This window comes from Streptomyces sp. NPDC026246 (assembly GCF_055567995.1).
In genome coordinates, this window is sequence record NZ_JBVHPJ010000004.1 from 330,945 (window position 1) to 388,615 (window position 57,671).

General features: G+C 72.1%; 43 protein-coding genes (2 of these 43 cut by a window edge). 20 read left to right on the forward strand and 23 right to left on the reverse strand.

Annotated elements, in window-relative coordinates:
• The 10 genes from ACZ4M5_RS13475 to ACZ4M5_RS13520 form a co-directional block, all read right to left on the reverse strand.
• Positions 1 to 617, reverse strand: partial view of a site-2 protease family protein gene (locus tag ACZ4M5_RS13475; RefSeq protein WP_467736138.1) — the start only. The gene continues 637 nt to the left of window position 1, outside the view; 617 of the gene's 1,254 nt are visible here — the first part of the coding sequence; the start codon lies at positions 615 to 617; the stop codon falls past the left edge of the window.
• Complete coding sequence (locus ACZ4M5_RS13480) at positions 610 to 1,692, reverse strand: lantibiotic dehydratase C-terminal domain-containing protein (protein ID WP_467736140.1); 1,083 nt, start codon at positions 1,690 to 1,692, stop codon at positions 610 to 612. Before ACZ4M5_RS13480 ends, ACZ4M5_RS13475 begins: the two co-directional genes overlap by 8 nt.
• 1 nt (position 1,693) lies before the next feature.
• On the reverse strand, positions 1,694 to 4,372 hold the full coding sequence (locus ACZ4M5_RS13485; protein ID WP_467736568.1) for a lantibiotic dehydratase: 2,679 nt from the start codon (positions 4,370 to 4,372) through the stop codon (positions 1,694 to 1,696).
• 106 nt (positions 4,373 to 4,478) lie between these two features.
• The gene (locus ACZ4M5_RS13490; RefSeq protein WP_467736142.1) at positions 4,479 to 6,158 is read right to left on the reverse strand and encodes a nitroreductase family protein; all 1,680 of its coding nucleotides are present in this window, start codon (positions 6,156 to 6,158) and stop codon (positions 4,479 to 4,481) included.
• Between the two features lie 65 nt (positions 6,159 to 6,223).
• Positions 6,224 to 8,188: a TOMM precursor leader peptide-binding protein gene (locus ACZ4M5_RS13495; RefSeq protein WP_467736570.1), complete on the reverse strand. Its 1,965-nt coding sequence runs from the start codon at positions 8,186 to 8,188 to the stop codon at positions 6,224 to 6,226.
• 61 nt (positions 8,189 to 8,249) lie between these two features.
• Positions 8,250 to 10,508 (reverse strand): TOMM precursor leader peptide-binding protein, encoded by a 2,259-nt coding sequence (locus tag ACZ4M5_RS13500; RefSeq protein WP_467736144.1) that lies wholly within the window; start codon positions 10,506 to 10,508, stop codon positions 8,250 to 8,252.
• Positions 10,509 to 10,551: 43 nt separating this feature from the next.
• Positions 10,552 to 12,477 (reverse strand): AfsR/SARP family transcriptional regulator, encoded by a 1,926-nt coding sequence (locus tag ACZ4M5_RS13505; RefSeq protein WP_467736145.1) that lies wholly within the window; start codon positions 12,475 to 12,477, stop codon positions 10,552 to 10,554.
• Positions 12,478 to 12,642: 165 nt separating this feature from the next.
• Complete coding sequence (locus tag ACZ4M5_RS13510; RefSeq protein ID WP_467736147.1) at positions 12,643 to 13,392, reverse strand: hypothetical protein; 750 nt, start codon at positions 13,390 to 13,392, stop codon at positions 12,643 to 12,645.
• A 137-nt stretch (positions 13,393 to 13,529) separates the two neighbouring features.
• On the reverse strand, positions 13,530 to 15,275 hold the full coding sequence (locus ACZ4M5_RS13515; protein ID WP_467736149.1) for a protein kinase domain-containing protein: 1,746 nt from the start codon (positions 15,273 to 15,275) through the stop codon (positions 13,530 to 13,532).
• A gap of 329 nt (positions 15,276 to 15,604) precedes the next feature.
• Positions 15,605 to 16,324: a hypothetical protein gene (locus ACZ4M5_RS13520; RefSeq protein WP_467736151.1), complete on the reverse strand. Its 720-nt coding sequence runs from the start codon at positions 16,322 to 16,324 to the stop codon at positions 15,605 to 15,607.
• Positions 16,325 to 16,745: 421 nt separating this feature from the next.
• On the opposite strand from ACZ4M5_RS13520, the gene ACZ4M5_RS13525 reads away from it, so the two are divergent.
• Positions 16,746 to 17,399 (forward strand): CHAP domain-containing protein, encoded by a 654-nt coding sequence (locus ACZ4M5_RS13525; protein ID WP_467736153.1) that lies wholly within the window; start codon positions 16,746 to 16,748, stop codon positions 17,397 to 17,399.
• Between the two features lie 191 nt (positions 17,400 to 17,590).
• Here ACZ4M5_RS13525 and ACZ4M5_RS13530 read toward each other — a convergent pair whose 3' ends face one another.
• Positions 17,591 to 18,493, reverse strand: coding sequence for a FadR/GntR family transcriptional regulator (locus tag ACZ4M5_RS13530; RefSeq protein ID WP_467736155.1), 903 nt, complete (start codon positions 18,491 to 18,493; stop codon positions 17,591 to 17,593).
• A gap of 501 nt (positions 18,494 to 18,994) precedes the next feature.
• On the opposite strand from ACZ4M5_RS13530, the gene ACZ4M5_RS13535 reads away from it, so the two are divergent.
• From ACZ4M5_RS13535 to ACZ4M5_RS13545, 3 genes are all read left to right on the forward strand, one after another.
• The gene (locus ACZ4M5_RS13535; protein WP_467736157.1) at positions 18,995 to 21,664 is read left to right on the forward strand and encodes a helix-turn-helix transcriptional regulator; all 2,670 of its coding nucleotides are present in this window, start codon (positions 18,995 to 18,997) and stop codon (positions 21,662 to 21,664) included.
• Positions 21,665 to 21,789: 125 nt separating this feature from the next.
• Positions 21,790 to 24,576, forward strand: coding sequence for a LuxR C-terminal-related transcriptional regulator (locus tag ACZ4M5_RS13540; RefSeq protein WP_467736159.1), 2,787 nt, complete (start codon positions 21,790 to 21,792; stop codon positions 24,574 to 24,576).
• A 36-nt stretch (positions 24,577 to 24,612) separates the two neighbouring features.
• Positions 24,613 to 24,762, forward strand: a complete 150-nt coding sequence (locus ACZ4M5_RS13545; RefSeq protein WP_467736161.1) for a hypothetical protein — start codon at positions 24,613 to 24,615, stop codon at positions 24,760 to 24,762.
• Positions 24,763 to 24,903: 141 nt separating this feature from the next.
• On the opposite strand, the gene ACZ4M5_RS13550 is transcribed toward ACZ4M5_RS13545, so the two are convergent.
• A complete protein-coding gene (locus ACZ4M5_RS13550) occupies positions 24,904 to 26,346 on the reverse strand; it encodes an endo-1,4-beta-xylanase (RefSeq protein WP_467736162.1) in 1,443 nt (480 codons plus the stop codon).
• Between the two features lie 335 nt (positions 26,347 to 26,681).
• On the opposite strand from ACZ4M5_RS13550, the gene ACZ4M5_RS13555 reads away from it, so the two are divergent.
• Positions 26,682 to 28,163, forward strand: a complete 1,482-nt coding sequence (locus ACZ4M5_RS13555) for a non-reducing end alpha-L-arabinofuranosidase family hydrolase (protein WP_467736164.1) — start codon at positions 26,682 to 26,684, stop codon at positions 28,161 to 28,163.
• A 92-nt stretch (positions 28,164 to 28,255) separates the two neighbouring features.
• On the opposite strand, the gene ACZ4M5_RS13560 is transcribed toward ACZ4M5_RS13555, so the two are convergent.
• A complete protein-coding gene (locus ACZ4M5_RS13560) occupies positions 28,256 to 28,594 on the reverse strand; it encodes a GNAT family N-acetyltransferase (protein ID WP_467736166.1) in 339 nt (112 codons plus the stop codon).
• A 36-nt stretch (positions 28,595 to 28,630) separates the two neighbouring features.
• Positions 28,631 to 29,617: a pirin family protein gene (locus tag ACZ4M5_RS13565; protein ID WP_467736168.1), complete on the reverse strand. Its 987-nt coding sequence runs from the start codon at positions 29,615 to 29,617 to the stop codon at positions 28,631 to 28,633.
• A gap of 113 nt (positions 29,618 to 29,730) precedes the next feature.
• Between ACZ4M5_RS13565 and ACZ4M5_RS13570 the strand changes: the two genes are divergently transcribed.
• Positions 29,731 to 30,210, forward strand: a complete 480-nt coding sequence (locus ACZ4M5_RS13570; RefSeq protein ID WP_467736170.1) for a carboxymuconolactone decarboxylase family protein — start codon at positions 29,731 to 29,733, stop codon at positions 30,208 to 30,210.
• A gap of 5 nt (positions 30,211 to 30,215) precedes the next feature.
• Here ACZ4M5_RS13570 and ACZ4M5_RS13575 read toward each other — a convergent pair whose 3' ends face one another.
• The 3 genes from ACZ4M5_RS13575 to ACZ4M5_RS13585 form a co-directional block, all read right to left on the reverse strand.
• Positions 30,216 to 30,680, reverse strand: coding sequence for a MarR family winged helix-turn-helix transcriptional regulator (locus tag ACZ4M5_RS13575; protein ID WP_467736172.1), 465 nt, complete (start codon positions 30,678 to 30,680; stop codon positions 30,216 to 30,218).
• A gap of 82 nt (positions 30,681 to 30,762) precedes the next feature.
• Positions 30,763 to 31,416: a DUF5701 family protein gene (locus tag ACZ4M5_RS13580; protein WP_467736174.1), complete on the reverse strand. Its 654-nt coding sequence runs from the start codon at positions 31,414 to 31,416 to the stop codon at positions 30,763 to 30,765.
• Positions 31,417 to 31,858: 442 nt separating this feature from the next.
• Complete coding sequence (locus ACZ4M5_RS13585; RefSeq protein ID WP_451878175.1) at positions 31,859 to 32,311, reverse strand: Lrp/AsnC family transcriptional regulator; 453 nt, start codon at positions 32,309 to 32,311, stop codon at positions 31,859 to 31,861.
• Positions 32,312 to 32,422: 111 nt separating this feature from the next.
• Between ACZ4M5_RS13585 and ACZ4M5_RS13590 the strand changes: the two genes are divergently transcribed.
• The 6 genes from ACZ4M5_RS13590 to ACZ4M5_RS13615 all read left to right on the forward strand — a co-directional run bounded on the left by ACZ4M5_RS13590 (position 32,423) and on the right by ACZ4M5_RS13615 (position 42,126).
• Positions 32,423 to 33,064, forward strand: a complete 642-nt coding sequence (locus ACZ4M5_RS13590; protein WP_467736176.1) for a LysE family translocator — start codon at positions 32,423 to 32,425, stop codon at positions 33,062 to 33,064.
• A 168-nt stretch (positions 33,065 to 33,232) separates the two neighbouring features.
• Entirely contained in the window at positions 33,233 to 35,638 is a 2,406-nt protein-coding gene (locus ACZ4M5_RS13595) for a SpoIIE family protein phosphatase (protein ID WP_467736178.1), read from the forward strand.
• Between the two features lie 270 nt (positions 35,639 to 35,908).
• Complete coding sequence (locus ACZ4M5_RS13600) at positions 35,909 to 36,313, forward strand: DUF779 domain-containing protein (RefSeq protein ID WP_467736180.1); 405 nt, start codon at positions 35,909 to 35,911, stop codon at positions 36,311 to 36,313.
• 292 nt (positions 36,314 to 36,605) lie between these two features.
• On the forward strand, positions 36,606 to 38,048 hold the full coding sequence (locus ACZ4M5_RS13605; protein ID WP_467736182.1) for a cytochrome P450: 1,443 nt from the start codon (positions 36,606 to 36,608) through the stop codon (positions 38,046 to 38,048).
• On the forward strand, positions 38,032 to 39,108 hold the full coding sequence (locus ACZ4M5_RS13610; protein ID WP_467736184.1) for a (-)-alpha-amorphene synthase: 1,077 nt from the start codon (positions 38,032 to 38,034) through the stop codon (positions 39,106 to 39,108). Before ACZ4M5_RS13605 ends, ACZ4M5_RS13610 begins: the two co-directional genes overlap by 17 nt.
• 108 nt (positions 39,109 to 39,216) lie before the next feature.
• The gene (locus tag ACZ4M5_RS13615; protein WP_467736186.1) at positions 39,217 to 42,126 is read left to right on the forward strand and encodes an ATP-binding protein; all 2,910 of its coding nucleotides are present in this window, start codon (positions 39,217 to 39,219) and stop codon (positions 42,124 to 42,126) included.
• A 13-nt stretch (positions 42,127 to 42,139) separates the two neighbouring features.
• Here the strand turns inward: ACZ4M5_RS13615 and ACZ4M5_RS13620 are convergent, their stop codons facing one another.
• Entirely contained in the window at positions 42,140 to 43,621 is a 1,482-nt protein-coding gene (locus ACZ4M5_RS13620; protein WP_467736572.1) for an MFS transporter, read from the reverse strand.
• Positions 43,622 to 43,799: 178 nt separating this feature from the next.
• Here ACZ4M5_RS13620 and ACZ4M5_RS13625 point away from each other — a divergent pair, with 178 nt between their 5' ends.
• On the forward strand, positions 43,800 to 44,405 hold the full coding sequence (locus tag ACZ4M5_RS13625) for a response regulator transcription factor (RefSeq protein WP_369193886.1): 606 nt from the start codon (positions 43,800 to 43,802) through the stop codon (positions 44,403 to 44,405).
• 346 nt (positions 44,406 to 44,751) lie between these two features.
• Here the strand turns inward: ACZ4M5_RS13625 and ACZ4M5_RS13630 are convergent, their stop codons facing one another.
• A complete protein-coding gene (locus tag ACZ4M5_RS13630) occupies positions 44,752 to 45,174 on the reverse strand; it encodes a secondary thiamine-phosphate synthase enzyme YjbQ (protein ID WP_369193884.1) in 423 nt (140 codons plus the stop codon).
• A gap of 87 nt (positions 45,175 to 45,261) precedes the next feature.
• On the opposite strand from ACZ4M5_RS13630, the gene ACZ4M5_RS13635 reads away from it, so the two are divergent.
• A complete protein-coding gene (locus tag ACZ4M5_RS13635) occupies positions 45,262 to 46,338 on the forward strand; it encodes an NAD(P)-binding domain-containing protein (RefSeq protein ID WP_467736574.1) in 1,077 nt (358 codons plus the stop codon).
• Between the two features lie 17 nt (positions 46,339 to 46,355).
• Here the strand turns inward: ACZ4M5_RS13635 and mltG are convergent, their stop codons facing one another.
• Positions 46,356 to 47,201 (reverse strand): endolytic transglycosylase MltG, encoded by an 846-nt coding sequence (mltG, locus tag ACZ4M5_RS13640; protein WP_467736189.1) that lies wholly within the window; start codon positions 47,199 to 47,201, stop codon positions 46,356 to 46,358.
• Positions 47,202 to 47,244: 43 nt separating this feature from the next.
• Entirely contained in the window at positions 47,245 to 49,047 is a 1,803-nt protein-coding gene (locus ACZ4M5_RS13645; RefSeq protein ID WP_467736191.1) for an ABC transporter ATP-binding protein, read from the reverse strand.
• 101 nt (positions 49,048 to 49,148) lie between these two features.
• Between ACZ4M5_RS13645 and ACZ4M5_RS13650 the strand changes: the two genes are divergently transcribed.
• On the forward strand, positions 49,149 to 49,598 hold the full coding sequence (locus tag ACZ4M5_RS13650; RefSeq protein WP_467736193.1) for a MarR family winged helix-turn-helix transcriptional regulator: 450 nt from the start codon (positions 49,149 to 49,151) through the stop codon (positions 49,596 to 49,598).
• A gap of 171 nt (positions 49,599 to 49,769) precedes the next feature.
• Here the strand turns inward: ACZ4M5_RS13650 and ACZ4M5_RS13655 are convergent, their stop codons facing one another.
• A complete protein-coding gene (locus tag ACZ4M5_RS13655; RefSeq protein WP_467736576.1) occupies positions 49,770 to 50,498 on the reverse strand; it encodes a L,D-transpeptidase family protein in 729 nt (242 codons plus the stop codon).
• 220 nt (positions 50,499 to 50,718) lie between these two features.
• On the opposite strand from ACZ4M5_RS13655, the gene ACZ4M5_RS13660 reads away from it, so the two are divergent.
• The 4 genes from ACZ4M5_RS13660 to ACZ4M5_RS13675 all read left to right on the forward strand — a co-directional run bounded on the left by ACZ4M5_RS13660 (position 50,719) and on the right by ACZ4M5_RS13675 (position 55,342).
• Positions 50,719 to 52,551 (forward strand): ABC transporter ATP-binding protein, encoded by a 1,833-nt coding sequence (locus tag ACZ4M5_RS13660; RefSeq protein WP_467736195.1) that lies wholly within the window; start codon positions 50,719 to 50,721, stop codon positions 52,549 to 52,551.
• On the forward strand, positions 52,548 to 54,329 hold the full coding sequence (locus tag ACZ4M5_RS13665) for an ABC transporter ATP-binding protein (RefSeq protein ID WP_467736197.1): 1,782 nt from the start codon (positions 52,548 to 52,550) through the stop codon (positions 54,327 to 54,329). The genes ACZ4M5_RS13660 and ACZ4M5_RS13665 overlap by 4 nt, the downstream gene beginning before the upstream one ends.
• A 232-nt stretch (positions 54,330 to 54,561) precedes the next feature.
• Positions 54,562 to 55,032, forward strand: a complete 471-nt coding sequence (locus tag ACZ4M5_RS13670; protein ID WP_467736199.1) for a DUF5709 domain-containing protein — start codon at positions 54,562 to 54,564, stop codon at positions 55,030 to 55,032.
• A 61-nt stretch (positions 55,033 to 55,093) separates the two neighbouring features.
• Positions 55,094 to 55,342 carry a type B 50S ribosomal protein L31 gene (locus ACZ4M5_RS13675; protein ID WP_467736201.1) on the forward strand — a complete coding sequence of 83 codons (249 nt, stop codon included), beginning with the start codon at positions 55,094 to 55,096 and terminating at the stop codon, positions 55,340 to 55,342.
• A gap of 41 nt (positions 55,343 to 55,383) precedes the next feature.
• Here the strand turns inward: ACZ4M5_RS13675 and ACZ4M5_RS13680 are convergent, their stop codons facing one another.
• A complete protein-coding gene (locus ACZ4M5_RS13680; RefSeq protein WP_467736203.1) occupies positions 55,384 to 56,178 on the reverse strand; it encodes a metal-dependent hydrolase in 795 nt (264 codons plus the stop codon).
• Between the two features lie 145 nt (positions 56,179 to 56,323).
• Between ACZ4M5_RS13680 and ACZ4M5_RS13685 the strand changes: the two genes are divergently transcribed.
• A protein-coding gene (locus tag ACZ4M5_RS13685) for a DEAD/DEAH box helicase (protein WP_467736205.1) crosses the window boundary here: on the forward strand, positions 56,324 to 57,671 show its 5' portion. It continues 1,166 nt past the right edge of the window; only the first 1,348 of its 2,514 coding nucleotides appear in the window; it begins with the start codon at positions 56,324 to 56,326; its stop codon lies beyond the right edge, outside the window.

A 57,671-nucleotide genomic window follows, 5' to 3' on the forward strand; every position in this document is an offset into this window, starting at 1 on the left:
AGGGCGAGGCTCACCCAGAGCAGGACGGCCACCGCCGCCAGGGACGGCAGGTGCAGCACGGCCCGCAGCCCTTCCCTGCCGAGTTCGCTCCCCCGCAGGGCCATCCCGACCTCCATCGCGGAGACCAGCACCAGTGCGAGGACGAGGAAGAGCGGGGTCCGGGCGAAGCCGGTGAGCCGGCGCAGGCGGTCCACGCAGGCCACCGGGTCGGCGACGAGACGAACGTCACCCCGCAGGAGGGTGTTGCGCCGGTGCGCGCCTCCGCGTCTCGCGGGCCGCACCGTCCCGCTGCCCGGCCGGCCCGGCGGCGAACCAGCCAGGAGTCCGCGACTGTGGAGCAGGCCGAGCATCCGTCGCCAGTGGGCCTGCGACAGCGCGAAGCCGAACTCCCGGGCGTAGTCCTGCTCGATCTCCGCGAGGCTCCGCGTCCCGTCGAGTCGCGTGATGATGAAGTGCTCCTTCACGCCGACGCGGAAGGCGCGCCCGTTGCACGGGTCCTTGAGCATGTGCACCCGGACCGCCCCACGCCGCAGGGCCGGGCTGATCAGGATGTCCGACCGCAGTGCGGGCTGCCCGCCCGCGTACGCGACGCCCCCGGCGGGCCCGGCCTCATCCATCGCCGCCACCGGAGCCACCGGCCTCTTCCAGGGTCTCCCGGAGCGAGCGGCCGAGGATGTGGGCCAGGTACGCCTCGTCGCGGATGGTGACATGGAGCCGGTTGTTCGTCATGTGCATGTACGGGGACAGCAGCCGCGGCAGCACGGCCCGCGGGTCGGTGAGCATCCCGCCGGGGGCGCCGTCGCGCGGGGAGAAGACCAGGTCGCCGCGGAGCGCGAGAGCCGTGGCCCGCTCGCGGAGCTCCGCGCAGTGCGCTGCCCAGCCGCGCAGGAAAGACGGCAGATGCGCGGTGGCACCGTCGGCGATACAGGTGCGGATGACCGTGAAGCGGTGGCGCAGCTGCTCGGCCATCCGGTCGTAGGTGCGGTCGTACTCCTGCGTCCCGATGAAACCGGTGTCGGGGAACGCCTCGTGCCAGAAGGTGTAGTAGCGGTCCAGGTACTCCGCCAGCGCGTCCGGTCCGTCCACGAAGGTGGCGGCCATGACCATCATCAGCTGAGACGAGGTGCCGAGCAGCACGGTCCGCAGATGAAGGTTCTTGGTGCGGAGCGCTTCGATGACCAGGTCGCTGGAGTGACGGAAGTGCCACTCCGCGAGGTCGATCCCGGCCGGGCCGCCGTACTTGTCGAACTCGGGCTCGTAGACCTCGCGGTGGCAGGTGTTGTTGGGCCGCAGCCGCATCCGGCCGTCGGCGCCGAGGAACCTGGGACGGTCGTCCTCGGGGATCTCCAGGTCGAACAGGGTGTTGTACAGCTCGTTGAGGAATCCGGGGCCGACCTCGTAGAGCGCGGGACGCGCCCGGAGGAAGGACTCGACGGCCCGCTCCGTGCGCTCGCGCACCTCGTCGGCGGCCGCCTCGCTGACCGGCCGGAGCCGCAGACGAACGTGCGGTCCCTCCAGCCAGTAGTTGATGAAGAAGTAGCCGGCGAGCAGCCGGTCCGCCGTGAGCGATTCCACCAGGGGTCTCACGCATTGGAGGAGGAGGGGCTGCGGATTGGCGGCGTAGAAGATGTGGAAGGCCTGCCAGGCGCCGGGCTCGCCGGTGCGCGTGGTCGGCTGGTGCGTCGCTGTCATGTCAGGAAGTCCGAGTCGTGAAGGTCTCGACGGCTATTTCGGCCACGTGGCGGCCGCGTCCGGAGCGGGCGGGGAGGTTGTCCTCGTCGGGGAGCATCTCCCGGAGCACCACGGTGGCCCCGGGGTCCTTGGCCAGGCTGTGGAAGGCGCCCAGCGACAGAGGGCTGTCGAAGTCGACGTACTGGGGCTTGGAGCCGCCGGCCCCTCCCTGGGTGAAGGAAGCGAACACCCGGCGGGGGATCCGGTGACCGCGACGCCAGCGGTTCCAGTCGAGGAAGGCCTCGCACTCCGCCGTGTGGGGGGTCGGCAGGGGGAGGTCCCGGACCGTCACCGTCCAGCTCCGCCGGCTCAGCACGATGGAGTCGTGGCGCACCCGCGGCCGGAAGGTCACCCCCCGGTCGGGCCTCCCCTCGGGCACACCGTCCCAGAGGTCGAGCCGGGCACGGGAGGTGGGCGAGAGCAGGAGCAGCGTCCGCGGGATCTCGGGTAGCGCGATGGGCACCAGGTACCCGAAGTACAGCGGTACGACCGTCCGTTGGAGCCTCGTCGAGTGCAGGACGAGGCGGTCCGACTCCTCGTCGTGCCGGAGGCAGAGGTCGTCCAGGTGAATGCGGTTCTCCTCCGGCACCGAACTCGTCTCGCCCGGGCAGACGATCTCGTAGTCGGCCAGCCGCCCGTGCAGATTGAGGTTGCTGCTGACGGGGCCGCCGGTCAGTTCGGCGAACACCGTCCCCTCCGGTTGGAGTTCCCGCGCCGAACGGCGCAGTGCATCGCTCAGCGACGGACTCCGGACCCCGGCGTCCTCAGGGCCGCCGGCGCCGGCCGGCGGGTCGAAGCAGTGGGTGAAGCGACTGAAGGGGAAGGACAGCGCCCCGAAGGACTGGTTGAGCACCAGGAGCGGCTCCCCGTCCTGCGCGGCGGGCTGCAGGAAGTGTGTCTGCGCCGTGAACTCCGCCTTTTGCGGGCCCAGTTCGGCCGCCACTTCAGCCAGCAGGCCCGCCTCGAGGAGGAGCTCGTCGCCACCGTCCTCATGGCCGTCCCACGCCCGCCGCATGCCCTCGACCAAGCGTTCACGAGCCCGGTCCAAGGCGGTGATCCCGGGGAGCCCGAGCCAGTTCTCCTCGGCCAGCTGGATGCCGTCGTCGTCGAACCTCTTCCGGCGGGAGACCACGGTGAGGTACTGGTCGAAGAAGTCCTCGTGGAAGTCGTGGACCAGCTTCAGCAGGTCGTCGCACCGGCCGCCGCGGCCGTAGCGTGCGACGAAGAAGCCGGTGAAGGTGATGCGCTGCGCCAGGGTCAGGTCGAACGCCGGCATGGCCGCCTCCAGACGGCGCAGCGGGTCCGCGACCGCCTTCTCCCAAGCGCTGCCGGTCACCGGCACCGGCTCGTCGCCGACCCGTACGTCCTCGTACAGCAGGGTTTGCGGAAGCGCTGCGCCGCCTTCCCCGGCGGCTTCCAGAGCGGCGCCCAGTCCGCTTCTGAGGTCGCAGAGCAGCGCCCGGCGGGTCGCGGCGTCGGCCGCCGGATAGCGGTCTATGCAAGCGATCGGCGCATCGAGCGCGGCCGCGAGTTGCCGGCTCCAGGGCCGGTCCAGCGCACTCACGGCGTCGCGGAAGGACCTCAGCGGATCCGGGCTGTGGACGTCGGTGTGCAGGGTGGGCACCTGCATCATGCCCAGGTCCAGCAGGGCCGCGAGATAGCGCTCGCACTCCTCCGGTTCCGCTCCCGCGTCGGTCCCGAGCCAGTTCACGAGCTCGTGGTACCGCATCGTGGGACATTCCTCGAACCGGGCGAGCATCCGCTCCAGGGCGCCGCTGCGGCGAAGGAAGAACAGCTGATCCCGTACCGCGTCGAAGGTGACGGCCGCGGTGTCGTCGCCCGCGGCCACCCAGCGGCGGACATACCGCACGCGGTCGTCGTCCCGGACCCAGCCGGAGGCCGGTGCGAGCGGCAGATCCGCCCGCCGCACGGGGTCCGCGGCGATCCGGTCGGCGAAGCGGCCCAGCACAACGGTGTTGAGCCGCGGATGGCTGGACCAGGTGGACGGCAGTTCCAGGCCGAAGGCATCGTCCGAGGTGGGCCGGGCGAACTCCCCCAGTGCCACCCCGGTGAAGGTGCTGAAGGGGCTGGTCTTGCAGGCGGTGCGGTAGAGGTACGCCAGCAGAGAGCGTTCGATCTTTCGTCCGCGCTTGTCCGGCCGCGCGGGATCGCTGCGGACGAAACGGTCGAGCTGGGCCTCCAGGGTCGGCGACGCCAGCAGCAGTCCGAGCCGCAGTCGCTCCTCGCCCGCCAGCACGCGCAGTTCGGCCCGGGTGGCGGTCAGTTCGCGCTCGAGCAGACCTGCGCCCTGTGCGCGCAGTTCGTCCAGGGCTCGCCGCGCGTCGAGCCAGTGCGCCACTTCGTCCGCCGCGGACGCGCTGATCAAGGTGAGAAGCGCCAGGTCCGCGTCCGGGGTGGCCGGCATCCGGTTGTTGAACAGGTCCCGCCGCAACCGCAGCAGGTCCCGGCGGGCCCGGTCGTCCGGGTGTCTGGTGACGAGGGGGTGGAGCAGCTCGCTCAGGTCCGCCCCAGCGGCGGTCAGCCGCTCCTCCTCGTCGAGCACCAGGTCCGCCCAGCGCCGGGTGTCGGGGCAGCGAAGAGCCTGCACCATCTCGATGGGCAGGCCCGCCAGGCGCAGCATGCAGCGGCGGGACAGCGCCCAGGAAGGACTGCGCCCCCCGGCGCCGACCGGCTCCCGGGATACCGCGGAAACGTCGTGTGTCACTGTTCCTCTTCGGTCCATCGGCTCAGGCGATCTCGTAGCGGACGTCGGCAGCGAGCGGGTCCTCGCGGCCGATCATGGTGATCAGCAGCGGTGCCTCCCCTGTTCCGGAGAGCCCCAGCTCCTCGATGTAGGAGCAGTTGTCGAAGCCCAGGGCCACACCGCCGCCCAGGCCCAGGGCGGCGGCGACCGTGTAGAGGGTCTGCGCCAGGGCCCCGACCGTTCCGTTCACCAGCCGGTATCCGCGGTCGCCGACGGCGTCCAGCACTGCTTCCGCTCGGATGGTGGGCACGATGACGGCGCCCGCCTGCTCCAGGTTGTAGTTGGAGAGGAAGTAGTTGCGCTGGAGGAAGTCGCCCGAGTCTCCGGGGCGGACGATCCGGAGGTCGCGGTCCACGCTGTCGTAGGCGTACACGGCGGGCTCGACGTCCCGCACATGGTTGACGAAGGCGTAGAGCTTCAGCAGGGCCGGGCCGCCGGCACCGGTCGCGTCGCTGTCCAGCGACACCGCCGCGAGCGCGGACAGGACGGTCGACAGCTCTTCCGCCCTCATGGGCCGGCGTGCGTCGAACCGCCCGAAGCTGCTGCGGCGTTCGCGCAGTGCCTGCCGAACCTCCATGCCGACGCGGAGGGGCGCGGGCAGCGACCTGCGTCCCATTCCGGCGGCAGCACCCGTCGCCGCGGCGGGGGCGAGTGCGGTGGGCTCCGGCCGGTCCGCCGCACCGTCGAGGGTCGCCTCGTGCATCCGCTGGACCGCTTCGAACCGCTGAGTCCGGCGGGAGCGTTCGCTGTCACGATGCCGGACGGTCGCCGCGGCAGGGCGGTTGTCGCCGCGGCGCGACTTCAGTGCCGGAGCAGGCCGCCGGGCCGCCGGCGCCCCGGCCCCGGTGGGGGGGATGTGGCGTTGCACCGGCTCCGCCCCGCCGGTGGCTCCGGGGTCCTCCCAGGCCAGCGGGACGACCGCGAAGACCCCTTCCTCGCCGTCCGGAAGCCCCAGCAACCGCCCCAACTCGCGCTCGTCGAACCACAGAGCGGGCTCGATGCGCAGGCCGCGGGCCCGCGCCCAGAGCCGCCAGGTCTGCAGCAGGGCACCGACATCCATGCTGACGACGTGGTAGCAGAAGCTGTTGTACTTGAAGGAGTTGGTCCAGTACTTGACGCCGAGTACGAGGAACTGGTCGGTGTGCTGGGCCGCTTCCAGCCCGCCCAGCGTCTCCCGGACGATCCCGGACACATCCCCGGTCAGCAGCCGCTCCATGGCGTGATGCGTGGTGGAGTAGTGGTGCACACCGGGCGTCATCGGGCCGCCGGGCCCCGACACCCAGTAGGTGCTGACGGGGTACAGGGCTCCTCCGGAAGCGGTACCGCGGGACCAGTTGGCCTCCGTGTAGAACGGCAGGGCGGGCAGGTCCGAGTTGCTCTGCACGCCGAGCCGACGGCCCGTCAGTCCGTATGAGTGCAGCAGCATGTCGCCGAGCAGCGGCAGACTGAAACGGCTCTCCGGCATCTCGGGCGGCGGGTAGAGGCCCTGTTCCAGGGGCGCACCGGTGAGTGGTCCGGCGTCGGGCAGGGGGAAGGAATCCACCCCCGGGTAGAACTTGCCCTTGCGCGGGCGGTCGGACCAGTCCGGCTCGAACCGGGCGGGCTCCATCGGGACTCTGGCGCGCTGAAGAACAGCGGACAGATAGTCATGAGCGAATCCCATGACGTCCCTCCTTTCTCGTTCGTGGGCGGTGGATCCCTCGGGTCATGCGCCGTGCGGCCGCCGGTTCATGGGAAGGGGTGCGGAGCGGGGTTGACTTCGTCGGGTGCGAGGTCGTGGTCCCGCAGCCCCGCCTCCCGCAGGGCCGTACGCATCCGCGGCATATGGGGAGCGCGCTGCCGCCGTCGGCCGAAGTCGATGGGGATCAGGCCCGGAACGATGACGCCGACCGTGTGCAGTCCCAGGTCCCGCTGCTCGTGGAGCGTCTGGTCCACGGCCACGACGTCGTAGCCCGCCCCGGTCACCCAGGACACGCACTGCCGCAGGTCGTCCCGGAGGTCCGTGGAGACCGGCGGTACGGACCCGTTGCCGTAGAGGTCCGCCATGGACCGGCGCGGCCGGCGGGATCTGCCGGGGTCGGCCAGCAGGAAGTCCGTGTACCGCGCCATCTCCGGAAGCCCGTAGAGCAGTGGATGGTCGTGCAGGACCTCGACCCGGTCGAAGTCGGCGGCCATCCGGCGCAGCCGGGCCTCGTTCTGCAGGGTCCTGTCGACCAGGTTGACCGCGTCGGTGGCGATCTCGCAGAGGGCCGAGTCGAGTGCGGACTCGGGGTCGAGCCCCGCACCGGCGCCGAAGCACAGAGTGCCCATGCCCCGGTCCCGGCGGACGGCGACCGCGGTGACCACCGGAACCGGGAAGGTGATCCTCGTGTCGAAGAACCGGGCCTCGTAGCCGTACATGGCCAGCCGGTCCACCATCCGACGGGTGGCCGGGCGGGCGCTGGTCCGTGGGTCGATCTCCGGAAGCCGCGCCTGCCCGTACCAGGAGAGGAGGAACGCGTCGCGCTCGATGACTTCCATCAGCCCGAAATAGAGGGCCTCTTCGAGGCAGCCGCCGGAAGCGCAGCCGTTGGAGCTCTCCTGGACGAACCGGTTCTCCAGGCCGCCCGGCGCGTGATAGTACGTCAGGACTTCGGGCACGAGCACCGGTTGTTCGTCGCGCAGGGACCACCCCCACACCCAGGGGATCTCCCGGTCGGGTGAGAACGGCTTCACCTGCGGGTTGTCGCGGTGGAAGGCGTCGGAGTACAGGCCGCACTCCCGCGGGTCGACCCGCGCCCGGTCGCCGAGGGCGTTCAGCGAGGCGACCACCTCGGTCCGCTTCGCCCGCGGCCGCATCCCGGCAGCGCGCTCCAGCCCTTCCAGGACGCCGATCCGTGTGCTGCGGCGGAAGCTGTCGGCGTGCCCGCCCCAGAAGGTCTCGCGCAGATAGTTGCCGGACCGCAGGGTGAAACAGCCGACGGTGGCCGAGGTGGTCCTGGAGGCGACGTCGTGGACGACGGACGGCCCGAGCGCCCCGCAGACAGGGTTGGCGAAGGCATCCGCATCCAGGTCGTAGTCGTCGATCCCCCGCAGCCGGAAGGAACCGGGGGCGTGCTTCGGCGCGGCACTGAGCGTCAGACGTGCCCCCTGCGCGGTGTCCGGGACGCTGCGTGCGCACGCGGGGCACTCCGGATCGGGCACCAGCGGGTAGCTCCGTACGGTCAGCCGCTCCAGGTCGACCAGGCAGATCTTCGGGAAAGCGGCGCTTTCGGACGCCTCCGCGCTCCCCTCCCTCGCCCCGGCCCCGGTCCCCGGCAGCGCGCTCCCGCCCGGCCCTCCCCCGCGTCCCAGGTGGGCCGCGATCAGCGCCGCGAGGGTGTCGGCGGCGAACGGGACACGGTACGGGGACGGACCGGCAGCGGCTGTTTTCCCGCCCTGTTCCAGGGCGTCCCGCAGGGAGAACGAGCGCACCGCCTGCCATCTGCGCGCCAGACAGCGCGGACAGCCGGGGCCGTCCGAGCCAGGCCGGGGCAGTGGACCCACGACGGCGTGGTGCCCGTAGAGGTGGATCGCGACGGGTTGCTCCCCGGACGGTGGTGCTGACTCGTCAGCAGGTACGGACAGTTCGTCCCGGACGCCCAGCAGGGAGATTCCCGCAGCGCCCGGGACCAGGCCGTGTGCGGTCAGACTCGGGCCGAGCAGGGCGGACATACCGGCCCACGGGCCGCCTGGCGGGCCCGCCTCGGACGCTGCCGTCCGGCGGGGCAGCGGGTCAGCAGTCACGGCCGTCCCCACGGCTGAGCAGCACCCGGACGGTGGTGATCCGGCACCCGTTCAGGTCGGCGGACGTGGTCGGAACGATCCACGCGTCGCGGCCGCTCCCGTGCAGTCCTCGCAGCGCTTTCCGCCACGAACCGTCGGCCGCCGACAGGGCTTCCTGTTCTCCCCCGCAGACGAGCGTGCCGGCGTCGAAGGCGGCCATCAGCGGATCACCGGTGTCGACTCGCTCCCCGTCGGGCAGTTCGCGTGCCAGCTGCACGCCCCCGAGGAGGTCGCGTACGGCACCGACCGCCGCGGCATGCAGGCTGAAGTCCGACCCGAGGGCCCATTCCCAGAGCCCGTTGTCGGCGTTCCTGGTCCGTGCCAGCAGGACGTGCGCCGAGGAACGGCCGGCCTCGCCGAGGTCCAGCAGCTCTACCTCCACTCCGAGGTTGTCCGCCGTCCGGCTCAGGAAGGTGAGTTCGGGGTCCGCCTCGGTCGGCCGGAAGGAGACCCGGCGCACCTCGCTGCCGTCGCGGACGGCCCGTTGCAGAGCGTCGTGGGACAGGGCCGAGAGCAGCCCCCGTCGGGCGGCTTCTGTGGGCGATGTGCCCGCTCCGGTCCCGGCCCGGGTGGCGGTGAACACCGCGTCGCGGTTGTACGGGCCGAAAGGGTGCACGGCGGCCGTGGGCAGCAGCGCCGGCCGCTCGGTGACCAGCGAGGTGGCCCGCGTCCACGCCGATACCTCCGGGGCGGCCGACATGGTGGCGCCCTGCGCGGTGGCCAGTGCCGGGACCTCGACACGGATCGGCGGCTCCTGTTCCGCCTCCGTCCCGGCCCGGGTCAGCACTCCGTGGCTGGGGACCACATGGTCGACGTACAGCTCGGCCGCGGAGAGCAGCGCACGCATCCGGGCGCCCGCGACGTGGTGGACGTCGAAGGCGGCGATACGGCGCAGGGACCGGTGGCCGACCGAGAGCCGAAGTGTGCTGATCTTGAGCGGCGTCTGCGTCAGCGACTCGTCGTCGAAGGAGCTGAACACCCCCGTGCCCGGCTGCACCAGCGCGGCTCGGGCGTTCAGTTCCTCCATCACCGTCTCGGCCCCGCTGTTCTTCTCGGCGGATCCCGGCCCCGACGCGGCGGCCACGGCCGGGTCCGGTGCGCCGGATGTCCAGGCCGAGGGGTCAGGTGACGCCGGTGCACAGGCGCAGAAGGGGCACCGGGGATGCGGTAGCAGCGGCTCGGAGACCACATCCAGGGAGGCCATGTCCTGGATGAGAACCTGACCGGCCGTCTCCGCCCGGAGCGCTCCGCTGGAGGCCCGGAAGATCTCATAGCCGAGCAGGTTGCCGATCATGGCGGCGAGGGGTCCGCTGGGAGCGGCCTGGTCGGGCCCGGTCTCCCGGCCCAGACAGACACTGCTCCAGACGTCCGCGGCTTCCCGGGCCCCTCCGTTGCCGCCGAGCCGCAGCATCGCGCACGCCCAGCACCCCGTGGTACCCCGGCCCATCGTGGGCCCCACAACGATCCGGTCCCCGAAGGTCCATGCGGGAAGCAGGGTTCGCCCCTCCGGGACACCGGCCTCCAGCAGGGCGTGGATCCGGCGCGGGCCGCTCGGACCGCCCGTTACCACGACGGTGTCGTACCCGTCGAGGTCCGACCAGGACAGCGGGCCGCCTCCGGTGACGATCGTCGCCAGCTCGGCGGGGCAGGCTTCGCGGGTCAGCCGCACGGCCTCCGCCCGCACTTCGGCGAACGCGTTCTCGGGAGTGTCGATGTCCGGGAGCACCCCGACGGTGGCGCATCCGTTGCGCAGCAGGCTCACCACGCACCAGCGGGCCACCGGATCGTCGCCCAGCACGGCCACCGCGGTGTTCCGGAACTGCTGGAAGCGCCGGTGCGCGCCGTCCGCGTAGTGGTCGATGTACGCGATCTGGGGAGCGAAGCGGCCGACCACCGCAGGGTCCATCCCTGCAGGGTTGTCGTCGCCCGGTGGTACGTCGCGGGCGAACCCGTGCTCGTACAGCGTCCTCACCAGCCGGGCGACCATGCCGCGACGGTCTTCGGGAAGCCCCGCGCAGATATCCGCCACGCGGTTCTCACCGTTGAGGAACGGCACGATCAGGGAGGTGAACCGGTAGGCGGAGGCGGCCTGCAGATGGAAACCGCCGTAGGCGTTGTGGAACAGCACGCCCCGTGGCGTCTCGGTGTAGAGCACGTCCCGCTGGATCCGCGGCCGGGTGTCGGCGACCGCTTCGTAGGCTGCAGCCATGGATTGTCACACTTCTCTCGTGGGCGTATCGCATCCGCCCGATTCAGGGACGGCGCGGGTGGACCGGCCAGGCACTGGTCGGTCCGCTGTCCGAGCCGGCGGGGGACACGTCTCTCGCCTCCGGCGGCCCGACGGTGTCCGGATGGCAGGCGAAGGCACGGAGCAGACCGTGCATGGTGTAGTGGCGCGGCCCGCCTTCGAGGAGCCCGGCCTCGGCCAGGTGCTCCAGGACAGCTCCGGCAGTCCGGTCGGCGACGCCCAGCGCGGAAGCGCAGTCGTCGGCCGAGAACCGCTGCCGCGCTGACCGGGCGATCAGCAGGAACTGCTCGGCGAACCACCGGTCGACGCGGGCCAGGGCACCGCCGAAGACATGCCGTACGGACAGCGCGGCGTCGTCCGGCAGCGAGAGCCGGGAGACCGGGTCCTGCCGGAGCCAGTCGGCGCCCTCCTCGACCGTCAGCTCCGGGCGGGTGAGCAAGAAGGCCGCCGCGATCCGCAGAGCGAGGGGGTAGTGGCCACAGACCTCCGAGAGTGCCCGTACGGCCCCCGGCTCCCGTTCCGCCCGCGCGCCGCCCAGCATCGCGGTCACCAGGGCGAAGGAGTCGTCCGGCGCGAGAGTGCCCAGCCGGTGCACCCGGCAGCCGTGTCCTGCCGCGAGGCCTGCCAGCCGCAGCCGGGTCGTCACGACGACGGCGCTGCCGGGTTCGGTGGGAAGGAAGGGCAACACCTGTTCCGTGCGTACGACCTCGTCGAGAAGGAGCAGCATGCCCGCGGGTACCGGTGGCAGCGGCTCGTGGGCCTCTCCACCCGTTGGATGCCGAGGGCCGGTTGTGCCGGCCAGGGCCTCCCGCCAGGCATGCGCGGCCTCGGCCGTCGGAAGCGGTGCCCCGTCGTCCCGGCTCATCCGCAGCAGCACCCGGCCGCCGGGAAAGGTCTCGCGCACCTGGTGGGCCGTGTGGAGCGCGAGAGCGGTCTTGCCGATTCCCGGCGCACCCGACAGCACGACAAGAGCCGGTTCGGCCTGCGTGCCCGTCAGTTCCCTTGCTATCGCGCTGCTTTCAGCCTCGCGTCCACGGAAGGAGGGGACCAGCGGCAGCGACGGCGAACATCGGGACCGACCCGGCGCCGGACCCGCCGGCACGGCGGTCGGAACAGGTCGGGAGAGGGCCGGGGAGCCGAGGTCGTGGCCGCGGAGGATGGCCATTTCCAGCCTCTGCAGGCGGGCACCCGGATAGACACCGAGTTCATCCCGCAGATATCCCTTGACCCTGTGGTACTCGGTCAGCGCGTCCACCTGCCTGCCGCTGCGGTGCAGAGCCTCGATGAGCTGCTCCCAGAAGCGTTCCCGGCCGGGGTGGGAGCGGACCACCGCCCGCAGGTCGGGCAGCACTTCCAGGCAGCGTCCTGCGGAGAGTTCGAGGTCGGCCAGCCGCTCCACGACGGACAACCGCTCCTCCATGAGCTGCGACACCTCGTCCCGGTGCAGGGCGTCCGAGGGGACGTTGGCCAGCAACGGACCGCGCCACAGCGAGAGGGCCTCACGCAACAGACCAACCTCGGCCGGCGATGCCTTCCGGGCCTGCGCCGTGCGGACCAGGGAACGGAACCGCAGCAGGTCCAGGCTCTCCGGCACGGCCGCGATGCGGTAGCCGCCGGGGACGTACTCGATGGTGTGGTCGGCTATCCCGTAGCGGACGAAGACCCGTCGCAGCCGCCGAATGCAGGTGTGCAGGGCCGCATTCGCCGTGGACGGCTGACGCTCACCCCAGATGCTCTGCCGGAGGTGGTCCGTGGACACCACACTGTTGGGATGCAGCAGCAGGGTGGCCAGTAGCGAGGTGGGCTTGGAGGGTTGGAGGATGACCTCGTCGGTGCCGTCCACGATGGTGAGCGGCCCCAGGATCCGGAAGCCGAGCGCCGGGGGCCTGCAGAGAGGGTCGTCGGCGCGGTGGTCAGGTGCATGAGTCATGAGGTCGGTCCAGTTCGTGCGGTCCCGTACGTGCCGTCACACCGTCGTCACGTCGGGCACGGAGATGTGCTTGATGTAGGCGTCCCCGCCGGGCCAGTCGTCGTCCAGGCACACCGCGTACGTCCTTGGTCGCGCCGGAGGCCGGATGGAGGGAGCGACCGGTACCTACTCACCGCCATCGGTCCGGGCCCGCCGCGCGGGACGGTGGCAGCTGTAGTCGAGGTCCACCGAGGCGGTGGGGCCGGGCGGGGAGATCACTTCGAGAAGGGCACGGGCACGCAACCGGCCGGGTCCGTGGAAGGACCACGTCGTCTGCACGGAGACGGCCCTCTCCCCCTCCCGTACGGCCTCGTGCAGCGGAAGCGACTTGCTGCCGTCACTGCGCTTCCACCGGTACGTGAGCGTTCCACCGCCTCCGTTGGTGCGGACCGTCCCGTGTACGGTCACCGTCTGGTCGCAGCCCGGATTCCGGATGTCGGCGGTCACTCGCACGTCGCCGACGTAGAGGTCCGCCGGGTGGCGCGGCCAGAAGTGCCATACGACGGCACCGGCGACGAGGACGGCGACGAGATACCAACTCAGGCCGGGGAGCAGCGGTCTGCGTTCCGCCCGGCGGCGGCCGCGGCCACGGGCACCGCGGACCGCGAGCCGCTGTCGCTCCCGGACGGCGGCGCCGTCGGGGACGCCCGGGCCGAATCCGGTCCGGGTCTCCCCGACCGTCGGCGGCCCGGTGTCGACCAGCGTCGCGGAGAGAGTCCCATGATCCGTGCGGAGAGGACCGGGTGACGGTCCGTCCGCCAGGTCGGCCGTTGGGATCTCCGCCGCACGGGTGCTCGCACGCGGGAAGGGCTGCTCCCGGCCCAGGGTCTCCAGTTCGACCGTGACGTCGAGCGAGGAGTCCGCCAGCAGGGTCAACGGCGCCGTGTCCCGCGGAAAGATCTGCAGTCGGGGGTCGGGCCGGCCGCGGTCCCCCGGCTGCGGAGCCCCCGGACCTACCGCACCGGCCCCGCTCCCCCGTCCGACCGGGTCCACAGAGGCGTCTTCGGGCCCGTTCACCGCGGCAGGCATGCCTGGGTCCAGCCCGATCTGTACGGCCTTGCGGCCTGGGCGCCGGGCGATGTGGTGGCCAGAACCCCGCGGAACGATGTGCAGTTGGAAGCGTCGAAGAAGTGCTCGACGGCGATCGTGTAACTGGTGCGTCCCTGAAGCACGAAGGTCTGCGAGCCACCGTCCCGGTCGCCGGGTGCCCGGGCCGTACTGCCCTGGTACGCGTCGTACCAGTTCACCGTCAGCCTCACCGGCTCCGAACTGTCGGTGGTGACGCTGATGGTGGCGGTGGCCCGGCTGTTGGCCCCCGCCGTGAAGCCGGTGACCCCGAGGAAGCCGACGCGGGCCTCAGGCACACTGTCGGTGGTGGGCTGCTCCGACTCCGGTGCGGGGTCCTCGGATTCCCCCTGCGGATCGGCCGACGGGCCGGTCCCGGTCTCCGCCGGGGCACCGGTGATGGTTGCGGAAGAGGTTTCTGCGGCCCCCGGATCGTCCTGGACGGTGACCGCTTCCTCGGTGGCCCCCGGCGTGGTGGCGACGCCCGCGGTCGGGCTGCCGGTGCCCTTGGCCGGCCGCCCCGAGGCGGAACCGGATGCCGGAGGGGGCTCGGCGGGCGGCGTGTCCACCGGCCCGGCGACCTGTTCGGCGGCCTGCGGGCGGTGGCTCCCGCCGTCATTGCCCTGGGCTGCCATCGAGGCGACCGCGCCGAGAGCCAGGACTGCGGAACCGGCCGCGAGACTTATCTGCGTCCGCTTACCGGGCATTCTGCGCCTGCGGGCACCCGCCGTCACGGCCGAGATGCCTGCGGGCCCGGTGAGCAGCGTGGCGGAACTGTCGGACCCCCCAGAGCCGCCCGTGCCGGGCTCCGGGAGCAGGGCGAGGAGTGAGACCAGTGCGGCGAGGGCGCGGCGCCCTCGCTCCTCCCAGTCACCGCCGCACACCGAGCGCGCCACAGGTTCGAGCTCGGCGATGAACTCCTCGGCCGAGGCGGGGCGTTCACCGGGATTCTTTGCCAACCCCCGAAGTACCAGACCCCGTACCTCTTCCCGGACTCGGTCCACGGGCACCGGCGCCTCGATGTGCTGCACCGCCAGTTCGGAGACCGTCGTACTGCGGAACGGCGGCGTTCCTGTGAGGCATTCGAAGAAGGTGGCCGTCGCCGCGTACACATCGGCCTGCGGGGAGGGCGGCAGTCCCTGCCACTGCTCGGGCGGCATGTAGGCGGGCGTGCCGGCAGCGTTCGCGCTGTCCCCCTGCCGCACAGCGATGCCGAAGTCCACCAGCCGGGAAATGCCGTCCTCGGTGACGAGGACGTTCCCCGGCTTGTAGTCCCGGTGCACCAGGCCCCGTTCGTGGGCCGCCGCCAGCCCCAGCAGCGACCCCTTGAGGACCGCGAAGGCAGCCTCGGCGGGCAACGGCGCATGCGTCCGCAGTATGGCCCGCAGCTCCGCGCCCTCGACCAGCTCCATCACCAAGGCGACGCCCTCGTGCGTCTCCAGGTACTCGTACAGGGCGACCACGTGCGGGGTGTTCAGACTCTCCAGCGTCCGTGCTTCCCCACGGAAGCGGTCGAGCAGCTGCTCGTCGTCGCGGACCCCGGCACTGAGGTACTTGATGGCAACCGGAAGGCCCGTCCCTTCGTGCACGGCCTGGACCACCCGGCCGGTCCCCCCGGTCCCGAGCTCCCGGACCGGGTGGTAACCCGGTGCCGACCACCCGGCCTCCCCGTCCTTGCTCAACGGATCGTTCATCTGCGGCTCCCCCCGGCCAGACTGCGTGTGTTGTGGTGTGGTGGCAGAAATCCCGGGCGCCACACGGCACCCTCGGGGCGTCAGGTCGTTGCCCTGTGATGTCTCATCGTGTCGATCTCCGCCGGGCCTGGCATGAGTAGTGACTACGCATTTCGTCCGGGGGCGGGTTGAACGCCGTCGCGATGGCCGCGGCCCCCGCGCGGATGCCCGGGGATGTCGCCGGGGCTCTGCAGGCGAAGTGACACAGCACGCCCGGCCGCACCGCCCCGGGGCGGTGCGGCCGGGCGTCACCTCCTCACCGGGGCTCCCGGTTCATCGGCGCCCGCTGTTCACAGGGTGCTCTCGAAGGCGACTGTCGCGGTGTCGCGCCCGATCGTCAGCTTGCTCTGCGGCAGATTGCTGGCGTAGCAGCTGTACTGCGCGATGCAGAGGTTCACCGACCGGGCCATGTGCGAGTAGTAGGGCGAACCCGCACCCGTGGGGTTGAACCCGATGGGCCCACCCACCGGAGCAAAGGTCACATCGGTCACCAGCGCCTGCGGATAGGCAACGGACGACTTCTCGGTGAAGTAGTCACTCCGGTTGTACGGGGACGCGGTGATGACGCGAGTGGCCTCCACCGTGTTGACCTGGTTCGCGGTGCACCAGGAGAAGGAGTGGTGCCAGGTGTAGAGGGTGTCGCCCAGGTAACTCTTCAGCGTGATCGGACGGTCCACGCTCCGGCACACCTCCTGGAACCCGGAGAGCCCCGCCGGCCCGGCTGCGGCCGACGACCGGGAACCGGCCCCGGCCTTGCCGGACGGCGCTTCGGCCTTCTTGTAAACCGCCTTGCCGACCTCGACCGACACCGGCACCGTACGGGCCAGTTGCGGGTCGTTCTTGATGATGGCGAGATCGGCGGGCGTCGCCTTGCCGTTGACGGCATGCCGGATCGCGGTTTCGACCTCGGCGCCCCCAGGCTTGTCGGCAGCCGATGCGATGCCCGGATGACCCAGGACCGCCAGAGCAGCAGTGGCCGCCAAACCGACGAAAGCGGTACTCGTCTTCATATTCCCCCCTTGGGAAATCTACGGTGATGTGTATCCCTCACCGCAGTTTTGATCTGATCTGACGAGAAAGATGCTCACCTAGACGGGAAAGCAGGCACGAGAGCAACCGCTACTCAACTCCTGATCACTCCGAAGTCCCCTCCCTGCCCACTCCTCCGTGCCCTTTCGCCGATCAACACCTCTGTCTGACACAAGAGGTGACGGGCCATCAGCCGCAGGAGGCGCGACTCGCCGCCGACGAAAGACCGGCCAGTCCCCTTGATCGTTCTGAGTAACGACGGCTCATGTGCGGTGCCACTGGGACAGATACGTTCGGCAAGCCGTAACGAAAGCGGGTGGCACGCGTGCCACCGGCACCGCGCCCCGTCCTGCAATACCCATCACCGGACGGCGACCTCTCCCCCACCTGAAAGGGCGAACCGTGTCCCGCAGGCTCTCCCGCAGCACACTGACGACTTGGGGATGCGCGGTCCTGCTCTGCGCTTCCGCCGCCCCCTGCGCGGCGGCGCAGAATCCGGCGCACAGCACGGTGGCCGCGGTCACTGCGGATGCCCAGCAGGACGAACGCACCGCGATCGCCGACCGGTCGCGATCCGCACTCACGACGCCCACCGGCTTCCGTCTCACCGCGGGTGGCGAGACCTTGCTCAGCGAACCGGCCCCCGGAACCAACTACCTCGGCCGGGACGGCAGCAACACCGACCGCAACGCCTACAACAACTACAACGGCCTCCCCTGGTGCGGCTATTTCGCCGCAGCCATGTGGGACCACCGGGGCACGCCGGCGAACTACCCCGGATCGCAGTCCTGGCGCACGGACCTCGGCAGCCGCTTCCACGCCTATGCACCGGGCGAGTTGCCGGAGACCGGCGACGTCCTGGTCTGGACGGATAGGGGCGACAGCAGCCACGGCCATGTCGGGGTGGTGGTGGAGGTCGACGGCACCACGGTCGTCACCGTCGAGGGGAACACGGGCGATCACAGCGACAGCGTGTCGGAGCATAACTACACCTGGTACGGAGCGGGCCCCGAGCGTGCCGGGAAAACCTTCCGAGGCTTCGCCTCCCCCTTCTGACCCACCACCGTTCCGACGTACACCCGTCTCCCGGAACTCTCCGCCCCGGGACAGGCGGCCCCGGTCCCGCCCGCCCGGGACCGTCCGGCTCCCGCGCCGCGCGTCCTGATCCCCCACAGCTGCGCGTCCCGATTGACCACGCCGTCCGTTCCGATCCGTTCCGGCCCGCAGCTGCTTTTCGCGGTGGGCCTTCAGCTCCGTGGACCCGACCGTACCCCCCACCGACAGCGGTCCACGGTGGTGGCGCCCGGTCCCGCGTCAGGGGCCGGGCGCCTGGGTTTTCCGCGTTGCCGCTGTTCAGCGGGGGGCTGCGGTCCACCGCAGCAGTGAGTCCAGACAAGGCGGGCAGGGCCGCCGTCATGATGCGTGCGGTGTCCGCCATGTACGTCTCGGACGCGTCGCGTGCCGCCTCCGCTTTGCCCGCGCACACGGCCTCCGCGAGAGAATGCAGCCGGCCTGCGGCCGGCTTCCGCGTCCCGGAACGGTTCCGCCAGCAGGCTTCGGACCGGCAGATAGGCGTTGAGCAGTGTGTTCGTCAGCAGCACGTACACCCGGTTGTGAGAGGCCACGGCCAGGATGCGGTGGAACTCGGCGTCGGCGAGCTGGGCCTCGTCCACGGACCCCGCGGCCTCGACGATCTTCACCTGCCGTCGCAGTTCACCGCGATCCCGGTCGGATGCCTCCGCCCCGGCACGGGCCGCGATCAGCGCGCCGACGCTCTGCCGCGCCTCGAACACCTCGGCCATCCACGTCGGATTCTTCATGACAAGGGCGGGCAGCAGGTCCGCGCTGCCGAGGCGCAGGAAGTCCCGCACCCGGGTGCCGACACCGTGGCGGGTCTCGACCGGACCTGCATGAACGAGACGGACGAAGGCGTGTTTGAGCGTGGTCCGGTTCACCCCGTACCCGGCGGCGAGTTCACGCTCCGGCGGAAGCAGACTGCCGACGGCGTACCGGCCTTCGAGAATGTCCTCCTGCAGGCGGCCTTCGAGCTGGTCGACCGCAGAATCCCGAGGGATCGGATCCAGCCACCACGGTCTCTTCCCGGTTGTCCAAGGCGGGTTGAGCTGCGATTTTCGCAGTGGCCGAGTCACCGCACAAGCGACTCCGGGACAGCGTGCGGAGTCCACTACAGGAGCAAGCAGGAATCTTGACGCTCCGCGTGGATGTGTGCGTGACTTGAACAGACCACCCAGTGGCTGGGCCACTGAGCCACCATGGCGCAGAGGAGCTGATCATGTCCTTGTGCTCGGGACGACTCCCGGCATCGGGCACGCGGGGACCCCTCGCCGCAACTCGCCCCCGGCGTGCTCCGATTCTGGAGTCGATCGCCTTTCGGTACGCGATCGGCTGGGTCTAGCTGCTTTCACCGGCTACTGGCCCTGGCGCCTGCCCCGAGCCGATCCCGCCGCGGTTGCACCACGTCCCCCCTCGCGCCCGCGGGCCGGGGACCGCCGCTCCATCCCCCCGGGCCCCTCTCCGTTCTGCCCGCCCTTGCCACCCCGCGTGCCTTTTCTACTGCCACGACCCCCACGTCACCGGGCGACGACGCCGTGCGGCGAACTGGCGCACGCCCCGTCGCTCTGGAGGAGCACATGACCACACTCCCCCTCGCGCCGCCGTGGCCCCTCGTCGGCAGGGCCGACGAACTCGGCGAAGTCACCGGGCTCCTCAGCACTCCGCACACCCGCGGAATCGTCATCTCCGGACCGACGGGCACAGGCAAGACCCGCCTCGCGCACGAGGCCTGGGAATGGGCCGGACGGCGCGGGCACCCCGTCGTCCGCGCGGCGGCGACCCGGGCCTCGCGCTCCGTACCGCTGGGAGCGCTGGCGCCGCTGCTGTCCCCCCGCCCGCGGGACCGGGTCGCGCTGCACGTCAGGCGCCCTCGGCCTGCCGGGGGCCCGGAACAGCACCGGCCCGTACTGCTCATCGACGACGTCCACCTGCTGGACGACGCCTCCGCCGAACTGCTCCGACCGCTTCTGGCATCCCGGGAACTGCTGCTGATCGCGACCACGAGCGCCGAAGGCAGCCGGGGGACCGCCGGCGGCCGGATCGCGGAGGACCTGCACCCGGTCAACCTCCGGCCGTTGTCCGGCAAGGTCGTGCAGTCCCTGCTCGAAGACGTTCTGCGCGGCCCGGTCGAGCGGCGTACGGCGCGGTTTCTGCACGGTGCCAGCGGGGGACGGCCGCTTTACCTCAAGGAGCTCGTAACGGGGGCTCTGACGGGTGGCGAGCTGGTGTGCGAGACAGGTCTGTGGCGGCTGGTCGCCACCGTCGCACCACCGCCCCGCCTGGTGGAACTCGTCCGGTACCGGCTCTCGACCATCGACGAGCCGGGACGCGCCGTACTGGAGGACCTCGCCCTGTGCGGACCCGACGCAGTGATCCACTTCCCGCAGGACATCGTGGAATCGCTGCGCGCGGCAGGGCTGGTCCGCACCCACGGCAGCGGGCGGGAAGCCATTGCGGAGCTGGCGGACCCGCTGGACGGCGAGGTCCTGCGGACGACCGTCCCCGTGCACCGGTCGCGCCGGACGATGCTGGCGCGGGCCGAACGCACCGAGACGGGAGGCGGCCCGGCCGACGCGGAGCTGTTGCGCTCGACGCTGTGGCGGCTCGACGCGGCGGCCGGGGTGCCACCCGAGCGTCTGACCGCGGCTGTCGAACTCGCCCGCGCGGTACACGACTTCCCGGCTGCACTGCGCCTCGCCGGCGCCTTGGTCAGGGTCCGCCCGGATGCCCTGTCCCATCTGCTGCTGGGAGAGTTCCGGCATGCGTGCGGCTACCCCGAGGATGCCGAACAGGCACTGGCCCGCGGCCTGGAGCTGGCGACCACCCCCGACGAGCGGCTGCTCGGGGTGGTGCTGCGCACCCAGAACCTGGCCCAGGGCCTGCTGCGGACCGGCGAGGCGTTCGCGGTCAATGCCGCCGAGCTCCGCAACGCCCGCGACCCCGCGATCCAGGCCGTGCTCCGTGCCAACGAGGCCGCGCTGTGGACGCTCATCGGCGACATCGACCGGGCCGGTGCCCTGTTGGAGAGCGTCGCGGCCGAGGGCGGTGATCGATCGGCTCTGATCGCCGCGGTACCGAGCGTCTACTGCCTGTCCGAAGCGGGCCGCCCCGACGAGGCGCTGGCCGCCGCGGACCGGCGCCGCGAACGGCCCGAGTGCGCGCGCGCCGACAGCGTGGCCCATCCCGCGCTGCTGCAGAGCGCCGCCGCCCGGGCACTGGCCGAGGCGGGCCGGCTGAAGGAGGCCGAGAGCCTGGCCCACCAGGCATACGACCACGCAGTCGACACCCGTGCGGTGACGGCGCAGATCCGATCGGCGACCGACCTGGGCTGGATCTGCTATCTGCAGGGCAGCACGACCCGGGCCAGGTACTGGTTCGCCTCCGTGGTGTCGTGCTCCCGGGATCAGGGATTCCTGTCCGGGCTCTGGGCCGGTCTGGCCGGGCGGGCGCTGGTGGACGCCGTGACCGGCCACCTCGACGACTCCGACGACGCCTGGGCCGAGGCCAGGCGCATTCTGCCCGACCGGTGGCAGCGCCCCGAATGCCTGCTCGTCGAGGCCTGGCGGGCCGCTGCTCTGGGACGGTTGGGCGAGGCGCGGGCCGTGCTGCGCACCGGGGCGCAGTCGGCCGCCGGGACAGGACTGCTGACGCTGGCTTCCCACCTGCTCTTCGACATCGCCCGCCTGGGGGACGCCCACGGAGCACAGACGGAGCTGACCGAGCTCGCCGACCGCTGCCCCAACCCGTTCATCGCCCTCCGTGCCCGCACGGCCCGGGCGCTGGCCGCGGACGCGGGGCACGAACTGGAGCGGTGCGCAGAGGACGCGGAGTCCATGGGCGCCCTGCTGGTGGCAGCCGAGACCTGGACCGCGGTGGCGGGTACGCACACCGCGTCCGGAGCGCACCGGAAGGCCGCGCGATGCCGGGCCGAGGCGGAACGGCTTGCCGCGCACTGCGGGGCCAGCACCCCGGGCCTGACCCCGCACGCGGTCCGCGACAGTCTGACAGGCCGGGAGATGGAGATCGCTCTGCTGGCGGCCAGCGGTCTGGGCAACGCGCAGATCGCCGAACAGCTGGCGCTGTCGGTCCGCACCGTCGGCAACCACCTCCAGCGCGTCTACTCAAAGATCGGCATACGGGGCCGGCAGCTGCTCAATGAGGCGCTGCGGCGCCAGCCGGCGCTGCCCGGGGAGGGCGTGAACCGCAGCCGGCGCCGGTCGGCAGGGGCAGCGATCGTCCGGCGATGAGCAGCGGGCGGGCGGGCCGGATGAGTAACGAGTGCTCATGTGCACGACGGACGGAACCGTCATGCTCTTCAGGTTTGGTAGCACCGTGATCCCGGGTCTCGTACCCGGACGGCATGGAGTAGTACGTGAAGCCCAACCGGTTCACCTCCCCACCCGTCGGTCGGCCGGGGGCCGGTTCCGGCGACCCGCCGGAGCCGTCATCCTCTGGCCGCCAACGCTGGCCCTTCACGGCCAGAGCGGAAGAGCTCGACGCGTTCACCGCCGCCCTCGACGACCCGGCCACCACGGCCGTCATCGTCCACGGCCAGGCGGGGGTGGGCAAGAGCCGCCTCGCCGACGAGTGCCTGAGGCTGGCGGCGCGCAGAGGTCACCGGGTCGAGAAGGCGGTGGCCACGCCCTCCGTCGCCGCACTGCCGCTCGGGGCACTGGCACATCTACTGCCCGCCGACGCCGTCTCGCACGACCCCGTCGCCGCCTTCCACGCGGCGGCCCGGGCGTTCGGTCTATGCCCGGAGCCGAAGCACCGGCCGGGTGCACCGGACCGGCGGGCGGTCCTCTTCATCGACGACCTGCACCTGCTGGACAATGCCTCGGCGGTGCTGCTCGGCCATCTGCTGTGGGCCCGCGCGGTGTTCCTCATCGCCACCGTCCGCGACGGCGCGCCCCCCTCCGACGCCGTCGAGGCGATCGACCGCAGCGAATCGACCCGCCGCATCGCGGTACGGCCCTTCAGCCGCGCCCAGGTCCGCAATGTCCTGCGCCGCTGCCTCGACCACCCCATCGAACACGCCGCCCTGGATGCCCTGGTCGCCTCCTCCCAGGGCAACGCCCTGTTTCTCTACGAGCTCGTCAGCGGGGCGGTCGACGACGGCACACTCGAGCTGGGCGACGGCCTGTGGCGCCTGAACGGCCGTCCCACCGGCACCCGCCGGCTCTCGGCCATCATCCGGCAGCGCCTCCAGGGCCTGTCCGGCCGGCGCGAGGAACTGTTCGAACTGGTTGCGCTCTGCGAGCCGATCCCCCTCTCCGCACTGCGCCCGGCGGGCTCGGGGGCCGGCGATGTGGAATGGCTGGAGAAGCAGGGTCTGATCCAGGTCCACGCCAACGGCAGACGCACGTACTGCACCCTGGGCCACCCTCTGTACGGCGAGGTCGTGCGACGCCACATCTCGCCCCGCCGACGCCGGGAGGTCTACACCGCGCAAGTGCGGAGACTGCGCTCACACGGCGTGCGACGCCGGGAGGACGCGCTGCGCCTCGCCTCCTGGCAACTTGCCGCCGAACTGCCCGTGGACACGGAGCTGTTGGTGTCCGCGGCGGCCATGGCACGGCACGTACGCGACTTCCCGACCGTACTGGAACTGCTGTCCAGGCACCCGGATTCCCAGGCACCGTTCGCCGTGTGGCTGATGCGCGGCGAGGCCTACCACCACACCGGCAACTGGGAGCGCGCCGAGCAGTGCCTGTCCAGGGCGCAGCAGTCGGCCCGCGGTGAGGCCGAGCTGCTGACCGCGGTCATGGAGCGGACCCAGAACCTGTTCTGGGGCTTCGGGGACACCCGGCGGACCCTGGAAGTGAACGCTGCCTCGGAAGCGGGGCTCGGCGCGAGCGGCCGACGGGTCCTGCGCATCAACGAGGCGGGCTACCTCATGTACTGCGGGGACATCCGCACCGTTCTGCATCTGCTGGAGGATGCGGAGAAGGTGCATGTCCCGCGGCTGCGGATGTGGGGGCAGTTGCAGATGTCCCTCGCTCTGTCGTACCTGGGCCGCACCCGGGAGGCCGCGGAGCTGAGCCGACGGGTCCACGAGGAGCTGACCGGCGCGGCAGCCGAGGAAGGGCGCTACGATCCCTCCTCGCACTGCAGCGGTCCCGCCATCTACCGGGTGGTCGCACTCACCGAAGCCGGGCGTCCGGACGAGGCACGGACGATCGGCGAGGACGCCTTCACCCGCGCGGTGGGTGCCCAGGCCGTCTATGTGCAAGCATGGATCGCGGCCCATATGGGGCGCTGCGAGCTGATGGCCGGGCGGCTGGAGCAGGCACGGGACTGGTACGCCGAGGCCATCTCGCTGGCCCGGGCGAACGACTACCCCCGTCCACTCGTGCTGAGCTGCGCCGGACTGGCCGCGGTTCAGGCCCAGATGGGCGCCGTCGCGGACGCTCGGTCGGCACTGGAGGGCGCCCGGAGCGCACCGGATCTGCAACAGGCGTCGAACCTGTCGGTCCAGCTCGCCGCCGCCTGGATCGAGGCGGCCAATGGACACCTTCCGCAGGCCCGCGCCCTGCTGACCTCCGCCGCCCACCGAGCCGGCCAGGTGGGCATGCACTCCTACGAGGGCTGGCTGCTCAGCGATGCCGCCCGGCTGGGCGGCGCGGCTCAGGCACAGGACCGGCTGGGGGAGTTGGCGCGGACAAGCGACAGCGATCTGGCGCGGGCCCGGGCGATCAGCGCGCGGGCGCACGCGACCGGATCGGCCGACGCGTTGCGCACCGCGGCGGACCAGTGTCTGCTGGTGGGCGCGGAGCTGCTGGCCGCCGAGACCGCCTGCGAGGCGTCCCGGGCAGCCGAACGGGAGGGGGACCAGCGGGGCGCAGCCGCTGCGGCCGTCCTGGCCGGACGCTCCCTGGCCCGCTGCGGTGGAGCAGTGACCCCGGCGCTGGGCGTCGGGACGGCCCGCCCGCTCACCCGCCGGGAGTCCGAGATCGCCGAACTGGCGGCGGACGGGCTCACCAGTCAGGAGATCGCGGGTCGGCTCGTGCTCTCCATCCGTACGGTCGACAACCATCTGCAGCGCGTCTACAGCAAACTCGGGATCGCCTCGCGCACCCAACTGGCCGACACACTGGCGGGCCTGGCCGAGATCCGGACACCTGCCGCCCGGCGCGAGGGGAGTGATGCGTACTCATGAAGCCCGGCCCCGTTCGGCCGGGACTGTTCGGGCTCTGTGCCGGGCGCCCGCTCCGGCTACATCCCGCTCTACCGCGACGTCGAATCCTTGGTGTACGCACTCGCCGAGTTCCGGAACCTCGAGATCAACCTCGACAACGACGCGGACCCCGACTTCACCGACGAGGACTCCCCGTGGAACCTATGACTGGAAGAGGGAACACGGCACCTGGTGTTACCTCGGCCCCGGGAAGGAACTATGCGCCGAAGAAGCTGGGCTTCTTCTAGAACCGCGAAGTGGGGCGCCCGGCGGCAGGGTGGTGCGCCGGGCGCCTCGTGGCAGGTGTCGTCAGGTGCGGGTCCAGCGTTGGTTGTCGCCGCCTGAGCAGGAGTACAGCTGGATCTGGGTGCCGTTGGCGGTACCGGACGAGACGGCGTCGAGGCAGAGGCCGGACTGGACGCCGACGATGGATCCGTCGGCGGCGAGGCGCCATTTCTGGTTGTCGCCGCCCCAGCAGCTGTAGATCTGGACCCTGGTGCCGTTGGAGGTGCCGGCGGCGTCCAGGCACTTGTTGCCGAGGACCCGCAGCTCACCGGCGTCGGTGGGGGTCCACTGCTGGTTGGTGCCGCTGTGGCAGTCCCACAACTGGAGCTGGGTGCCGTCGGTGGTGCTGGAGCCGGGCACGTCGAGGCAGCGGCCCGACGCCGCGTTCCTGAGCTGCCCGGAGCCCGCGGGGGGCGTGGTGGAGCCGCCGTTGAGTGCGTCGAGGACGGCGGTGTACGCGGGCTTCTTGCTGCCGTTGCCGTTGAACAGCAGCGGCGTCTGGTCCGATCGCCAGGAGTCGGTGTCGCGCACGCCCCAGACGGTGATGCCGAGGCAACGCGGGACGGCCAGGCAGTCGTTGGTCACGGCGGCGTAGGTCGAGGCCGGGGCTCCCTGGATGTCGAGTTCGGTCACGGCCACGTCGACGCCGAGGGCGGCGAAGTTCTGCAGGGTGGTGCGGAAGTTGCTGTTGTAGGGGCTGCCGCTGTTGAAGTGCGACTGGAAGCCCACGCAGTCGATCGGCACACCGCGCTGCTTGAAGTCCCGGACCATGGAGTACATCGCCTGGGTCTTCGCCCACGTCCAGTTCTCGACGTTGTAGTCGTTGTAGCAGAGCTTGGCCGCCGGGTCCGCGGCGCGCGCGGTGCGGAACGCGACCTCGATCCAGTCGTTGCCGGTGCGCTGCAGGTTGGAGTCCCGCCTGGCCCCCGAACTGCCGTCGGCGAAGGCCTCGTTCACCACGTCCCACTGGGCGATCTTGCCCTTGTAGTGCGCCATCACGCCGTTGATGTGGCCGATCATCGCCTGGCGCAGCTGGCTGCCGCTGAGACTCTGCATCCAGCCCGGCTGCTGGGAGTGCCACGCCAGGGTGTGGCCGCGCACCTGCTTGCCGTTCTGCACCGCCCAGTTGTAGACGCGGTCGGCAGCGGTGAAGTCGAACCGGCCCCGCTGCGGTTCAGTGGCGTCGATCTTCATCTCGTTCTCGGCCGTCACCGAGTTGAACTCACGGGCCGCGATCGACGTGTAGGCGGAGTCGCCGAGCTTGCCCGAGGCGATGGCGGTGCCGAAGTAGCGGCCGCTCTGCGCCGCCGCGGCGCCGAGCGTGCTCTCGGCGGCGTGTGCGGGCGGCGGCGCGACCAGTGCCGCGATCGCGCACAGGACGCCGACGACCAGCGCCGGTAACAGCCGGCGGATCGTCCGGCGGACTGGGGGTGCGGGTACGGGTGCGGGTGGGGCGTACAAGCCCATGGCTGTGCCTCCAGGGTAGAGATCACGGACTGTCGGATGGGCAGGGGAGCGCGCCGCTCGACAGGGATGCCCGCCTCACTGGTTCGACATACCGAACCCCGGTCGGGCGTTCGGTGGGAAGCGTGCGGGATTGACCGTGCCTCGTCAACACCTGGAACAGAGAAAGTTTCTCACTGAATTCCGAAACATTCGAAGCCTGACAACAGCCTCGGTACAGCGTCTGTTTGCAGACACATCGGCCTCAGACCTTGACCGAGGCACCCGTGATTCCTAGCTTGTGCCCTCAATGATTCGGGGATCGATCGAAAGTTTCGACCGCCCTCAAGGAGGCTCCGATGTGGTTCCGCCCCCCGTTACCGGTCCGTCCGGGACGCCTGCTCGCCGTCCTCACGCCCTTGTTGCTCCTGGTCACCTTCCTCGGCGCCCAGCCCGCCGGCGCGGCGACCGTGGACCCCGGCGCCTCCTACGTGCTGGTCAACCGCAACAGCGGCAAGGCCCTGGACGTGTACAACCTGGCGACCGAGGACGGCGCCCGCATCACCCAGTGGACGAGGAACGACCAGAACCAGCAGCAGTGGCAGTTCGTCGATTCCGGCGGCGGCTACTACCGCATCAAGTCCCGTCACTCGGGCAAGGTGCTCGACGTGCACAACTGGTCCACGGCGAACGGCGGTCCGGTCGTGCAGTGGGCCGACCTGAACGGCGTCAACCAGCAGTGGCGGCTTGCCGACAGTTCCGACGGGTACGTGCGGCTCGTGTCGCGCCACAGCGACAAGGCCCTGGAAGTGCAGGGCGGTTCCACCGCCGACAACGCCGACGTCGTCCAGTACGACGACTGGGGCGGCGCGAACCAGCAGTGGCGGCTCGTGAAGATCGGAGCCGACGGTGGGTCCGGAGCCTGCGAACTCCCGTCGACGTACCGCTGGAGCTCGACGGGCGCGCTGGCGCAGCCCAGGCAGGGGTGGGTCTCGCTGAAGGACTTCACCGTCGCCCCGTACAACGGCAGGCAGCTCGTCTACGCGACCACGCACGACACGGGGACGCGGTGGGGTTCGATGAACTTCGGTCCGTTCACCGACTGGTCCCAGATGGCCTCGGCCGGCCAGAACCCGATGTCGAACTCGGCCGTCGCCCCCACGCTGTTCCACTTCGCGCCGAAGAACATCTGGGTGCTGGCCTACCAGTGGGGCCGGACCGCCTTCTCCTACCGCACCTCGAGCGACCCCGCCGACCCGAACGGCTGGTCGTCCGAGCAGGTGCTCTTCTCCGGGAGCATCTCCGGTTCCGGGACCGGGCCCATCGACCAGACACTCATCGGTGACGGCACATACATGTACCTGTTCTTCGCCGGCGACAACGGCAAGATCTACCGGGCCGCCATGCCCCTCGGCAACTTCCCGGGCAGCTTCGGCTCCACCTCCACCGTGGTCATGAGCGACACGACCAACAACCTGTTCGAAGCCCCGCAGGTCTACAAACTGCAGGGCCAGAACCGCTACCTCATGATCGTCGAGGCGATCGGCTCGCAGGGCCGGTACTTCCGCTCGTTCACGGCCACCAGCCTGAACGGCTCGTGGACGCCCCAGGCCGCGAGCGAGAGCAATCCCTTCGCGGGCAAGGCCAACAGCGGTGCCACCTGGACGAGCGACATCAGCCACGGCGAACTGATCCGCACCAGTGCCGACCAGACCATGACCGTCGACCCCTGCCACCTGCAGTTCCTCTATCAGGGGCGCAGTCCGGCCTCGGGCGGTGACTACGGCCTCCTGCCCTACCGCCCGGGTCTGCTGACCCTGCGTCCGGCCACCGCTCGCTGACGGCCGCACGCGCGGACGCCGCGGGCCGACCCGGGCGTCCGCGTCGTCGGCGGCGTGCCGCGCGTGATGCCGTCCACGCCGCGCGCGGTTGCTCAGCCGAGTCGGCCGTCCAGCCACTGCAGGACGTCCGGGGTCACCGGGTCGGCGAGATCGGCGAACTCCTCGTGCTTCTTCAGGTACTTGGCCACGTAGGGGCAGACCGGAACGATCCGCTTCCCGGACGCGCGGACGTCGGTGAGTGCCCGGCCGACCAGTTCCGAGGCCAGCCCGCGGCCGGCGAAGGCGTCGTCGATCTCGGTGTGGAAGAAGACGCGCTGCTCACCGCGGTCACGGTAGGCCGTCAGTCCGGCTCGCCGGCCGTCGACGAGGATCTCGTACCGCTGCCGCTCGTCCACCCGCTGCACGGCGGGGGCGGTGGAGGACTCGCTCATGGGATGCCTTTCGTACGGGAGGTCGACGGCCGGGACTCAGTGGTGCCGGGGATTGCGGCGCGGGGTGATGACGGCGTTCGGCAGGGCCGGTGCGGGCAGTCGCCGTCCGGGGTAGCCCTCGACGGTGCCGAAGCGGCCGGAGTCCGCCTGCCAGTCATCGCGGGCTCGGACGATGTCCTCGTGGCTGCGGCCGATGAAGTTCCACCACATCACGATCTCCTCCTCGAACGGCGGGCCGCCGAGCAGGACCGTGCGCGCCGGGGTGCCGGAGTCGTTCACCACGGTCAGGGTGTCGGTGCCGCAGGGGAGGTAACCGAGGTCCGTCGGGCGCAGCGCGGTGCCGGACAGGCGGACGTCGCCGCTGTCGACGAGCAGGCCGTGCTCGAACGCGGGGTCCACGGACAGGGTGAGGGTGGCACCCGGACCGAGGACGATCTCGGCGCCCAGCAGCGGGGTGAAGGTGCGCACCGGCGAGGTGCTGCCCGCGAGCGAGCCGAGGAAGACCTTGATCTCGGCTCCGTCCCGGCGCACGGTTCCGGGCACGTGGTGCTGGAAGTCGCGGGCGGCGTGCCGGTGCGCCTCGGGCAGGGCCACCCACAGCTGGACGCCGTGCAGGACGGTGGTACGCGCGGTGGAGACCTCCGAGTGGGCGATTCCGTGGCCGCCGGTCATCAGGTTCATCTCGCCGGGCCGGACCAGGGCGTGGGTGCCGATCGAGTCACGGTGCTCGATCTCCCCGCTGAACAGCCAGCTCACCGTCTGCAGGCCGGTGTGCGGATGCGGGGGCACGTCCATGCCGGCGCCGGAGGCGTCGACCGGGCCGTAGTGGTCCGCGAAGCACCACGCGCCGATCAGGGTACGGGCGCGCTGCGGCAGGGTCCGGCGCACGAGCAGGGCACGCGGGCCTCCGAGCGGCACCTCGCGGGCCGACAGCACCTCGACCGCGGCGCCCCGCCCGGCCCCGGCGTCGCCGGCCGCCGCACCGCACTTCAGCGCCGCCGGTTCGGCTTCCACGTTGCTCACCGGGACCACCCCTCGCCCGCTCTAGTTGTCGCATCAACTATGATGCCACGCAGGCAGGCCGGCGGCCACGGCACACCGGTGCCACGACCGCACGGCCCCGAGGGAGGCGTGACGTGAGCGACCGGAGCACCGGCCCGGCCCATCCGAGGATCTTCGTCGACAAGCGCAGCCCCGAGGCCTTCCGGGCCATGGTGCGGACTTCGGAAGCGGTCAGGGCGACGGCCGCAGGGGCGGGACTGGACCGCACGACCGTGGAGCTGGTCAACCTCCGTGTGTCCCAGCTGAACGGCTGCGCCTACTGCCTCGACCTGCACACCCGCAAGGCCCTCGAGGCAGGCGAGTCCGCGCAGCGGCTGGGCGTGCTGCCCGCCTGGCGGGAGACGGACGTGTTCACCGCCGTGGAGCGGGCGGCCCTGGCGCTCGCCGAGGCGACGAACGACCCCACGGACACGGCCGCGCAGACGTCCGCCTACGCGACGGCCCGCGAGGTCCTGACCGAGGAGCAGATCTCCGCGGTGGTCTGGGTGGCGATCACCATCGGCGCGTTCAACCGCGTCTCCGTCATGAGCGGGCACCCCGTGCGCCGCGCCTGACGGCGTCAGTCCCCCTCGTCCATCCGGGCGAGGACGCGCTCGGACAGTTCGGCGAGCACCCGGAGTTCGGCCGGGGTGACGTGGTCGAGGAAGAGGGCTCGGACGGCCTCCACGTGACGTGGTGCGGCGGCCTCGATCGCCGCGCGCCCCGCCTCGGTGATCACGACGAACGCACCCCGCCCGTCGTCGGGACACTCCTCCCGGACGACCAGGCCACGCCCGGCCATCCGCGCGATGTGGTGGGACATGCGGCTCTTCTCCCACTCCAGCGCGCGGGCCAGATCCTGGTACCGCTGCCGCCCGTCGGGGGTGTCCGTCAGGTGGACGAGCACGGCGAAGTCGGCCGACGACACCTGGGACTCGGACTGCAGCAGCCGTCCCAGGCGTCCGCCGAGCCGTTCCTGCAAGCGGACGAAGCCGCGCCACGCGCGCTGCTCCTCCGGTGTCAGCCGACGCACTGTCTCCGCCATGGCACGAGTGTAGGCATGGGTGACGGATCATCCACGTGCCGTACCGGCACGTGTGCCCGGCTTCCTCCCCGGCCGGACCGGCTCAGCCACGGCCCTCCGCGGAGGCGAAGCCGAGCCAGGTGTGGCGGTTGTTCCACCAGCACCAGCCCACCTTGGGGGCGTTGCGGCGCTCGCGTCCGTCACGGCCGGTGCCGTTGCTGATCCAGATGGCCGGGGTGCGGGCGTCGAAGGTGCCGCCGGTCTTGCGCAGCCGCGAACCGATGGTCATGAAGCAGCGGTTGCGCTCCAGGGCCTGCGGCTGCTGCAGGATCCAGTGGATGCCCTCGGTGAGCACGAGCGGGGTGCGGTGCTCCGCGGTGAGCGCCGGAAGCGCCTCGTCCGGACTCCAGTTGGACATGTGGTCACCGCGGTCGACGCCGGAGACGAAGTAGAGGGGCGCGTCGGGTAGTTCGACGGCGCACGGGGTGAACGCGTCGACGTCGGCCATGTCGACCACCACGAAGCCCGGCTTGCCGTCCCGGCGCAGCAGGGGCGCGAGGGCGGAGGCGGGCGCCCGGTCGGGGTGGACGGCCAGCAGGGAGCCGTCGGTGCCGGCCCGGGCGGCGAAGTCGCGGATCTCGTCGGCGGCCAGTCCGGCGATGTCGTGCACTCCCAGCTCGATCAGCCGTTCCGCCTGGGCACGCGGGGCGGGCAGCGCGGGGAGGACGGTGGACGGGGCGGTCGCGGTGTGCGGCATGCGGCTCCTCGAGTCAGCGGCACGACAAGGGTGTGCCCCGGGCAAACGAGGGGGCGGACGTAAGTGTTCCCCTTCGCGTCGAAAGGGTGCCCCGTCGGTGCCGGCCGGTTCTCGCCCCGTGCCACGCGCCGGGCCGGACGGGCACGTGGTGTGCGGCGGCGATCAGCCGCGGCGGCAACGCCAGGTCGGTCGCGCGCCTCGCTCGGGAGGCGCCGCACCTCGACCGCGCTGCTGGAGGGTGCGGACGACGGCGTCCTCGCCGTCCCGGGCGATCAGCCACCCGTTGCGCGTCAACGGCTCGGAGCCCGCCTGTACCTGCGAGATGCGCGGGGAACCTGGACGGTCGCCGACGATCCCTGCGGACGACGGCTCGCCCTGGAGAAGCCGCACGGCGAGCGGGACGAACGTGCGTGATGCACATCCGCCCGGTGACCTGCCGGCGTCACTCGGGCAGCGGCCGGTCGTCCACCACGTGCTTCATCACGAGCGTGGAGTTCAGGCGCTGCACGCCGGGCAGGCGGGCGAGTTGACGGTCGTAGAGCTGCTGGAAGGCGGCCAGGTCGGTGGTGGCGACGCGCAGCAGGTAGTCCGGGTCGCCGAACAGGCGCTGCGCCTGGAGAACGTGCGGGACGGCGGCGACGCCCTCCTCGAACGCGGAGACCGTGTCGGCGTCCTCCCAGCGCAGGGTCACGAAGACCAGCGCCTCGAAGTTCAGCCCCACGGCAGCGGGGTCGACCACCGCGCGGTAACCGCGGATGGCGCCCTCGCGCTCCAGGTCGCGCAGCCTGCGGTGACAGGGCGAGACGCTGAGCTTCACGCGGGCCGCCAGCTCGGTGACGGTGAGACGGCCGTCCCGTTGCAGCTCGGTGAGAATTTTCCGGTCCAGGGCATCCATGGAGAAGATTCTGCCTCAGATCTCGCGATCAAGGAGGAAAGAAGGGAACACCTTCGGACCGATCCGGCCTAGCCTTCCCCTCGCACCACGGCACGTGAGAGGGATCGCTTCATGGACACGACGACGCTGGCGGCCTTCCTGGCCATGGATCTGCTGCTGGTGTTCACGCCAGGCGCGGACTGGGCCTACGCCGTCACCGCGGGTCTGAGGGACCGGACGGTCGTTCCGGCGGTGGCCGGGCTGGTGGCCGGATACGCCGGGTACACCCTGCTGGCGGTCGCGGGCCTGGTGGTGCTCGTGGCCGGGTCGGCGACCCTGCTGACCGCGCTGACCGTCGCCGGGGCGGGCTATCTGGTGTGGCTCGGCGGGAGCCTGCTGCGGCAGCCCGCCGCCCCCGCTCCCGCCCCCGCCGGGGAGGCGACCGGCGCGGACGGCTCCTCGGCGCTTCGGGTGATGCTCCGGGGGGCCGGGACCAGCGGGCTGAACCCGAAGGCGCTGCTGCTGTACTTCTCGCTGTTCCCCCAGTTCATCGACCCGGCCGGCGGCTGGCCCGTCGCCGGGCAGACCGGTCTGCTGGGCGCGCTGCACATGAGCGTGTGCGCCGTCGTGTACCTCGCCGTCGGCGTCCTGGCCCGCAGGGTGCTGCGGGCCAGGCCGGCCGCGGCGCGGGCCGTCACCCGCGTCTCCGGCGTGCTGATGATCGGCATCGGCGCCGTGCTGCTGGCCGAGCGCCTGGCGGTCGCGTGGCCCTGAGCGGTTCCGGCACCGGAGGGCGGTCGCCGGCGCACTCCCCCGCCGTTGCGGCGGCCGTGCGCTGATCACCGGCCTCTCCCGGCCCATGAACGCGCCCGCAGCGGCCGGTGGCGCGACAATCGGGGCAGGAGCCCGTGAGCGGTCGAGAGGCGTCACACCGGAGGCACCTTGGAGGGACGCGTACCGGAGGGCCTGGCGGTCGTCGTCGACGCCGGCGGGGCGGTCATGGTCTGGAGCGACGGTGCCCGCCTGCTGCTCGGGTTCGAGTCCGCCGACGTGGTGGGCAGGCCCGTGACCGATCTGCTCGCCGCCGCGCTCCCGGAGTCCACGCGACGGCATCTGGCCGACGGGCGCCGCTGGGCCGGTGAGGTGGCGCTGCGGCACCGGGACGGCGACCGCGTCGTGGTCCGGCTGCAGGGGACGCCGCTGCTGGACGCGGACGGCGGGCGGCTGTGGCTCGTGACCGGGACGGCGCCGGTGTACCGGGCCGGACCGGCCGAGCAGGCGACCCTGTCCCTGTGGGACCTCGCGCTGGCCCAGTTGCCGGTCCCGGTCGCGGTCTACGACCGGGACGCCCGGCTGGTCGCCGCCAACGAGATCATGACCGAGGTGATGGGCCGGACCGAGGAGGAGATGAAGGGCCTGACCCTGTGGGAGATCGAGCCCAATCCGCCCTACGACGAGTACGACCGCCTCCAGCGCGAGGTGCTGCGCACCGGCGAGACGATCTTCCACGAGTCGCACGGCAAGGCCCCCGGCGAGATCCGGCCTCACGCCTGGTCGATGTTCATGTCGCCGCTCAAGGACGGCACCGGCACGGTGCGGGGTATGTCGGCGACCGTGTTCGACACGACGGAGCAGTACTGGGCCCGCCGCCGGCTGGCGGTGCTCAACGACGCCAGCACACGCATCGGCAGCACCCTCGACGTCACCCGGACGGCCGAGGAACTCGCCGAGGTGGCCGTGAGCGGCGGGTTCGCGGACTTCGTCACCGTGGACCTGCTGGAGTCCGTCGCCGTGGGCGACGAGCCGGGCCCGCTGCCGCCGGACACACCGGTGACGGTGCGGCGCACCGCGCAGCGGTCGGTGCTGGAGGGCTGCCCCGAGTCGGTGGTCCCCTCGGGCGGCACCACCCGCTACCCGGTCGGCACGCTGCCGCTGCGCACCCTGGCCGCGGGCCGGGCCACCCGGCACCGGCCGGGTGATCCGGAGCTGCGGGAGTGGCTCGGGTCGTCGTCCGCCCGGGCCGAGACCATGGTCACGTACATGATCCACTCGGTGATGATGGCGCCGCTGAGCGCCCGGGGCGTCACCCTGGGCCTGGTGCACTTCCTGCGGCACCGGACGGCGGAGCCGTTCAGCGAGGACGATCTGCTGCTCGCGGAGGAGATCGTCACCCGGGCGGCGGTGAGCGTGGACAACGCCCGCCGCTTCACCCGGGAGCGCCGCACGGCACTGGCGCTGCAACGCAGCCTGCTGCCCCAGCGGCCGCCGGCGCTGGCGGCCGTGGAAGTCGCCTACCGCTATCTGCCGACCGGTTCCGGCGCGGACATCGGTGGCGACTGGTTCGACGTCATCCCGCTGTCCGGCGCCCGGGTCGCCCTGGTCGTCGGGGACGTGGTGGGGCACGGTGTGCACGCCTCGGCCACGATGGGCCGGCTGCGCACCGCCGTCCGCACGCTCGCGGACGTCGATCTCCCGCCCGACGAACTGCTCACCCAGCTGGACGATCTGGTCATCCGCCTCGACCGGGAGGAGGGCCCCGGGGCGCACGAGACGGACACGCCGTCCGGCCAGGTGGGCGCCACCTGCCTGTACGCCGTGTACGACCCGGTCTCCCGGTGCTGCACCGCGGCCCGCGCCGGGCACCCACCGCCCGCGCTGGTCACGCCCGGCGGCGCGGTGCGCCTGCTGGACGTGCCGGCCGGGCCGCCGCTGGGGCTGGGGGGTCTGCCCTTCGAGGCCGTGGAGCTGCCGCTGGAGGAGGGCAGCCTGCTCGCCCTCTACACCGACGGTCTCCTCACGGCGCCGGAGCACGACATCGAGAACGGGGCCGCCCTGCTGTGCCGCGCGCTGGGCGAGCGGGCGGGCACCCTCGACGAGACCTGCGACCGGGTCCTGCACACGGTGCTGGACGGCAGGCCCGCCGACGACATCGTGCTGATGCTGGCCCGGACGGCCGCACTCGACGCCGCGCAGGTGCGCACCTGGCGGCTGCCACCGGAGCCGGCAGCGGTGGCCCGGGCCCGCAAGATGGCGGGTGAGCAGCTGGCCGCGTGGGGCCTGCCGGAGGCCGAGTTCGCGACCGAGCTGATCGTCAGCGAACTCGTCACCAACGCCCTGCGGTACGGCGGCGCTCCCATCGAGCTGCGGCTGATCCGCGACGCGAGCCTGATCTGCGAGGTGTCCGACGGCAGCAATACTGCACCGCACCTGCGCCGGGCCCGGGTCTTCGACGAGGGCGGGCGGGGGCTGATGCTCGTCGCACAGCTCGCCGAGCGCTGGGGCAGCCGTCAGACCGCCACCGGCAAGACCATCTGGGCCGAGCAGCCCCTGACCGCGGACGGGACGTGACGCGGCCGGCGCTCCCCCGGGTTCGGCGGGGCCACGCGACAGGGACCACGCGGCGGCGCAGAAGTCGAGGTCGCGGACGGCGACTCGTGGTGCGCGCCACTCGCGACGACGCGTGCCTCCCAAGGGCGCACGGCCCGCACGGGGCTTGAGGTCCCGCAGGGGGCTTGCGGTCCCGCACGGGGCTTGCGGTCCCGCACGGGGCTTGCGGTCCCGCACCCGTGCGGGCCGATACTGGACGCCTGGCCACCCGCCGGGCCCGGGAGGGACCGCATGACCGTACGCACGGGACGTGTCGAACTGACCGCCGAGGCAGAGGAGTTGCTGCGGCGGCTGACCGCGGCGCACGGGCCGGTGATGTTCCACCAGTCCGGCGGCTGTTGCGACGGCAGCGCGCCGATGTGCTACCCGCGCGGCGAGTTCCGGGTGGGCGCCTCGGACGTCCTGCTGGGCCAGGTGGGCGGCGACACCCCGTTCTGGATGAGCGGCGACCAGTTCCGCTACTGGTCGCACACCCACCTCACCGTGGACGTCGTCCCCGGCCGTGGCAGCGGCTTCTCGCTGGAGGCCCCCGAGGGAGTCCGCTTCCTGCTGCGCTCCCGCCTCCTCACGGACGAGGAACTGCGCCGCATCGCGTCGGAGCCACCGCTGCCGACCGGCGCCGACGAGATCGCCTAGCCCGAGGGTTATTCACGGACGGGCCGCCTTCGGCCCGCATTTTCCCGTAGGTCGGCGAATTCGCGGTGCGGGGCGGCGGCACGAGCGGGGTGTTCACCTGGCGTGTGGAACGCGTACCCCGCGCGAACGTGCCGCGACGGTGATGACCCCAGCGCTTCCCGTGCACCTGTGCGCCCCCTTGCAGAAAGGGTTCACCAGATCGGCGACAGGCGCGGACCGGGCAGGACTCGGTGAGCATCGAGTCGGTGCACCGTCACCGCATCAGCCCGTCGACCAGGACAGGTGGTTATCGATGAGCGGCGTCAATTCCCGGACCGAGCGGGCGTGGACCGCTGGTACTGCACCAGGCATATTCCCTTTTCTCAGTCACGGTATCGCCCTGGCCCGGCGACCGCTGGAATTCCTGAATTCCCTGCCCCGGCACGGCGATCTCGTCGAGTTGCGCCTCGGCCCGCGGCGCGCCTGGATGGTCTGCCACCCCGAGTTGGTCCATCAGGTCCTCAAGGACCCCAGGACGTACGACAAGGGAGGCCCGCTGTACGACCGGCTCGGCGCACTGATGGGCGACGGTCTGGTGACGTGTCGTCAGGACGCGCACCGCCGCAAGCGCAGGATGCTGCAGCCCGCCTTCCGGCGCTCGCGCGTCACCGGGTACGCCGACCTGATCGCCGAGGAGGCGGAGGCCACCTGCCGCGCCTGGCAGCCGGAGCAGGAGGTCCGGGTCAGCGCGGAGATGACGGCCCTGACGACGAGGGTGATCAGCCGCGTCCTGCTGTCCGACTCCCTGGACGAGGCCACCGCCGCAGAGGTGCGGGACTGCCTGACCGTCATCGTCCGCGGCCTGTTCGTCCGCACGATCACCCCGGTCGACGCGTTCTTCCGACTGCCCCTCCCCGCCAACCGCCGCTACCGGCGGGCCGTGGACCGCGTGCGCGCGATCATCGACGCGGCCGTCGCGGAGCGCACCGCGGGCGCGCCCCGCGACGACGTGCTGGGCGCCCTCCTGGCGGCCGGGCGCGAGGAGGGCACACCGGCCCTCACCCCGGAGGAGATCCACGACCACCTGGTGACGCTGCTGCTCACCGGGGTCGAGGCGCCCGCGCTGTGTCTCGCCGACGCCTTCGCCCTCCTCGCCCGCAACCCCGAGGCGGAGCGCCGGCTGCACGAAGAGGTCGACACCGTGCTGGACGGACGGTCCCGGCCCGCCTCCGCCGATCTGCCGCGCCTTTCGTACACCCGGTGCGTGGTCTCCGAGACGCTGCGTCACACCTCACCCGGCTGGCTCTTCACCCGTGTCGCCACGCGGGAGACGGAGCTGGCCGGCTGCCGGCTGCCCCGCGGGGCGACCGTGCTCTACAGCCCCTACCTCCTGCACCACGCGCCCGGCACGTTTCCCGAGCCCGAGCGGTTCCTCCCCGAGCGCTGGCTGCCGGGATGCCCCACCACCGAGCAGCGGCGGGCCTGGATGCCGTTCTCCGCGGGTGGACGCACCTGCCTGGGCGACGAGTTCTCCCTGATGGAGGCCACGTTGGTGCTCGCCACCGTCGCCGGCCACCGGCGCCTTCGGCCGCTGCCGGGGGCCGCCGAGCGGCAGCGCCCGGCCATCACCCTCGGGCAGCGGGCCCTGGTGATGAGCTGTGAACCGCGTGCCCGCCCACCGCGGACCGGGAACGGGTTCTCCTCCGGCACCGCGAGCGAACGAACGGCGGGTGACCACCATGTCGGTCACGCATGAGGAGATCGCCGTCGAACAGCCCGGCGACGCCTGCGCGTCCAGCCTGGCGGAGCTGATCGACGCCCACCTGCACATGCCCTACCCGGCCCGGCGCAACCCCCACGAGGCCGAGGCGGCCGTAGGCGTCGGCCGCTGGCTGGCCGAGTGCGGACTGGCCGGGGAACCGGGGGTCGCGGCGATGATCGCGCGGACCCGTCCGGCGGAACTGGCCTCGTACAACGGCCCGGACATGGACGCCGGGCTGTTGCGCATCGCGGCGCACCAGATCGCGTACCAGTTCGTCTTCGACGACCGCGCGGAGGAGATCGGCCGGGAGGCGCCGGAGTCGCTGCTGCCGATGCTGGCCGAGAGCGTCGGCGTCCTGCGGGACGGCAGGCCGCCCGGCACCGCACTCGGAGCCGCCCTGGCCGACCTCCACGAGCAGGTCCGGCTGCGCTGCACCCCGGCCCAGGCGGCACGCTGGGCGTGGAAGAGCCGGGAGTACGTGCACGGGCTGCTGTACGAGGCGGTCGCGCAGGCCGGCGCCCGTCCCCCGAGGAACGACCTGTGCGACGCCATACGGTCCCTGACCGCCGGCGTCGAGCCCTTCCATCCCTTGTGCGAGGCGGCGCAGCCCGCCGAACTGCCCCCGGAGGAGCTCCACCACCCCGTGGTGCGGCGGCTGAGCCGGCTGTCGGCCGACGCCGCGGTCTGGATACCCGACCTCTACTCGGCGGTGAAGGAGCAGCGCTCCGGCGGGGTCATCAACGTGGCCCTCGCGTACGCGCGCAGCCGGCGGTGCTCCCTGCCCGCGGCCGTCCTGCTGGCCGTACGGCAGATCAACGACACGATCCGTGAGGTCGAGCGGCTCCGGGCGGCCGTCGTGCCCGTGCTGAGTCCGGCCGGCCTCGGCTATGTGGACGGCCTGATCGGCTGGATCGGCGGCTGCTACCACTGGTCCCGCACCGTGCCGCGCTACGCGGACGCGGCGGCCCCGATACAGGATTCCGACCCGCCGGGGAAGGCAGGGTTGACCGACGTTACCCGAAGGAGGGAGGCCCACTTCCCCGACTCCGAGTGATTCATCCTTTCCAGTTGCAGGATCCGTCATATCAGGCCATTACCGCACCTGTACGGGCATACGCTCGGCCTGTCTCCCGGAGGCCGACGACAGAAAGTGGTGCGGCACATGGAGCAGGATCTTGGGCAACCCGTACCCGAGACCCGGCCGTTGCTCGAGCGTGCACGCGAACTGCGTGCCCTCGACACTGCCTTGGCGGAACTGCGGTACGCGGCCGACGGTGTGCCGCGCGCCCGCAGCAGGGGACTCCTGGCGTTCACCGGGTCGGCCGGGCTGGGCAAGACGGCGCTGGTCACGCAGGCCCGTGCCCGGGCCGCGGCGCGCGGGTTCACCGTGTTCTCCGGCAGGGGCGGCGAGAAGGACCAGAAGCTGGCGTTCCACGTGGCGCGCCAGCTCGTGCAGCCCTCGCTGGCGGCACTGGACGCGGAGAAGCTGCGCCAGGCCCTGGGCAGCTGGTACGACATCGTCTCGGCGGCCCTCGGCCTGGAGGCGAAGGGTGCCGCCCGGCTGCCGGATCCGGACTGCGTGCGCGAGGGGCTGGACTGGGTGATGACTCGCCTCGTCGTCCGCAGGGCGCCCGTGGTCCTGCTCCTGGACGACCTGCACTGGGCCGACGCCGAGTCCCTGGGCTGGCTCGCCTCGTTCGCCCCCCGGGCCGACGATCTGCCGCTGCTCGTCGTGGCCGCCTACCGGCCCGACGAACTGCCCCCCGAGGGAGCCGCGTTGCGCTCGCTCGCGGGACGGCACGGCAGCCACTCCTTCAGTCTGGAGCGGCTGAGCGCGGACGGCGTGGCGCAGATCGTCAGGGACGAGCTCGGACGGGACGCCGAGGACCGGTTCTGCAAGGAGTGCTGGTCGGTCACCGGCGGCAGCCCGTTCGAAGCGGTCGAACTCGCCATCCGGCTGGGCGAGCAGAACCTGCGGGGCACCGAGGGCGACCTGACCGCCATGCGGGAGATCGCCGCGACGGTGAAGGGCCCGGGTCTGCACGAGAGACTGCAACGGCTCGACACGCGAACGGTCCGCTTCGCGCAGACCGCCGCGGTCCTCGGCTCGCCCTTCTGCCCGCGGCGCGCCGCTGCCATCGCGGTGCTCGGCGACGAGGACGCGGCCGAGGCCGTCGCGGATCTGCGCGCCGCCCGCATCCTGGCCGAGGGCGAGGGCCCGAAGGGCGAGCTGGAGTTCGTCCACCCTCTGATCGCCACCTCCGTCTACCGGCACATCCGCTCGGGCTTCCGGGTCCTGCTGCACAATCTCGCCGCCGAGTCGCTGCGCACCTCGGGCGAGAGCCCCACCGCCGCCGCACGGCACCTGCTGGAGGTGCCGTGCGAGGGCCGGCCCGAGGCGGTGGCGTGCCTGCGCGAGGCCGCCCGCGAGAGCCTGAGCGCGGGCGCCACCGAGGCGGCGCGCAGCCTGCTGACCCGCGCGCTGCAGGAACCGCCGCTGCCGGAGGACCGGGCCGCGGTCCTGTACGAACTGGCCTGCTGCACGTTCCTGATCGAACCCACCGCCACCGTGCGCCATCTGCGGGAGGCGCTGGCGCAGCCGGATATCGACCCCGACCTGCACGCGTCCATCGTCTACACGCTGACCCAGGCACTGGCCCACACCGACCAGCTGGCCGAGGCCGCCACCGTCGCGGCCGAGGAGGCGCGCAAGGCCGCCCATCCCCGGGTGCGGCTGCGCATGCAGGCCGACCACTTCGTGTGGAGCATGGTCCGCACGGACGACGCCGACGCACCGGCCCGCTCCCGTGCCCTGGCCCGGCTGGCCGCGCAGCTGCCCGGCCGCAGCCTGGAGGAGCGCTGCATCATGGGCCTGCGCGCGTGGGACGCCATGAAGCGCGGCGAACCGCGGGAGACCTCTCTCTCCTTCGCCGAGAAGGCCCTCGACGGCGGCATGAGCTGGACCGACGAGAACCGCGGCTTCGAAGTCCCCGTCTCCGTCGCGCTGGTGTTCATGTACGGGGACCAGCCGCGGCGGGCCGAGGAACTGTTCGGCAAGGGCATCGCCGAATGCGTGGGCAAGGGCTGGCGCGGCTCCCACCTGGCGCTGGGGCAGACGCTGGCGGGTTACATCCGCTACCGCCGGGGATGTCTCGCCGAGGCCGAGAACCTGGTCAGGGAGGGCCTGCGGATCGCCGAGAAGGTCGACGGGGCGGTCCCCGCCCGGTGGTTCGCGCTCGGCGTCCTCATCCAGACCCTGCTGGCCCGCGGGCGTGTCGGCGAGGCACGCCGGCTGGCGGACGGGTCCCGGTACGCCACCGAGGTGCCGAACGCCGTCATCTACCCGGACCCGCGCACGGTGTACGCGGAACTGCTCGTCGCGGAGGGCCGGCGGGAGGAGGCCGTGCCCCTGCTCACCGGGGTCGGCGCCTGGCTGGACCGGCGGGCCTGGCGGAACCCGGCCTGGTGCCCGTGGCAGCTCCACCTTGCCTCCGCGCTGGCCCCGACAGCCCGCGAGGAGGCCCTCCGGCACGCCGGTGACGCCGTGCGCCGCGCACGCGACTTCGGTGCCGCCTCGGTCGTCGGGCAGGCACTGCACACGCTGGCCGACGTCACCGGCGGGCCGGCCGCGCTCGACCTGTACGACGAGGCCGTCGACCACCTCGAACGGTCGCCCGCGGGCTACGAACTGGCGCGCGCCCTGGTCGGTCAGGGCGCGGCGCTGTCGCGCGAAGGCCGCATGCAGCAGGCCGCCGACCGGCTGTACCGGGGGCTGGAGGGCGCGGTGCACTGCGGCGCCGAGGCCCTCGCCGCGCGGGCCAGGCAGGAGCTGTCGGCGGCGGGGATGCGTCCGCTGCCCCTGCGCTACGCGCAGACCGACCTGCTGACGGCGCAGGAGCGCAGGGCCGCCGAGATGACGGCCCAGGGCCTCCCGGCACCGGCGGTGGCGCGGGAGCTGCGGATCACGGAGGAGGGCGTGCGGCGGCAACTTTCCTCGGTGTACCGCAAGCTCGGCACCGACGCGGCCGGACTGGCCGACGCCCTGGAGGCCTCCCCGCCGCCGGGACGCTGAAGACCGGCCGGGCTCACATCGGGCCGGGGGTCGCCCCGCCCTTGAGGCGTTCCAGGTCGGAGGGGCGGACCTGGATGACGATCAGGGCGATCAGGGCGGCCACGGCGGTGAAGACGGCCGCTGTCACGAACGCGGCCGAGACGCCCGCGGTGAGGATCTCGTCGGACCAGGGTTTGGGCAGCTGCCCGGTGCGCTCGAACCGCAGGCGTTCCACCGGTGTCGCCTGGCGCAGGAAGTCGGGGACTTGCTTGTCGGCCTCGTTGGTGCTGGCCGTGCCGTACATCGTCACCAGGATGGACAGGCCGAGGGAACCTCCGACCTGCTGGGTCGCGTTGAGGAGCCCGGAGGCCGCGCCCGTCTCGGGGGTGGGCACGTTGGACAGGGCCATGAGGGTCAGTGAGACGAACTCCATGCCCATGCCGAGGCTGAAGACGAGCATCGGCCCGAGGACGCTGCCCGCGTAGGTGGAGTGCACGTCGGTCAGGGTGAGCCAGGCCAGTCCGGCCGCCGCCAGGATCGCGCCCAGCACCATGAACGGCTTGGGCCCGTAGACGGGCAGGAACCGCGAGGCCAGTCCGGCGCCGACGGCGATGACCGCGCTGACCGGCAGGAAGGCGAGACCTGCAGCCAAGGGGCTGAAGCCCAGCACGTTCTGCACGAACAGCGTCAGGAAGAAGAACATCCCGAAGATCGCGGCGGCGAGGCACAGCATGATGCCGTAGGTGCCCGCGCGGTTGCGGTCGGCGAACATGTGCAGCGGCGTGATGGGTTGTCTGGAGCGCCGCTCGATCAGGATGAAGGCGATCAGGAGCACGACCGCCCCGGCGAACGAGGCCAGAGTGAGCGGATCCCGCCAGCCGTCCTGCGCGGCCCGGATGAACCCGTAGACGAGCAGCACCATGCCCGCGGTGGACGTGACGGCGCCGACGATGTCGAAGCGCCCGGGATGACGCTCGGACTCGCGGATCCACTTGGGGGTGGCGAGCACGATGAGCAGGCCGATGGGCACGTTGACGAACAGCACCCACCGCCAGTTGAGCCACTCCACCAGCATCCCGCCGGCCAGCAGACCGATCGCCCCGCCGCCCGCCGAGACCGCGGCGAACACCCCGAAAGCGCGGTTGCGTTCCGGTCCCTCGCGGAACGTGGTGCTGATCAGGGCGAGGGAGGTCGGGGAGGCGATGGCACCGCCCACGCCCTGGAGGGCGCGTGCGCCGAGGAGTTGGCCGGGGTTCTGGGCGAACCCGCCGAGCAGGGAGGCGAACACGAAGAGCAGCACGCCGAAGATGAACACGCGCCGCCGGCCCAGGATGTCACCGGCCCGGCCGCCGAGGAGCAGCAGGCCGCCGAAGGTGAGGGTGTAGGCGTTCACCACCCACGACAGGCTCGTGGTGGAGAAGTCGAGGCTGGTCTGGATGTGCGGCAGGGCGATGTTGACGATGGTGATGTCGAGAACGACCATCAGCTGGCACGAGGCGATGACCAGAAGCGCCATGACGTTTCCGCCACCACCGGTCTCCTTGGTGGTGGTCGCCTGTGGTGCGGCCGGCTGCGGGCTGCTGCCTGCGGTGTCCACCGTTCGACGGTACGCCCGCCCCATGGGCCTCACCACTCGACCGGACGCGCGGGCGGCCCGAACTGAAATCCGCGGTGCGGGCGGCGATAATCCGAGCGTGATCCGCGTTCTGCTCGTCGAGCACACCCGTCTCGTGCGGGGAGCGTTCGCCGCCCTGCTGTCGCACGAGGACGACATCGAGGTCGTCGCCGAGGCCGACGGCGAGGGGGACGTGCTCGCCCGCGCGCTGGCGTGCCGGCCGGACGTGGCCGTGATCGACGTGGACTCCCGCGAGGGCGAGGAACTGGCCGTCCGGGGTGAGCTGCGCGAGCGGCTGCCGGAGTGCCGGATGCTGCTGGTGATGGCCTCGACGACACCCGAGCGGCTGCGCCGCATGCTGGATCTGCACGCCGCCGGTGTCATCAGCACCAACGCGCCGCCGGACCGGCTGGTGTACGGGGTCCGCAAGCTGGTGCGGGGGCAGCGCTTCGTCGACCCGGAGTTCGCTCTGGCCGCGCTGGACGCGGGCGTGAACCCGCTGACGCCGCGCGAGGTGGAGGTGCTGCGGCTGACCGCCGACGGCACGCCCACGCGGGAGATCGCCGAGCGGCTGTGTCTGTCCGTGGCGACGGTCCGCAACCATCTGTCGGCGATCACGCGCAAGACGGGCGGCCGCAACCGCATCGACGCCATCCGGATCGCCACCGAGTCGGGCTGGGTCTGAGCGCCCGCCCCCTTGCCCTTGCCCTTGCCGCGCCGTGCCCCGGGTGCCCGGGAGCGCCCCTGAACGCCCCCGGACAGAGGAACGGCCGGGCAGGTCATCGAGGTGTACCTGCCCGGCCCCCGCGGGCCCTCGCGCCCTGTCCCGGGATCTGCCACGAGCATGGCAGAGCGGGCACGGCCCCGACCAGCACCGTTTGTCACGCGTTCGACGTGAAGCCGTCATCGGCCACCCGGGAGGAACGCCGATACGGGATGGGCGTTCGGCCCGCCCCGCCCGCTGCCCGGCGCCTTGTCCTGCGGCGACACCTCCTCGGCCGCTCCGGCCGGGTGGCGAGGACGCGGCGGGGTCAGCCCAGGAAGCTCAGCCGCACCTTGCGGTCCGGGTTGTCCTTGTTGGTGTCCACCAGGCACACCGACTGCCAGGTGCCCAGTTGCAGCCGGCCGTCGACGACCGGCAGGGTCGCGTGCGGCGGGACGAGGGCGGGCAGGACGTGGTCACGGCCGTGGCCGGGGCTGCCGTGCCGGTGCTGCCAGCGGTCGTCGGCGGGCAGCAGGGTGTGCAGCGCGGACAGCAGGTCGTCGTCGCTGCCGGCACCGGTCTCGAGGACGGCGATCCCGGCGGTGGCGTGCGGGACGAAGACGTTGAGCAGGCCGTCGCGGCCGGCGGCGGCCTCACGCAGGAAGGACTCGCAGTCGCCGGTGATGTCGAGGACCCTCTCCGCGGATCCGGTGCTGACGTTCAGGACTCGAGTGGTGAAGGCATCAGACATGCCCTCCATCCTGGCCCATGCGTCGGCCGCCCCCGGGCCGCCCCGCCCGTCGGGAAGATCCACGCCCCCGTGACCGTTGGTAGAAGCGTGAACAACCCGCGTGAGGTCGAGACCGTGGTCATCGGTGCCGGTCAGGCCGGTCTGGCGGCCGCCTACCACCTGCGGCGCTCCGGCTTCGAGCCGGACCGCGACTTCGTCGTGCTCGACCACTCCCCCGGTCCCGGGGGCGCCTGGCAGTTCCGCTGGCCGTCGCTCACGTACGGCAAGGTGCACGGGATGCACGCGCTGCCGGGCATGGAGCTCACGGACGCGGACCCCGCTCGGCCGTCCGCCGAGGTGATCAGCGAGTACTTCGACCGGTACGAGCGGGTCTTCGACCTGCGGGTCAGGCGCCCGGTAGGGGTGCGGGCCGTGCGCGAGGGCACGGGCGGCCGGCTGCTCGTGGAGACCTCGGACGGCAACTGGTCGACGCGGACGCTGATCAACGCCACCGGCACCTGGGACCGGCCGTTCTGGCCGCGCTACCCGGGCCAGGAGACCTTCCGCGGGCGGCAACTGCACACCGCGCAGTACCCCGGACCCGAGGAGTTCACCGGGCAGCGGGTCGTCGTGGTGGGCGGCGGGGCCTCGGGCACCCAGCACCTGCTGGAGATCGCCGGGTTCGCTGCGGCCACCACCTGGGTGACCCGGCGCCCGCCCGTGTTCCGCGAGGGACCGTTCGACGAGGACGCCGGCCGGGCCGCGGTGGCGCTCGTCGAGGAGCGGGTCCGGCAGGGACTGCCGCCCCGCAGCGTCGTCTCGGTCACCGGGCTGCCGCTCAACGACGCGATCCGGCAGGGCATCGAGGACGGGGTGCTGGACCGGCAGCCGATGTTCGACCGCATCACCCCGGCAGGCGTGGAGTGGAAGGACGGCCGGCACGTCGACGCCGACGTCATCCTCTGGGCCACCGGTTTCCGCGCCGCGATCGACCACCTCGCCCCGCTGCGGCTGCGCGGTCCGGGCGGCGGCATCCGCATGGAGGGCACGCGCGCGGCCGCCGACCCGCGGATCCACCTGGTCGGCTACGGGCCCTCGGCCAGCACGATCGGCGCGAACCGCGCGGGCCGTGCGGCGGTCCGCGACATCAGGCGGCTGCTGAGCCGGGAGCGGGCCGCGGCGTAGGTCCGTCCGCCGTCACCTCACCCGGCCGCCCGTGCCCCGTCGCTCTTCTGCCGGGCGTTGAACTCCGCGACGTTGCGCTGGTGTTGCTGGTAGTCGGCGGTGAAGCGGGTGTCGCCCGGGCGGATCGTGACGAAGTACAGCCAGTCGCCGGGGGGCGGGTTGACGGCCGCACGCATCGCCTCCTCGCCGGGGTTGTCGATGGGCGTCGGCGGCAGCCCCATGCGCTGGTACGAGTTGTAGGGGCTGTCCATCCGGGTGTCGCGCAGCGTCGTACGGAGGGTGGAGCGGCCGAGGGCGTAGTTGAGGGTGGAATCCATCTGCAGCGGCATGCCGCGCTCCAGGCGGTTGAAGACGACCCGGGCGACCTTCCCCATGTCGGCCTTGGTGGCCGCCTCCGCCTGGACGATGCTGGCGATGGTGACGGCCTGGTAGACGTTCATGGCGTTGCGCTGCGCCCCCGCGGCGATGGGCGCGCCGTTGAACCGCTCGTTGGCGGTGTCGACCATCAGCGACAGCAGCTTCTCGGGCGTCGTCTTCGCGCCCAGCGGGTACGTCGCCGGGAAGAGGTAGCCCTCGGGGTTGCCGTCGGCGTCGTTCGGCAGTTTCAGCGCGGCCTTGGCGACGACCTTCTTCGTGCTGCCCGCGGGCAGTTCGAGGGCCTTGTCGACGGCCGTGTAGACCTGGGTCGCGCGCCAGCCCTCCGGGACGACCAGGGCCGTGGGCCGGGCGTCCTCCTCGGGCGTCAGCATCAGCAGCGGCACCGCCACGGCGGTACCGACCACGACGGCTCCGGTCGCGACGAGGGCGATGCGGCCCCGGCGCGTCAGTCGAATCGTGCTCCGTGGCGGAGTGTTCTTCTGCATGCGGGCACGGTAACCCGCATATCGTCACAAACCCGGCATATTTTCATTTTGTCGGTTGCAGTTGGGCGTCCCGGCGTACCAGGGCGGCGTACCGGCCGTCCTGTTCCAGCAGTTGCTCGTGGGTGCCGCGTTCGACCGCGCGTCCCGTGTCGAGGACGACGATCTGGTCGGCGCCCCGCACGGTGGAGAGCCGGTGGGCGATGGTCAGCGTCGTGCGGTTGGCCGTCAGGGCGTCGATCGCCTCCTGGACGGCCGCCTCGGTCCGGGTGTCCAGCGCGCTGGTGGCCTCGTCGAGGATAAGGACCGGCGGGTCGCGCAGGATGGTGCGGGCGATGGCCAGGCGCTGCTTCTCGCCGCCGGAGAAGCGGTGTCCGCGCTCGCCGACGACGGTGTCGTAGCCGTCGGGCAGGGATGCGATGTGGTCGTGGATCTGGGCCGCCTTCGCCGCCCGCCGGAGTTCCTCGTCGGTCGCGTCGGGCTTGGCGAAGCGCAGGTTGTCGGCGACCGAGGCGTGGAAGAGGTACGTCTCCTGCGAGACGACGCCGACCGCCCGCGCCAGGGTGTCGAAGTCGAGGTCGCGCACGTCGACCCCGTCGAGGGTGACGCGCCCGCCGGTCACGTCGTACAGGCGGGGCACCAGGTAGCCGAGTGTCGACTTGCCGGCCCCGGTCGGGCCGACCACGGCCAGACTGCTCCCGGCCGGCACGGTGAGGTCGATGCCGTCCAGGATCGGGCCGCCCTTGTCGCCGTAGCCGAAGGTGACGTCCTCGAAGCGGACCTCGCCCTTGACGCGGTCGAGGCGGACCGGATCGGGGCGCTCGGTGATGTCGATCGGCAGGTCGAGGTACTCGAAGATGCGCTGGAAGAGGGCGAGCGAGGTCTGGATCTGCACGCCGGTCGACAGCAGGCTCACCGCGGGGCGGAACAGGCCCTGCTGCAGCGAGACGAACGCCACGATCGTGCCGATGGACACCTCGGGGCCGCCCATCTGGAGGGCCATGCCCGCGGTCCAGTAGATGACGGCGGGCAGAGCGGCCATGACGATGGTGATGACGGCCATCCGCCACCGGCCGGCCATGTTCGAGCGCACCTCCAGGTCGACGAGTTCCTCGGACTCGTCGGCGAAGGACCGCGTGAGGGAGTCGGAGCGGCCCATGGTCCGCCCGAGCAGGATGCCGCTGACGGAGAGCGACTCGGTGACCGTGGCGGCCATGGCGGCCATCTGCTTCTGGCGCCGGGTGGTGATCTTCCGGCGTTCGTCGCCGACGCGGCGGCTGATCCACACGAAGACCGGCAGCAACACCAGCGAGACGATCGTCAGCCGCCAGTCCAGGGCGATCATCGCGACGATCGTGGCGACCACACTGGTCAGGTTGGAGACCAGGGAGGTCGCCGTGGAGGTGACGGTGGCCTGCATGCCGCCGATGTCGTTGGCGATGCGGGACTGCACCTCGCCGGTGCGCGTGCGCGTGAAGAACGCCAGGGACATGCGCTGGAGCCGGCCGTACACGGCGGTGCGCAGGTCGTGCATGACGCGCTGTCCCACGGTCGTGGAGATCAGGGTCTGGAGAACCCCGAAGACGCTGGTGAGGACGGCGCCGAGGATCATGCCGAGGGCGAGCAGGCTGAGCAGGCCGGTGCGCCCCTGGGGGATCGCGACGTCCAGGATCTCCTTCAGCAGGAAGGGCGTGGCGACCGAGACGAGCGACGCGGCGCCGACCAGCAGGCCGACGACGGCGAGGCGGCCCCGGTAGGGGCGGAACAGGGCGAGGATGCGGCGGACCTGCCGGGGCTGCTCCTCCATGCCGTCGGGCGGGGTCCAGGCGAGGGCGTGGTCGGGACGCATGGGCTCCTTCGCGGGTGGTGTCGCCGGGGGCGTGGCGGGTCGGATCGTCGTTCATTGTTACCTAGACTCACAATGAACGTCATCCTGATAATGTTCCCCGCATGACCATGCCCGACCCCGACGGACTTCTCGCCGAGCAGTTGCTGCGGCTCACCCGCCGGGTCCACCGCATCCAGAAGCGCCATCTGCAGCAGCGTGAGCTGGGCGTCACACCCGCCCAGTCGCGTCTGCTGCGCACGCTCGCGCACTGGGGTTCGCCGCCGCGCATGGCCGATCTAGCAGAGCGGCTGGAAGTGGTGCCGCGCGCCGTGACGACCCTGGTGGACGGGCTGGAGGCGAGCGGGACGGTGCGACGCGTGCCCGATCCCGCGAACCGGCGCGTGATCCGCATCGAGCTCACGGACGAGGGCCGGTCCACACTGCGCGAGCTGCACGCCGCGCGCAGGTCGGCCGCGGAGGAGATCCTCGCTCCGCTGACGGGGGATCAGCGCGAGACGCTGGGCGCACTGCTGGACACGCTGATCGACGGGGCGCCGGCGGAGCGCTGCTGACGATCGCCGGGCGCGGAAGGGTGAGGGCAGGGCGGGTCCTGTCCTGCGGCGCAGGACCAGGGCGCCGGTGCGGGCACGGCCGGGTACGAGTACGCAGCCGCCGGGCGGGGTGCCGGTGCCGCCGCAGGGGGTGCAGTCGCGGACGGGGGGCGGTAGTCCGCGCTCTGAGGGCTAGGCCGCCAGGTCGGCCCTGTCGCCCATCACCACCACGGGACGCTGTCGCGGGTCGAGCGTGCGCAGCAGGTACCTCATCGCCGACTCGGACACGCTGACGCAGGCCGACGTGCCGCTGCCGTGGTCCATGTGCAGCCAGATCCCGCCGCCCTTCTCCTGACCCTCCGGCCGGGTCGGGTCGTTGGGCGGGGTGCCCTTGACGCGGTTGTAGTCGATGGCGATGACGTAGTCGAAGTCGTGCCAGTGCGACTTGGCCCACCAGCGCGGGGCGGTGAAGGCCGCGGAGCGCGTGTACGGGAGCCGGGAGCCCGGGTCCGGCAGCACGCCGCCCGCGTCGCTGAGGGTGAACACGCCCACGGGGCTGCGGTCGTCGTCCTCGTGGTGGTCGGTGGTCCAGCCCTTCTTGCCGTTGTGCCCGGCCCAGTCGCGCTCCCGCTGCCAGGCCGAGCCGTGCCTGGTGTACAGGACGACCTTGGAGTCGGCGGAGTTCTTCCCGTCACCGTAGACCGCGACGACCTGGCGGGAGCCGGACGGGATCTGCCGCTGGAGCCGGTCGCCCACACCGGGGATGCGGGTCGGATCGGCCGTGGCCGCGTGGGGGCGAGTCGCCGGGCGCCCGGCGTCCGTCCCGCCGCCCTGCGCGCCGCCGCACGCGGACAGAGCCGTCACGAGAGAGGCGACGACCGCCGTCGCGGCCACCGCTCGTCGTACGCCACCACTGTGCATCGCTCCGTTGTTCATCGCCCCATGGTCGCACCCGCGCTCCGGTGACGACGGGGCGAGGTCGCACGGGCGGCCGGTCGCGTGCGGTGGACGGAAAACCGGTTGCCTCCGACCGCGTCGCAACGCGAACCTGTCACGGTTTGCTGCCTTCGGCCCGCACCCCCTCGCCCCCTCCTCCGCCTCGCCTCACCCCTTCCCGCCTGACACGAGCCACTGGGACGTCATGAAGATCCAAGACCTTCCGTACCCCGACCCGGGCGTGCCGGACGCGCGTTCGGGTTCCCGCTTCCTGTGGTGGCTGTTCCGGAACCAGCTCGGCGGGCAAGCGAAGGCGCTGGCCTGGGGCCTGCTGCACTTCGGCTGCGTCGCCGCGCTGCCGTTCTGCGTGGGCGTCGCCGTGCAGGCCGTCGTCGACCGGTCCGGGGCGCAACTCGCCCTGGCGGGCGGTCTGCTGGCGCTGGCCTGCGTCGGAAGCGCGGTCGGCGACACCTTCCTGCACCGTGCGGCCGTCACCAACTGGATCACGGCGGCGGCCCGGGTCCAGCAGCTCCTCGCCCGCAAGGCCGCACGGCTGGGCTCGGCGCTGACGCGGCGGGTGGCGGCCGGCGAGGTCGTGGCGGTCTCCACGGGGGACGTGGAGAAGATCGGCTGGTTCGTCGAGGCCCTGTCCCGGTTCACCGCGGCCGTGGTCACCGTCGTCCTGGTCTGCGGGGCGCTGCTGGTCCACCAGCCCGCGCTCGGCATGGTCGTCGCCCTGGGCCTGCCCGTGGTGGCCCTGGCCGTGCTCCCGCTGCTTCCGCGTGCCACCCGGCGGGCCGACGTGCAGCGCGAGAAAGCGGGCCGCGCCACCGAACTCGCCTCCGACACCGTCGCCGGTCTGCGTGTGCTGCGCGGCATCGGCGGCGAGGAACTGTTCCTCGACCGCTACCGGGACGCCTCCCAGGAGGTCCGGCACGCGGCCGTGCGCAGCGCCCGCATGTGGTCCCTGATCGCCGCGATCCAGGTGCTGCTGCCCGGGCTGCTGCTCGTCGGCCTGGTCTGGTACGGCGTGCACCTGGCACGCCAGGGCCGGATCACGGTCGGTGAACTGGTCACCGTCTACAGCTCGGTGATGATCCTCAGCTACCCGCTGCGCCACTTCGAGGAGATCGCCATGGCGTACTCCTTCTCCCGCCCCTCCGCACGACGGGCCGCGGGCGTGCTGGCGCTGGAGCGGGCCACGGACAGCGCGGGCACTCTGTCGGCCGGTTCCCTCTCGGGGGACCTGTACGACCCGCAGACCGGGCTGCTCGCCCCCGCCGGGCGCCTCACGGCGGTGGTGTGCGGTGACCCGGACGCGGCGGGCCGGCTGGCGGAACGCCTGGGCGGGCACCCGTCGCAGCAGGGCACCTCCGCGCTGCTCGGCGGCGTCCCGCTCGACGAACTCCCGCTGGACGACGCCCGGTCGGCGGTCCTCGTCCAGGACAAGGACCCGGTGCTGCTGTCGGGCACACTGCGGGAGCTGCTCGACGTACCCGCCTCGGGTGAGGTCGAGCCGCGGCGGGCCCTGGCGGCCGCGCAGTGCGACGACGTGCTCGCGGCGCTGGCGCAGGGTTCGCTGGAGGCCGGTGATCCCATGGACGCGCGGATCACCGAGCGCGGCCGGTCCCTGTCCGGCGGTCAGCGGCAGCGGCTCGCCCTCGCCCGTTCCCTGGTCACCGATCCGCAGGTCCTCGTGCTCGACGAGCCGACCTCGGCGGTCGACTCGCACACCGAGGCCCGGATCGCCGCGGGCGTGCGGGAAGTGCGCGCGGGGCGCACGACCGTGGTGTTCACCTCCTCCCCGCTGCTGCTGGACCGGGCGGACGGGGTGGTGTTCCTGCACGACGGCGAGGTGGTGGCGACCGGGACGCACCGGGAGCTGCTCCAGGGCGAGCCCCGCTACCGGTCGGTGGTCACACGCGAGACGGACGACGAGACCGCGCGGGAAGCGGCGGCCCCTTCGGCCGTGCTGGGGGCGGAACTGATCGGGGCGGACATGCTGCGGAAGCTGGAAGAGATCGAGGAGAAGGCATGATCGGCGTCGCACCACCGGCCTACGACCCGGCGGCCCCGACGACGGCGAGCACCCTGCCGGTCGGCGCCCCCGCGACCGTCCGCGCCTACGTCACCGAGCTGCTGCGCCGGCACCGGCGCGCGTTCGCGGCCCTGGTCGCCGTGAACACCGTGGCCGTCGTCGCCTCGATGGCCGGACCGTGGCTGCTGGGCGACCTGGTGGAGCGGGTCTCCGACGGGACCCGGGAGCTGCGCCTGGAACTCACCGCGGGCCTCTTCCTGGCCGCGCTGCTCGTGCAGGCCCTGTTCGTCCGCCAGGTGCGGCTGCGCGGCGCGATGCTCGGCGAGCGGATGCTGGCCGACCTGCGGGAGGACTTCCTCGTCCGGTCGGTCGGGCTGCCGCCCGGGGTGCTGGAGCGGGCCGGCACCGGTGACCTGCTGTCGCGGATCACGACCGACGTCGACCGGCTCGGCAACGCCATGCGCGAGGCCGTGCCGCAGTTGTCGATCGGTGTGGTGTGGGTGGTCCTGCTGATGGGCGGACTGGTCGTCACCGCTCCGCCACTGGCCCTCGCCGTGCTGGTCGCCCTGCCGCTGCTGATCGCCGGCTGCCGCTGGTACTTCCGGCGGGCGCCGGCGGCATACCGTTCGGAGGCCGCCGGGTATGCCGCCGTGGCCGCCGCCCTGGCCGAGACCGTCGACGCCGGGCGCACCGTCGAGGCACACCGCCTCGGTGACCGCCGCATCGCCCTGTCGGAGCGCCGCATCCGGGAGTGGACCGCCTGGGAGCGGTACACGCTGTGGCTGCGCTCGGTGCTCTTCCCCGTCATCAACGTCACCCACTTCACCGTCCTGGGCGCCGTGCTGATGATCGGGGGCGTGTTCGCCCTGCAGGGGTGGATCGACGTCGGCCAGCTCACCACCGGCGCGCTCATCGCCCAGATGCTCGTCGACCCCGTCGGGCTGATCCTGCGCTGGTACGACGAGCTGCAGGTGGCCCAGGTGTCCCTGGCCCGGCTGGTCGGCGTGCGGGACATCGAGCCCGACCAGGGTGATCGCACCGTGGCCCCGAAGGGACGGCACGTGCACGCCGACCGGGTGCACTTCGGGTACCTGGAGGGCGTGGACGTGCTGCGCAAGGTGTCCCTGGAGGTCGCCCCCGGCACCCGGCTGGCCCTGGTCGGTCCCTCGGGCGCGGGCAAGTCCACGCTGGGGCGGCTGCTCGCCGGCATCTACGCGCCCCGGGACGGCCGGATCACCCTGGGCGAGGCCGAGCTGTCCCGGATGCCCGCCGAACGCGTCCGCGAGCACGTGGCGCTGGTCAACCAGGAGCACCACGTCTTCGTGGGCTCGCTGCGCGACAACCTCCGGCTGGCCAGGTCCGGAGCCGTCGACGCCGAGCTGTGGGCCGCGCTGGGCGCGGTCGACGCGGACGGCTGGGCCCGGGCCCTGGAGGACGGTCTGGACACCGAGGTCGGCTCGGGCGGCCTGGGGCTCACGCCCGCCCAGGCCCAGCAGATCGCGCTGGCCCGTCTGGTGCTGGCCGATCCGCACACCCTGGTCCTCGACGAGGCGACGTCCCTGCTCGATCCGCGTGCCGCCCGCCACCTGGAGCGTTCCCTGGCCCGGGTCCTCGACGGCCGCACGGTCGTCGCCATCGCCCACCGGCTGCACACCGCGCACGACGCGGACGTCATCGCCGTGGTCGAGAACGGGCGGATCAGCGAACTGGGCAGCCATGACGAACTGGTCGCCGCGGACGGGGCCTACGCCTCGCTGTGGCGGTCCTGGCACGGCTGAGGGCGACGGGAGCGCCGGCGCCACCGGCGCCTGGCGTTGCGGGGTCCCGCGGCTCGGTGGAAGTCTGGAGACAGGCACCGGCTCGGGGAACGCCCGAGGGGCCGCGGCACCGGCGGCACCCGGGCGGACCCGGATCCCGCCGGGGGCGCCGGCTCGTGCCCCGTCCGGTGCGGCGGCGGCCCGGCGCGGGCCCTGGTGCGAGCGGGCCCGCCCCACCCCCTGGAGGTACCCCGTGAGCAGCTCCGACGGCTGGGGAGACGACGTCTACCAGCCGGAACAGAACGAGCAGAGAGAGGACACCGGGGTGCTCGACTCCGAGGACACCCTGGACTACGACGGAGTCGACGATCCTCTCGACCGGGGCTGGTCCCCTCCGGAGCGGCCCTGGGCCGTCGAGCACCTGGGCGTCACGGCGGCCGAACGGCTGCGCGGGGAGACACTCGACCAGCGGCTCGCGGAGGAACTGCCGGACGGCGCGGCCGACGACGGTGACGGTATCGGGGACTGCGAGGGCACCGACGGGGAACTCCTGGACAACGAGGTCGGGGCGGCCCGCTCCGGCCGGCTGGTCGCCCCCGACGAGGGCGCCCACGAGGACGAGGAGGCCGCGCTGGTCGCCCTGGACGTGGGCATCGACGGTGCCGCGGCGTCGGCCGAGGAGGCCGCGGTGCACATCGTCGACGAGGACACCCTGCCCGGCTGACCCGGGGCTCCGCCCCGCCGCCCGGCCCGAGCCTGTCACCTCAGTCGCCAGAGGAGCATCCATGCAGCAGGACAAGCACCCCGACTACCACCCCGTCGTCTTCCGCGACCGCGCCGCCGGGTACGCGTTCCTCACCCGGTCCACCGCCACCAGCGACCAGACCATCGAGTGGGACGACGGTGAGACCTACCCGGTCGTGGACGTGGAGATCTCCTCGGAGAGCCACCCCTTCTACACGGGCAAGGCCCGGACGGTGGACACGGAGGGCCGCGTCGCCGCGTTCGAGCGGCGTTACGGCAGCAGCGGCTGACATCCCGCTGCCCGCTGCCCGCTGCCCGCTGCCCGCTGGGGTCAGATCACATTGAGGGCCGCCGCGCAGCCCACCCCGCCGAGCAGCATGAACACCGGCATCAGCACCTTCAGCTCCACCCAGCTGCCCGCCCGGAAGCGCATGAACTTCGGCGGACCGACCGGGTACCAGCGCTTGCGGCCGACGGGGATGGGCCACAGGATCGGGCAGCCGGAGACGGTGAGGGCGTCGCCGATGTCGTGCACGATCGCGCCGAGCACGACCGGCAGCCCCAGCCACAGGTACTCCTGGCCCGGCGCGGTGAACAGCCAGTCCGCGCCGTTGCCCGGCTGGTCCAGCGTCCCCGCGAGGATCCAGGCGGTGGTCGCGGCCAGCAGCCACACCAGGACCTCGCTGCTGGAGCCCCGGGTGGCCCGCCACAGCAGGCCCTCGATGGCCAGCACCATGTGCACGAAGAGGATCGCCAGCACGCCCCAGCGGTCGACGGTGAGAGCCACCACCGACGTGCCCGCTCCGATCAGCACCGCCCACAGCCAGGTGTGGGTGAGCGTGCGGTGCCCGCCCGAGCGGCGCGGGTCGCCCTGCTTCTTCGTCGCCTTGTAGACGGCGTAGGACAGCTTGTCGACGATCTCGCACAGCCAGCGTGACACCGGCCCGAAGGACCGGGAGATCGTGGCCGCCTTGTGGTCGAGGTCCGGGGCGAGGGCGGCACCGGCGCAGATCAGCGCGCCGACCAGGAGGACCGGCCAGGGCATCGGGTGCCCGGCGGCGGCCGCGGCCGCACCTACGCCGAGCCAGGCGGCGGCGCCCGACAGTGAGTGTGCTGGTCCCATCATGGCCGTTGCCCGCCCCATTCCTCGTGTGCCGCTGTCCAGTTGACCGGGAGCGCCGACGCGCGGTCGGCGCCCCAGCGTAGCGTTCGTGATCTTCGAGGCCGCAGCCGATTCCCGCATCGGGCACCGGGCCAGGCAAGATGGGGGCGTGACCCTCATCGATCAGCTGCCGCGGACCGCCGACCCCGACGCCCTGTACGAAGCCTTCGAGTCGTGGGCCGGCGAGCGGGGGCTCACGCTCTACCCCCACCAGGAGGAAGCGCTGATCGAGGTGGTCTCCGGCGCGAATGTGATCGTGTCGACGCCCACCGGTTCCGGCAAGAGCATGATCGCGGCGGGCGCGCACTTCGCGGCCCTCGCGCGCGACGAGGTCACCTTCTACACCGCCCCGATCAAGGCCCTGGTGTCGGAGAAGTTCTTCGAACTGTGCAAGATCTTCGGCACCGAGAACGTCGGCATGCTCACCGGCGACGCCTCGGTCAACGCCGACGCCCCCGTCATCTGCTGCACCGCCGAGGTTCTCGCGTCGATCGCGCTGCGCGACGGCAAGGACGCGGACGTCGGCCAGGTCGTCATGGACGAGTTCCACTTCTATGCCGAAGGCGACCGCGGCTGGGCCTGGCAGATCCCGATCCTGGAGCTGCCGCAGGCGCAGTTCGTGCTGATGTCGGCGACGCTCGGTGACGTCTCCTTCTTCGAGAAGGACCTCGCCCGCCGGACCGGCCGCCCCACTGCGGTCGTCCGTTCGGCCACCCGCCCGGTGCCCCTGTCCTACGAGTACCGCTACACCCCCCTCACCGAGACGCTCACCGACCTGCTCCAGGCCCGGCAGGCGCCCGTCTACATCGTGCACTTCACCCAGGCCCAGGCGGTGGAGCGGGCGCAGGCGCTGATGAGCATCAACATGTGCTCGAAGGAGGAGAAGGAGCAGATCGCCGACCTGATCGGCAACTTCCGCTTCACCACCAAGTTCGGCCGCAACCTCTCCCGTTACGTCCGGCACGGCATCGGCGTGCACCACGCCGGCATGCTGCCCAAGTACCGCCGCCTGGTGGAGAAACTCGCGCAGGCCGGCCTGCTGAAGGTCATCTGCGGCACGGACACCCTCGGCGTCGGCGTCAACGTGCCCATCCGCACGGTGCTGTTCACGGCCCTCACCAAGTACGACGGCACTCGCGTCCGCACGCTGCGTGCCCGGGAGTTCCACCAGATCGCGGGCCGCGCCGGGCGGGCCGGTTTCGACACCGAGGGCTTCGTCGTCGCCCAGGCGCCCGAGCACGTCGTGGAGAACGAGAAGGCCCTCGCCAAGGCCGGCGACGACCCGAAGAAGCGCCGCAAGGTCGTCCGCAAGAAGGCCCCCGAGGGGTTCGTCGCCTGGTCCGAGCAGACCTTCGAGAAGCTCATCGCCTCCGAGCCGGAGCCCCTGACCTCGCGGTTCCGCGTGACGCACACCATGCTGCTGTCGGTCATCGCCCGGCCCGGCAACGCCTTCGAGG

Excerpts from the sequence above, each read along its gene's own strand:
- ACZ4M5_RS13665 (WP_467736197.1), top strand. The coding sequence starts at position 52,548 with ATGATCGGCGTCGCACCACCGGCCTACGACCCGGCGGCCCCGACGACG.
- ACZ4M5_RS13575 (WP_467736172.1), bottom strand. The coding sequence starts at position 30,680 with ATGGCGGAGACAGTGCGTCGGCTGACACCGGAGGAGCAGCGCGCGTGG.
- ACZ4M5_RS13535 (WP_467736157.1), top strand. The coding sequence starts at position 18,995 with ATGACCACACTCCCCCTCGCGCCGCCGTGGCCCCTCGTCGGCAGGGCC.
- ACZ4M5_RS13630 (WP_369193884.1), bottom strand. The coding sequence starts at position 45,174 with ATGTCTGATGCCTTCACCACTCGAGTCCTGAACGTCAGCACCGGATCC.
- mltG (WP_467736189.1), bottom strand. The coding sequence starts at position 47,201 with ATGCAGAAGAACACTCCGCCACGGAGCACGATTCGACTGACGCGCCGG.
- ACZ4M5_RS13505 (WP_467736145.1), bottom strand. The coding sequence starts at position 12,477 with ATGACTCATGCACCTGACCACCGCGCCGACGACCCTCTCTGCAGGCCC.
- ACZ4M5_RS13675 (WP_467736201.1), top strand. The coding sequence starts at position 55,094 with ATGCAGCAGGACAAGCACCCCGACTACCACCCCGTCGTCTTCCGCGAC.
- ACZ4M5_RS13550 (WP_467736162.1), bottom strand. The coding sequence starts at position 26,346 with ATGGGCTTGTACGCCCCACCCGCACCCGTACCCGCACCCCCAGTCCGC.
- ACZ4M5_RS13590 (WP_467736176.1), top strand. The coding sequence starts at position 32,423 with ATGGACACGACGACGCTGGCGGCCTTCCTGGCCATGGATCTGCTGCTG.
- ACZ4M5_RS13515 (WP_467736149.1), bottom strand. The coding sequence starts at position 15,275 with ATGAACGATCCGTTGAGCAAGGACGGGGAGGCCGGGTGGTCGGCACCG.
- ACZ4M5_RS13645 (WP_467736191.1), bottom strand. The coding sequence starts at position 49,047 with ATGCGTCCCGACCACGCCCTCGCCTGGACCCCGCCCGACGGCATGGAG.
- ACZ4M5_RS13615 (WP_467736186.1), top strand. The coding sequence starts at position 39,217 with ATGGAGCAGGATCTTGGGCAACCCGTACCCGAGACCCGGCCGTTGCTC.
- ACZ4M5_RS13680 (WP_467736203.1), bottom strand. The coding sequence starts at position 56,178 with ATGATGGGACCAGCACACTCACTGTCGGGCGCCGCCGCCTGGCTCGGC.
- ACZ4M5_RS13660 (WP_467736195.1), top strand. The coding sequence starts at position 50,719 with ATGAAGATCCAAGACCTTCCGTACCCCGACCCGGGCGTGCCGGACGCG.
- ACZ4M5_RS13610 (WP_467736184.1), top strand. The coding sequence starts at position 38,032 with ATGTCGGTCACGCATGAGGAGATCGCCGTCGAACAGCCCGGCGACGCC.
- ACZ4M5_RS13480 (WP_467736140.1), bottom strand. The coding sequence starts at position 1,692 with ATGACAGCGACGCACCAGCCGACCACGCGCACCGGCGAGCCCGGCGCC.
- ACZ4M5_RS13490 (WP_467736142.1), bottom strand. The coding sequence starts at position 6,158 with ATGGGATTCGCTCATGACTATCTGTCCGCTGTTCTTCAGCGCGCCAGA.
- ACZ4M5_RS13485 (WP_467736568.1), bottom strand. The coding sequence starts at position 4,372 with ATGCTGCGCCTGGCGGGCCTGCCCATCGAGATGGTGCAGGCTCTTCGC.
- ACZ4M5_RS13650 (WP_467736193.1), top strand. The coding sequence starts at position 49,149 with ATGACCATGCCCGACCCCGACGGACTTCTCGCCGAGCAGTTGCTGCGG.
- ACZ4M5_RS13620 (WP_467736572.1), bottom strand. The coding sequence starts at position 43,621 with ATGGCGCTTCTGGTCATCGCCTCGTGCCAGCTGATGGTCGTTCTCGAC.
- ACZ4M5_RS13580 (WP_467736174.1), bottom strand. The coding sequence starts at position 31,416 with ATGCCGCACACCGCGACCGCCCCGTCCACCGTCCTCCCCGCGCTGCCC.
- ACZ4M5_RS13500 (WP_467736144.1), bottom strand. The coding sequence starts at position 10,508 with ATGGCTGCAGCCTACGAAGCGGTCGCCGACACCCGGCCGCGGATCCAG.
- ACZ4M5_RS13560 (WP_467736166.1), bottom strand. The coding sequence starts at position 28,594 with ATGAGCGAGTCCTCCACCGCCCCCGCCGTGCAGCGGGTGGACGAGCGG.
- ACZ4M5_RS13585 (WP_451878175.1), bottom strand. The coding sequence starts at position 32,311 with ATGGATGCCCTGGACCGGAAAATTCTCACCGAGCTGCAACGGGACGGC.
- ACZ4M5_RS13520 (WP_467736151.1), bottom strand. The coding sequence starts at position 16,324 with ATGAAGACGAGTACCGCTTTCGTCGGTTTGGCGGCCACTGCTGCTCTG.
- ACZ4M5_RS13555 (WP_467736164.1), top strand. The coding sequence starts at position 26,682 with ATGTGGTTCCGCCCCCCGTTACCGGTCCGTCCGGGACGCCTGCTCGCC.
- ACZ4M5_RS13655 (WP_467736576.1), bottom strand. The coding sequence starts at position 50,498 with ATGCACAGTGGTGGCGTACGACGAGCGGTGGCCGCGACGGCGGTCGTC.
- ACZ4M5_RS13495 (WP_467736570.1), bottom strand. The coding sequence starts at position 8,188 with ATGTCCGCCCTGCTCGGCCCGAGTCTGACCGCACACGGCCTGGTCCCG.
- ACZ4M5_RS13600 (WP_467736180.1), top strand. The coding sequence starts at position 35,909 with ATGACCGTACGCACGGGACGTGTCGAACTGACCGCCGAGGCAGAGGAG.
- ACZ4M5_RS13605 (WP_467736182.1), top strand. The coding sequence starts at position 36,606 with ATGAGCGGCGTCAATTCCCGGACCGAGCGGGCGTGGACCGCTGGTACT.